47 protein-coding genes and 1 other RNA gene (1 of these 48 only partly in view) are annotated in these 57,671 nt (G+C 48.9%); 36 read left to right on the plus strand and 12 right to left on the minus strand.

Features of this window, described 5'->3' with window-relative positions:
• From GPK90_RS14045 to nspC, 7 genes are all read left to right on the plus strand, one after another.
• The coding region (locus GPK90_RS14045) for a hypothetical protein (RefSeq protein WP_215703268.1) at nucleotides 1-264 on the plus strand (264 nt) is incomplete at its 5' end.
• A 354-nt stretch (nucleotides 265-618) separates the two neighbouring features.
• Nucleotides 619-1,008 carry a hypothetical protein gene (locus GPK90_RS14050; RefSeq protein WP_215703269.1) on the plus strand — a complete coding sequence of 130 codons (390 nt, stop codon included), beginning with the start codon at nucleotides 619-621 and terminating at the stop codon, nucleotides 1,006-1,008.
• A 150-nt stretch (nucleotides 1,009-1,158) separates the two neighbouring features.
• Complete coding sequence (locus GPK90_RS14055; RefSeq protein ID WP_215703270.1) at nucleotides 1,159-8,337, plus strand: YDG domain-containing protein; 7,179 nt, start codon at nucleotides 1,159-1,161, stop codon at nucleotides 8,335-8,337.
• 526 nt (nucleotides 8,338-8,863) lie between these two features.
• The gene (locus GPK90_RS14060) at nucleotides 8,864-10,318 is read left to right on the plus strand and encodes an aminotransferase class I/II-fold pyridoxal phosphate-dependent enzyme (protein ID WP_215703271.1); all 1,455 of its coding nucleotides are present in this window, start codon (nucleotides 8,864-8,866) and stop codon (nucleotides 10,316-10,318) included.
• Nucleotides 10,319-10,352: 34 nt separating this feature from the next.
• Nucleotides 10,353-11,207: a polyamine aminopropyltransferase gene (gene speE / locus GPK90_RS14065; protein ID WP_015553676.1), complete on the plus strand. Its 855-nt coding sequence runs from the start codon at nucleotides 10,353-10,355 to the stop codon at nucleotides 11,205-11,207.
• Nucleotides 11,208-11,209: 2 nt separating this feature from the next.
• Nucleotides 11,210-12,469: a saccharopine dehydrogenase family protein gene (locus tag GPK90_RS14070; protein ID WP_118728412.1), complete on the plus strand. Its 1,260-nt coding sequence runs from the start codon at nucleotides 11,210-11,212 to the stop codon at nucleotides 12,467-12,469.
• The gene (nspC, locus tag GPK90_RS14075) at nucleotides 12,470-13,603 is read left to right on the plus strand and encodes a carboxynorspermidine decarboxylase (protein WP_215703272.1); all 1,134 of its coding nucleotides are present in this window, start codon (nucleotides 12,470-12,472) and stop codon (nucleotides 13,601-13,603) included.
• 66 nt (nucleotides 13,604-13,669) lie between these two features.
• Here nspC and GPK90_RS14080 read toward each other — a convergent pair whose 3' ends face one another.
• Together GPK90_RS14080 and GPK90_RS14085 are read right to left on the minus strand one after the other, a co-directional pair.
• On the minus strand, nucleotides 13,670-15,481 hold the full coding sequence (locus GPK90_RS14080; protein WP_215703273.1) for an AAA family ATPase: 1,812 nt from the start codon (nucleotides 15,479-15,481) through the stop codon (nucleotides 13,670-13,672).
• A 172-nt stretch (nucleotides 15,482-15,653) separates the two neighbouring features.
• Nucleotides 15,654-16,433, minus strand: coding sequence for a type III pantothenate kinase (locus tag GPK90_RS14085; protein WP_015553673.1), 780 nt, complete (start codon nucleotides 16,431-16,433; stop codon nucleotides 15,654-15,656).
• 195 nt (nucleotides 16,434-16,628) lie between these two features.
• Between GPK90_RS14085 and coaBC the strand changes: the two genes are divergently transcribed.
• The 13 genes from coaBC to GPK90_RS14150 all read left to right on the plus strand — a co-directional run bounded on the left by coaBC (nucleotide 16,629) and on the right by GPK90_RS14150 (nucleotide 31,832).
• Nucleotides 16,629-17,822 (plus strand): bifunctional phosphopantothenoylcysteine decarboxylase/phosphopantothenate--cysteine ligase CoaBC, encoded by a 1,194-nt coding sequence (gene coaBC / locus GPK90_RS14090; RefSeq protein WP_215703274.1) that lies wholly within the window; start codon nucleotides 16,629-16,631, stop codon nucleotides 17,820-17,822.
• Between the two features lie 274 nt (nucleotides 17,823-18,096).
• The gene (locus GPK90_RS14095; RefSeq protein ID WP_117484361.1) at nucleotides 18,097-19,689 is read left to right on the plus strand and encodes a peptide chain release factor 3; all 1,593 of its coding nucleotides are present in this window, start codon (nucleotides 18,097-18,099) and stop codon (nucleotides 19,687-19,689) included.
• 85 nt (nucleotides 19,690-19,774) lie between these two features.
• A complete protein-coding gene (locus GPK90_RS14100) occupies nucleotides 19,775-20,224 on the plus strand; it encodes a GatB/YqeY domain-containing protein (RefSeq protein WP_118530602.1) in 450 nt (149 codons plus the stop codon).
• A 158-nt stretch (nucleotides 20,225-20,382) separates the two neighbouring features.
• On the plus strand, nucleotides 20,383-21,786 hold the full coding sequence (locus tag GPK90_RS14105) for a Sapep family Mn(2+)-dependent dipeptidase (protein ID WP_215703275.1): 1,404 nt from the start codon (nucleotides 20,383-20,385) through the stop codon (nucleotides 21,784-21,786).
• 42 nt (nucleotides 21,787-21,828) lie between these two features.
• On the plus strand, nucleotides 21,829-22,650 hold the full coding sequence (locus tag GPK90_RS14110) for an amidohydrolase family protein (protein WP_215703276.1): 822 nt from the start codon (nucleotides 21,829-21,831) through the stop codon (nucleotides 22,648-22,650).
• A gap of 125 nt (nucleotides 22,651-22,775) precedes the next feature.
• The gene (locus tag GPK90_RS19640) at nucleotides 22,776-23,162 is read left to right on the plus strand and encodes a YlmC/YmxH family sporulation protein (RefSeq protein WP_215703277.1); all 387 of its coding nucleotides are present in this window, start codon (nucleotides 22,776-22,778) and stop codon (nucleotides 23,160-23,162) included.
• 153 nt (nucleotides 23,163-23,315) lie between these two features.
• Nucleotides 23,316-24,446 (plus strand): agmatine deiminase, encoded by a 1,131-nt coding sequence (gene aguA / locus GPK90_RS14120; RefSeq protein ID WP_215703278.1) that lies wholly within the window; start codon nucleotides 23,316-23,318, stop codon nucleotides 24,444-24,446.
• Between the two features lie 187 nt (nucleotides 24,447-24,633).
• Nucleotides 24,634-25,500, plus strand: coding sequence for an N-carbamoylputrescine amidase (aguB, locus tag GPK90_RS14125; protein ID WP_215703279.1), 867 nt, complete (start codon nucleotides 24,634-24,636; stop codon nucleotides 25,498-25,500).
• Nucleotides 25,501-25,799: 299 nt separating this feature from the next.
• On the plus strand, nucleotides 25,800-26,882 hold the full coding sequence (gene leuB / locus GPK90_RS14130; protein WP_215703337.1) for a 3-isopropylmalate dehydrogenase: 1,083 nt from the start codon (nucleotides 25,800-25,802) through the stop codon (nucleotides 26,880-26,882).
• A gap of 528 nt (nucleotides 26,883-27,410) precedes the next feature.
• On the plus strand, nucleotides 27,411-28,499 hold the full coding sequence (gene serC / locus GPK90_RS14135; protein ID WP_118298645.1) for a 3-phosphoserine/phosphohydroxythreonine transaminase: 1,089 nt from the start codon (nucleotides 27,411-27,413) through the stop codon (nucleotides 28,497-28,499).
• Between the two features lie 35 nt (nucleotides 28,500-28,534).
• Nucleotides 28,535-29,701, plus strand: a complete 1,167-nt coding sequence (locus GPK90_RS14140) for a phosphoglycerate dehydrogenase (protein ID WP_215703280.1) — start codon at nucleotides 28,535-28,537, stop codon at nucleotides 29,699-29,701.
• Nucleotides 29,702-30,051: 350 nt separating this feature from the next.
• Complete coding sequence (gene trpS / locus GPK90_RS14145; protein WP_118298647.1) at nucleotides 30,052-31,140, plus strand: tryptophan--tRNA ligase; 1,089 nt, start codon at nucleotides 30,052-30,054, stop codon at nucleotides 31,138-31,140.
• 74 nt (nucleotides 31,141-31,214) lie between these two features.
• Nucleotides 31,215-31,832 (plus strand): DedA family protein, encoded by a 618-nt coding sequence (locus GPK90_RS14150; protein WP_215703281.1) that lies wholly within the window; start codon nucleotides 31,215-31,217, stop codon nucleotides 31,830-31,832.
• Between the two features lie 721 nt (nucleotides 31,833-32,553).
• On the opposite strand, the gene GPK90_RS14155 is transcribed toward GPK90_RS14150, so the two are convergent.
• The 3 genes from GPK90_RS14155 to GPK90_RS14165 all read right to left on the minus strand — a co-directional run bounded on the left by GPK90_RS14155 (nucleotide 32,554) and on the right by GPK90_RS14165 (nucleotide 34,506).
• Nucleotides 32,554-33,462: a radical SAM protein gene (locus tag GPK90_RS14155; protein ID WP_215703282.1), complete on the minus strand. Its 909-nt coding sequence runs from the start codon at nucleotides 33,460-33,462 to the stop codon at nucleotides 32,554-32,556.
• 193 nt (nucleotides 33,463-33,655) lie between these two features.
• The gene (locus tag GPK90_RS14160) at nucleotides 33,656-33,823 is read right to left on the minus strand and encodes a hypothetical protein (RefSeq protein WP_182426555.1); all 168 of its coding nucleotides are present in this window, start codon (nucleotides 33,821-33,823) and stop codon (nucleotides 33,656-33,658) included.
• Between the two features lie 191 nt (nucleotides 33,824-34,014).
• Nucleotides 34,015-34,506, minus strand: coding sequence for a DNA-deoxyinosine glycosylase (locus GPK90_RS14165; RefSeq protein ID WP_118321267.1), 492 nt, complete (start codon nucleotides 34,504-34,506; stop codon nucleotides 34,015-34,017).
• 243 nt (nucleotides 34,507-34,749) lie between these two features.
• On the opposite strand from GPK90_RS14165, the gene ftsH reads away from it, so the two are divergent.
• The 5 genes from ftsH to GPK90_RS14190 all read left to right on the plus strand — a co-directional run bounded on the left by ftsH (nucleotide 34,750) and on the right by GPK90_RS14190 (nucleotide 41,716).
• Nucleotides 34,750-36,840, plus strand: coding sequence for an ATP-dependent zinc metalloprotease FtsH (gene ftsH / locus GPK90_RS14170; RefSeq protein WP_215703283.1), 2,091 nt, complete (start codon nucleotides 34,750-34,752; stop codon nucleotides 36,838-36,840).
• A gap of 321 nt (nucleotides 36,841-37,161) precedes the next feature.
• The gene (locus GPK90_RS14175) at nucleotides 37,162-38,736 is read left to right on the plus strand and encodes a S8 family peptidase (protein ID WP_215703284.1); all 1,575 of its coding nucleotides are present in this window, start codon (nucleotides 37,162-37,164) and stop codon (nucleotides 38,734-38,736) included.
• 151 nt (nucleotides 38,737-38,887) lie between these two features.
• A complete protein-coding gene (locus tag GPK90_RS14180; RefSeq protein ID WP_118298653.1) occupies nucleotides 38,888-40,033 on the plus strand; it encodes an aldo/keto reductase in 1,146 nt (381 codons plus the stop codon).
• Between the two features lie 105 nt (nucleotides 40,034-40,138).
• Nucleotides 40,139-41,116 (plus strand): EamA family transporter, encoded by a 978-nt coding sequence (locus GPK90_RS14185; RefSeq protein WP_118530621.1) that lies wholly within the window; start codon nucleotides 40,139-40,141, stop codon nucleotides 41,114-41,116.
• A gap of 126 nt (nucleotides 41,117-41,242) precedes the next feature.
• Complete coding sequence (locus GPK90_RS14190; protein ID WP_215703285.1) at nucleotides 41,243-41,716, plus strand: YbaK/EbsC family protein; 474 nt, start codon at nucleotides 41,243-41,245, stop codon at nucleotides 41,714-41,716.
• A 176-nt stretch (nucleotides 41,717-41,892) separates the two neighbouring features.
• Here GPK90_RS14190 and GPK90_RS14195 read toward each other — a convergent pair whose 3' ends face one another.
• Nucleotides 41,893-43,257, minus strand: coding sequence for a sodium-dependent transporter (locus GPK90_RS14195; RefSeq protein ID WP_118530625.1), 1,365 nt, complete (start codon nucleotides 43,255-43,257; stop codon nucleotides 41,893-41,895).
• Between the two features lie 412 nt (nucleotides 43,258-43,669).
• Here GPK90_RS14195 and GPK90_RS14200 point away from each other — a divergent pair, with 412 nt between their 5' ends.
• Together GPK90_RS14200 and GPK90_RS14205 are read left to right on the plus strand one after the other, a co-directional pair.
• Nucleotides 43,670-44,404: an ABC transporter ATP-binding protein gene (locus GPK90_RS14200; protein ID WP_118321263.1), complete on the plus strand. Its 735-nt coding sequence runs from the start codon at nucleotides 43,670-43,672 to the stop codon at nucleotides 44,402-44,404.
• An 8-nt stretch (nucleotides 44,405-44,412) separates the two neighbouring features.
• Nucleotides 44,413-45,330 carry a SufB/SufD family protein gene (locus GPK90_RS14205; protein WP_486463674.1) on the plus strand — a complete coding sequence of 306 codons (918 nt, stop codon included), beginning with the start codon at nucleotides 44,413-44,415 and terminating at the stop codon, nucleotides 45,328-45,330.
• Nucleotides 45,331-45,515: 185 nt separating this feature from the next.
• On the opposite strand, the gene GPK90_RS14210 is transcribed toward GPK90_RS14205, so the two are convergent.
• The 4 genes from GPK90_RS14210 to GPK90_RS14225 form a co-directional block, all read right to left on the minus strand.
• Entirely contained in the window at nucleotides 45,516-46,373 is an 858-nt protein-coding gene (locus GPK90_RS14210) for a YitT family protein (protein WP_142412160.1), read from the minus strand.
• Between the two features lie 148 nt (nucleotides 46,374-46,521).
• Nucleotides 46,522-47,289, minus strand: coding sequence for a carboxymuconolactone decarboxylase family protein (locus tag GPK90_RS14215; RefSeq protein WP_215703287.1), 768 nt, complete (start codon nucleotides 47,287-47,289; stop codon nucleotides 46,522-46,524).
• A 77-nt stretch (nucleotides 47,290-47,366) separates the two neighbouring features.
• Nucleotides 47,367-47,837, minus strand: coding sequence for a flavodoxin (locus GPK90_RS14220; RefSeq protein WP_118530631.1), 471 nt, complete (start codon nucleotides 47,835-47,837; stop codon nucleotides 47,367-47,369).
• 128 nt (nucleotides 47,838-47,965) lie between these two features.
• The gene (locus GPK90_RS14225) at nucleotides 47,966-48,889 is read right to left on the minus strand and encodes a LysR family transcriptional regulator (RefSeq protein ID WP_215703288.1); all 924 of its coding nucleotides are present in this window, start codon (nucleotides 48,887-48,889) and stop codon (nucleotides 47,966-47,968) included.
• Nucleotides 48,890-49,186: 297 nt separating this feature from the next.
• On the opposite strand from GPK90_RS14225, the gene GPK90_RS14230 reads away from it, so the two are divergent.
• The 4 genes from GPK90_RS14230 to GPK90_RS14245 all read left to right on the plus strand — a co-directional run bounded on the left by GPK90_RS14230 (nucleotide 49,187) and on the right by GPK90_RS14245 (nucleotide 52,460).
• Nucleotides 49,187-49,663: a pyridoxamine 5'-phosphate oxidase family protein gene (locus tag GPK90_RS14230; RefSeq protein WP_118530832.1), complete on the plus strand. Its 477-nt coding sequence runs from the start codon at nucleotides 49,187-49,189 to the stop codon at nucleotides 49,661-49,663.
• Between the two features lie 18 nt (nucleotides 49,664-49,681).
• Nucleotides 49,682-49,990, plus strand: a complete 309-nt coding sequence (locus GPK90_RS14235) for a hypothetical protein (RefSeq protein ID WP_215703289.1) — start codon at nucleotides 49,682-49,684, stop codon at nucleotides 49,988-49,990.
• A 36-nt stretch (nucleotides 49,991-50,026) separates the two neighbouring features.
• On the plus strand, nucleotides 50,027-50,473 hold the full coding sequence (locus GPK90_RS14240) for a MerR family transcriptional regulator (protein ID WP_215703290.1): 447 nt from the start codon (nucleotides 50,027-50,029) through the stop codon (nucleotides 50,471-50,473).
• 136 nt (nucleotides 50,474-50,609) lie between these two features.
• Nucleotides 50,610-52,460, plus strand: coding sequence for an AAA family ATPase (locus GPK90_RS14245; RefSeq protein ID WP_215703338.1), 1,851 nt, complete (start codon nucleotides 50,610-50,612; stop codon nucleotides 52,458-52,460).
• 158 nt (nucleotides 52,461-52,618) lie between these two features.
• On the opposite strand, the gene GPK90_RS14250 is transcribed toward GPK90_RS14245, so the two are convergent.
• Nucleotides 52,619-53,230 (minus strand): 50S ribosomal protein L25, encoded by a 612-nt coding sequence (locus GPK90_RS14250; RefSeq protein WP_118322459.1) that lies wholly within the window; start codon nucleotides 53,228-53,230, stop codon nucleotides 52,619-52,621.
• A 475-nt stretch (nucleotides 53,231-53,705) separates the two neighbouring features.
• Here GPK90_RS14250 and murI point away from each other — a divergent pair, with 475 nt between their 5' ends.
• Nucleotides 53,706-54,479, plus strand: a complete 774-nt coding sequence (gene murI, locus GPK90_RS14255) for a glutamate racemase (RefSeq protein ID WP_215703291.1) — start codon at nucleotides 53,706-53,708, stop codon at nucleotides 54,477-54,479.
• Between the two features lie 144 nt (nucleotides 54,480-54,623).
• Complete coding sequence (locus tag GPK90_RS14260) at nucleotides 54,624-55,232, plus strand: NAD(P)H-dependent oxidoreductase (protein WP_215703292.1); 609 nt, start codon at nucleotides 54,624-54,626, stop codon at nucleotides 55,230-55,232.
• A gap of 873 nt (nucleotides 55,233-56,105) precedes the next feature.
• Here the strand turns inward: GPK90_RS14260 and GPK90_RS14265 are convergent.
• Nucleotides 56,106-56,447 carry a helix-turn-helix domain-containing protein gene (locus GPK90_RS14265; RefSeq protein WP_009297071.1) on the minus strand — a complete coding sequence of 114 codons (342 nt, stop codon included), beginning with the start codon at nucleotides 56,445-56,447 and terminating at the stop codon, nucleotides 56,106-56,108.
• 192 nt (nucleotides 56,448-56,639) lie between these two features.
• Here GPK90_RS14265 and GPK90_RS14270 point away from each other — a divergent pair, with 192 nt between their 5' ends.
• From GPK90_RS14270 to GPK90_RS14280, 3 genes are all read left to right on the plus strand, one after another.
• Entirely contained in the window at nucleotides 56,640-56,870 is a 231-nt protein-coding gene (locus GPK90_RS14270) for a helix-turn-helix domain-containing protein (RefSeq protein WP_009297069.1), read from the plus strand.
• 3 nt (nucleotides 56,871-56,873) lie between these two features.
• Nucleotides 56,874-56,938: hammerhead ribozyme type II (locus GPK90_RS14275), an RNA gene on the plus strand.
• Nucleotides 56,939-56,954: 16 nt separating this feature from the next.
• A protein-coding gene (locus tag GPK90_RS14280; RefSeq protein WP_009297067.1) for a Mu transposase C-terminal domain-containing protein crosses the window boundary here: on the plus strand, nucleotides 56,955-57,671 show its 5' end (the start). The gene runs 1,233 nt beyond the window's last position; 717 of the gene's 1,950 nt are visible here — the first part of the coding sequence; the start codon lies at nucleotides 56,955-56,957; its stop codon lies off the right edge, out of view.

The following is a 57,671-nucleotide window of genomic DNA, read 5'->3' on the forward strand; positions in this document are numbered from 1 at the left end:
ACAAGCAGTAAAGCGAGTTTCAAGCCGAACCTCCGTGAGACTTGGCGCGTGATTCTGGTAAGAGAAGCTGACATATTCCTGCCAGAATCACTGCGCAGGAAAAAATCTGCTAAAATTAAGCTTGTTAAGCGTTTCGGTGAACGCTATAATAAAAAAGCATTAATCGGCATCGGAAACAGAAAAGCAATTGAATTGAAAGATTCGATTGCTTTTTTAAATTTGGCATCCCCATTCCATCCATGTTCTCCATATAGATGTCCATAAAGACAAGCTGAAAATTGACCTGGGCGGCAGCTTTCAGACAGTTCTGCTCTGTCATCCACAATCGCAATCTGCATCGTGCCATCTCCTTTGCACAATAATCCAATATTAGTATAATATAAAACCGCAGGAAAAAACTTGCGTCTTAAACAGGAAACCTGCGTCTTAAACAAAGTCGGTTGCATTTCTCTTGACAAGATGCTACGCTAATTATATTACCAGCCTTTTAGGTGAGAAGGTCCGCGAGGATCGCACTGCGGCGGAAAGGAAGAGTGCCGCTGTCGCGCCCCGCCGCAGGCGGAGAATCCTGCAAGCAGGATTCTTTTTCATTTTTCTTTTCGGGAAAGGAGGCCCGGCATGAAAATCGCACTTTGTACGGAATTAAGGAATGCAGAATGGTTTGAGAGCAGGCTGCGCTCCCTTTTTGATGGGGATGGTCAGCTTGTCATCGATGAGCTATGGAATGAGAAGCAGCTATCTCAGGCACTGCGGCGGAGCCGATATCATGCGGTTGTCATCGCAATGACCGGGGCAAGGGGATTGGAGGCTGCCATTCAGGCAAAGCAGCTGGCACCGGAAGTACCGCTTGTCTGGTGGAGTGATGATGAAAACTTCGCCCTGATTGCGTATCAGCTTCGTATCCCGGCATTCCTCTCCATAGATTGTAGTGATCAGGAGCTATATGAGGCGATGGAGCCCATCAGGAAACGGAGGTATGGAAATGCGAATTGCGCTATGCAGCTATAGTCAGAAGGAGAAAGCAGTCTCCCGGCTTCTTCAGAGAAAAAGGGGAAGTAATGAATCAGGTGAGAAAGAAAAGTATGAATAAAAAATATTACCGGAGAGAACAAAACCGTCACGCTATATAGAAAATAATGACAACAGGAGGAAATGGATATGAGGTATAAAAAGAAGAAACGGCAGATCATATCTGCAGCATTGGCGGCAATGATGGCGATGCAGTTATGCATACCGTCTGCAACGTTTGCTGCAGTTCCTACAAAAAAGTTGAAAGTGATCACGGGATTTACGGAATTACCGGAGGAGGTCGCGCATATTCAGATCCCTGCGGATGCCGGAGAAAACTTTGAGGATTATCTGAATTTCCCGGAGACGATCGAGGCTTCGGTGGTGGAATATAAGAACGTGGATCATCAGAAAAATAATGCGGATCGCGATAAGGGCGCGGAAGATGAGAAAGCGGCAGCAGACGACCGTGATAAGAAAGAAGACTTTGGAATTGCTACCGGCAGTAATGCAAAGAAAGAAAATCTGAATGAGGAGGAAACTCCGGAAACAGAAAATTCAGAAAACGTGCCGGATAGCAATGATGAGGAGGAAGCAGATAAACAGGAAGTTCAGGAGAAAGACCAGCAGGGTACGTTTCTGATCGCGACCGACAGCAATGCCGGGGATTTTCTTAAGGATTATGAGTTTGAAGATGAGGAAATCTCAGAAGATATCCCGGTGCTGACGGATATCAGCGTTACTTGGGAGCCGGATGAGAACCGGGAAGATGAAAGTGGTTTCTATTATTATCTTCCGGTTCTTCCGAGAGAGTATATTTTGGCAGCGGGCGTGGAGCTTCCGGAGATCGAGGTCAGCATGGACGGCGGAATCGCTTTGCTGGCATCAACAGATACTTATAATATTGCGGATGGCGGTATCGTCATCAACAGCGACACATTGGAACAGTATAATGATGCGACTATCACGGGAAGCAGTACGACCCATGTTATTCTGGTTAATGGTGTGGAGGCTACAATCACGATTTCGGATCTGGATATCCAGATTCCGATCGACAATAACGCTACGACAACAAGTAACTGGATACCGGCGATCCGACTGGCAAATGGTGCAAAACTGAATCTGATTCTGAAGGGAAAAAATACACTCAAGGGCGGTGATATGTGTGCGGCTATTGATGTGCCGGAAGGCTGTACCCTGACGATCAGCGGAGAGGGAAGCTTAAAAGCAACCGGTGGAGGAGGCGCCGGAATTGGTGCGTCGAGCATGAGAAAGGGTTCCTTGGGGACGATTGAGATCAACGGAGGCAATATCGAAGCTTATGGCAGCGGGATGGCAGCAGGTATTGGCGGCGGTTTAGAGGGCGGCATCGGTACCATTGTCATCAACGGCGGAACTGTGTATGCCAAGGGCGGATATGGAAGCTACCCCAAGGATATTAAAAATGTATACGGTGGAGCAGGAATTGGCGGTGGAGCGTGCGGCTGCGTGGATCGGATTGAAATCAGTGGTGGCAATGTGACAGCCTATGGAGGATATGCTACGAACGCAGGAAGACATCCCGGAGCCGCAATCGGCACTGGCGGCGGTGGAGCAAAACCGATAGGCGAAGGTAAATACAAGTATGGTGAGATTGAGATCAATGGTGGAACGGTTTCAGCCATTGCATATCATAATGAAGTATATGCGATCGGTGTCGCAGTGAAGCCCGGTCAAGCGCTGCCGGAGGGTAGTACCTTGGAGGGCTCCATTTCCATCAGTAATGAAGCAACAGTAAACTTAAATGGCGGCGATTATTTCCCGAAAAGTGAAAATCCCGGACTGAAAAACTATACCATTCAGGGCACGATTGCGGATGTACGATTCACCGAAAGCACTTATCCGGTGACAATCAGCGTGGGAGGGATTACCTGGAATGCAGGGACGATGAAGGTGAGCGATTATCAAGGTACACTTAAGGCATCCAATTATCTGAAGCCATTAACGCCAGGGACACCGGTAACGGTAACGGTGACGGTTGGAGACTATGTTTATCAGATGGAAGCTGACGTTGCTGATGTTGATGATAAGAATGCAACGATCACTTTGAAGGCCGCAACTCCTCTTTATGAGACAAGATTAAAATTTGTTTCCACGGCGATCACGAGCGATCAGATATTACAGGCAACCGATATCACGGTCAGGCAGAATGGTGAACTGTTGAGCAATCAAGAAGGTCAAAGTGCAGCCATGGTCATTCCTTCCATGCAGATTTCGTATGATGAAGCGAACACGGGACATCTGACGGTATATCTGCCGGAAAATAAGAATAAAACAGAGATTTCGGTGACGGTACCGGGCTTAAATGACGGCAATCCGATCACAAAATCAGGTGAGACGATTTCGACAACAACACCAAATGAAATTGCGATGTTTTATGGTGATACCTTTTGTAGTCATGAGCACTATAATGCAGATGGATTTTGTGAAGCATGTGGTGCATATCAGGAGGCAGGAACGTGGCAGGGCTATTATGAGATTTATAATGCCGGTCAGCTTTTCTGGTTTGCAAAGCAGTTTAATGATGGTAAAATCTCTAATACGAGCAATCTGAAGCTGATGAAGGATATTAAGATCCCGGGCGGATATGCCTGGACAAGCATTGGAGCCATAGCTGATGGTAAGTCTTTCGAGGGGAATATTGAGGGAAATTACCATGTAATTTCCGGACTGCGACCTGCTAATGACGGTACAAGTTTTAAGTACGGACTGGTGGCATGGATTAGACATGGGAGTGTACAAAATATAGGGCTGGTGTTGGAAGGTAATTGGACTTGCGGGTTGTGTCGTGACGCTTATGCTATCAACATTCAGAATTGTTTTGTAGTAGGAACAGATTTTTCAAATAGTTGTTCAAACGGAACGGTGACTAATTGCTTGGCTGTATCAGGAAAACTGGAAGGAAATAAGTACCCGAATGATTATAGGGCTACTTTTACGAACTGTTATGAGACAACAAAGAGTAAGTATAATTCTCCGGGTATTACTACTCTAGATAACGAAGAAAAACTGAAATCCGGAGAAATTGCCTATAAATTAAACGGTGATCAATCAGATGGTACGTGGGGACAGGTGATCGGAACGGAGGATTACCCGCATTTCCGCAAGTACAGTAAGACGGTATATTATGATCCAGCTACTCAGACATATTCTAATAATAAGGCGGCAAGTATCACTTCCGCAGCTGTCACGGATATTAAGACGATTTCTGACACAAAAGCGACTGCTACACTTAAGGCAACAGGAACTCCCGGAGCAGAGGTTAAGTTTTTATTAACCTCCGGCGAGGATGAGCGGACATTAACATTAGATGATATGTTCTCGAATGGAACGCCACTTAGGGAGAGTTCTTCCGGAAACTATGAGTGTACTATTACGGATTTAGCTCCGGACACAGAATATCATGTCAGACTGATGATTAAAAAGGAGGGTAAGTTATCTCTTGATGTAACCTATGTAAATTTCCGGACAGAAAAAGTGCAGCAGGAGGCACCTAAGGCTGCGGATGTTTCTATCAATTACGAACAGGAGACTTTAGAGAATAAAGCTTCCTGCGATCTGGAGTATGCTGCTTCTAAGGATGCACAGTCATGGACAACGATAAGACAGGGTGCTAAGGTTCGTCTGACAGGGCTGCTGGATAACATTCGTGAAAATGGTGGGTCTGTACCATTCTATATTCGCAAGAAAGCATCCTCGTCCATGTCAGCCAGTGAAGCGGTTTTGGTGGCGGATTTGCAAACACAGGCGATTCCGGAAGAATCGAACAAGCCGAATATTGATTATCGGAAGGAAGAAATCACAATTTCCTCATCTTTACAGTATGTGATTGTAAACGGAGCCAATACCTCTCCAAGCTGGACATCTGCAAAAATGGGCAGTGGATCAGGAATTTCGATTACAGACATCATTTCTTCCGATCATGAGAGTACGGTTTATTATCGGTATGCTGCAAGCAGTAAGGATAAGAAATTTGCCGGAAAACCTGAAAGTATCACGATTCCTAAAAGAACGGCAGCACCGGCTGCAATAACTGAGAATGAGGTGGATATAACCGGTACGACGATTACCATAAACAGAACGAATCCGGAAAATGACATTGAGTATGGATACCGTGATGTAGATTCAGACGGAGCATTTACATGGATTGACGGTACGAAAATTCAGGGATTATATCCGGCACATGGATATCAGGTAACCAGCAGAATAAAGGCGAAAGAGAATGCATTTGCTTCTGAGAGAACGGAACCGCTTAATGTGTCTACCAAGGATACACTGAGAATTGTAGGAAACGGAACACAAAAGTGGAATGCGAAGGGGACTTATGGGGTTTCACTTGCTAAGATTCCGGTTTCCCTGGCTTCTGGTTATGGTGTGTATAATGGTGCAAATCAACTGGTAGCCGGAACCTGGAGCTGGGAACCGGAAAATAGTAGTTCAGCATCTGGTATTTATCCGAAGGTAAAAGGTAACAAGGCTTATACCGTGAAATTTACACCGACAGATTCAAGTGCTTCATACGATGGGACATTAACAGCTTCCGTGGTACCGGAAATCTCTAAGTACACACTGCAATTATCAGTTGCGGTAGAAGATAAGACCTATGATGGCACGAAAACAGCAACTGTGCATGAACCGCTGATTGTAAAGACTGGCGTGTATACAGGTTCAGGAGAGGAGCAGCTGCAGATCACAGGCTTAACAGCAGCTTTTTTGGATGTAAATGCCGGAACCAATAAAAAGGTTGTGATCGATGCTTCGAATGCAGTGATAACAGGAGCAGTGATCAGTGGCGGAGCAACAGCCGATCCGGATAACTACCAGGTCAACATTCCTTCCAGTGCAACCGCAACGATCGAAAAAGCAGCATCTTCGATCACGATCAATGATGCAGAGTGGCCGGGAACGAAAACATATGGCGATCCTGATTTTCCATTGACTGGAGTTACCACCGTTGGAGATGGAGCGGTGACCAAGACAAGCGACTCTGCGAATGTACTGACGGTCGATGCAGATGGCCGGGCAACGATCCATGGCGCAGGTACGGCAACGGTAACGATAAGTGTGGCAAGTGGCACCAATTACACGACAGGTAATAATTCCAGACCGATCACCGTTCAGAAGGGAACCATTTCCCTGAATCTGAAAGCCGGAAAGAAAACCGGTCTGATGCAGAGACTCCTGGAAGTTCTTGGAAATGTGGAAGATACTTATGTTCTGACTCTGGAAGCGAAGGGAGCTTATCAGGATGTGCTGGCCGGAACGGTAATATTTTATGAAAATGGACAGCAACTCAATCAGACGCCGCTCCCATTGACCAATGGAACCGCGTCCATGGAATATTCGGTTCCTTCTGCCGGTACGCATGAAATTTCGGCAGAATATGTGCTTCCGGCCGATGGCTCAGAGAAGGAAAATTACAATGATCCTGCACAGGTAAGCTGCAGCTTCGAGGTCGAAAAAGCAGATGAGGATCAGATTCAGATCAAAGAAGTGGACGGGAAGCTCTACGGTGATGATCCATTCGAACTGGAAGTTACCGGACAGAAGGGAAAAGGAGCTGTGAAATTCTCCGTTCCTGCTGACAATGGAGTTCTGGAGTTATCCGAAGTGAACGGAAAAACAGAGGCGAAGATTATCGGAGCCGGAACGGTCCTCGTGACAGCTGAGGTTGCCGGGGATACTGGCTACAATGGAACAACGGTAACAAGAGAGATTACCATTGGAAAGGCACAGACCCCGGAGGTTTCGGTGGCAGCGCCGAAGATTGAACCGGTTCCGGCAGATGCACCGGAGAAAGTAAAAGCGATCGCTAACCTCTTAAATAAGAACGCCCCGAAGATTACCGGACTGGATACTGTCACAGCAGATCTGATCCGGGAAACGGAAAACGGGGATGTGATCGTAAAAACAGGAGAAGATCAGACGATTTCCGGAGCGGAAGCGAAGGAAAAACTTAAGAAGGAAGGAGTCGATACCGCAGGAAAGAAGGTAAGACTGGTGGTTGAGCCGTATATGTCGGTGGAAGTAAAGGGTGTGACCGAAAAACAGGGAGTGAATGTGATCACTTTTGAAATCACTGCATTATACAATGTAAAAGCCACAACAGCCGGAAAGAATGAGACCATGCAGGAGGAAGGAACCGGTAGAAATACCATTCTGATCGGCACAGCAATCCCGCAGAAGGTTGGAATCCCGGTTACGATCACCCTGCCGCTCCCGGCAGATTATCCGACCGAAGATCTCTTTATCCGGCATCTGTTACATAGCGGAAAAATTGCTTATTATCCGGTAACAGTAAAGAAAACGCAGGGAATTGCGATGGCAGAGTTTGTAAACAAGGATGGCTTTAGTACCTTTGAGCTGCTCTCAGACAGCCGAAAGGGAACGGTTGCATTTGATAATGGAGTCGGAGAACGGAGCTATAGCCTGGAGCAGATGGATGAAGCGCTTCCGACAGTCAGCAAGGATGGAGTTGTGTTCAAGGGCTGGAAGATCAACGGCATGTTGTATACAACTGTGAACGAAGCACTCCTGGATGTGCTGGATCAGGCAGAAGGACATCGTGTGACGGCGCAGGCAGTTCTGGAAAGCAGCAGTCCTGAAACTCCTGATAATCCGAAGGAAGACAATAAACCTGGTTCTGCAACTCCTGATAATCCGAGGGAAGACGATAAACCTGGTTCTGCAACTCCTGATAATCCGAAGGAAGACAATAAACCTGGTTCTGCAACTCCCGATAATCCGAAAGGTGACAGGAACACCGGTTCCGGCAGTGACAGAGAGGATACTGACTGGAATGTGACCAGAAATGCGTGGGAAACAAAGAAAGTCAATGGCGTAGTCAGATGGAGATACTATGGCAGCGATGGACGATGTGTATCCAATGCATGGAAACAGCTTCCGTACAAGGAAACCATGTTCTGGTATCACTTTGGTGCTGACGGGTACATGGATACCGGCTGGTTTAAAGATGCGGATGGAAACTGGTATTACCTGAATCCGGTATCTGACGGCACGCAGGGAACCATGAAGACCGGCTGGCTGAAAGACGCAGACGGAAACTGGTATTATCTGAATCCTGTATCTGATGGTACGCGGGGAGCGATGAAGACCGGCTGGCTGAAAGATGCGGATGGAAGCTGGTATTATCTGAACCCGGTTTCTGACGGTACCCAGGGAGCGATGAAGACCGGATGGTTTACAGATCCGCAGGATGGACATCTTTATTATCTGGATCCAAAGACCGGTGCAATGGTGACCGGAAACATACAGAATGATAGCGTGTGATTCTGTTTCATGGGGATCCATCAACTTTTATGGTTGATGGATCCCTGCTTTTATCTTCTCATAGGACAAATGGAAATTTTTACTTGACAGTTCTATGTTTTTTCATGTATGATAGAAATAGTGTGAAGAGACATTTATCGTTTTCATGCAAATGTATGTAATGACCACTCCCGTAGAACAGACTACGGAAGTTAAGCCCATCGGACAGGCGGGTCAAGCGCCGCGTGGGGTTAAGCCCACATTATTGATTGAGTTAAAAGCTCAAATTTATAAGTTGATTACTTTATAATCAGTGTTTGAAAAACACATCATCTTGTGAATCGGTCAATAAGTGCAGGGACAATATATTTGCGATTGCAGACTTGGAGGAAAAAACGATAAAGGTCAGAGGCAGATGGGAGCGGAGTGACGCGCCCCAGACCCCAATGGAATAGAATCGTTTTGAGCAGATGATGGTTTTGGCGTCATCTGCTTTTTTTATTATTCAGATGATGCGCAATCAATAAAATGCGTGAGGAACAAAACCATGGACAGAGAGAGACAAAAGAAAGCCCCGATCTATGAAGCGCTCGAGGCATTTAAAAAGAAGAGAGTTGTCCCGTTTGATGTACCGGGACATAAGAGAGGACGCGGAAATCCGGAACTGGTACAGCTTTTAGGCGAAAAATGTGTATCTTTGGACGTAAACTCCATGAAGCCGCTTGACAACCTCTGTCATCCGGTCTCCGTGATCCGTGAGGCAGAAGAGCTTGCGGCGGAGGCATTCGGAGCGGCCAGCGCCTATCTGATGGTAGGCGGAACGACATCGGCGGTCCAGAGCATGATCCTCTCGGTGGTGAAAGCCGGAGATAAAATCATCCTGCCGCGAAACGTACATAAGAGCGTCATCAACGCTCTGGTGCTCTGCGGCGGAATCCCGATCTACGTAAATCCGGAGATGAACCAGAAACTCGGTATTTCGCTGGGAATGCAGGTCGAAAAAGTAAAACAGGCCATCGAGGACAATCCGGACGCGGTTGCGGTGTTCGTCAACAACCCGACCTATTACGGCATCTGCTCTGATATAAAAACGATCGTACAGCTTGCCCATGCGAGGGGCATGAAGGTTCTCGCGGACGAGGCTCATGGAACCCACCTGTATTTCGGAAAGAATCTTCCGATCTCCGCAATGGCGGCGGGAGCTGATATGGCGGCGGTATCCATGCACAAGTCCGGCGGAAGCCTGACCCAGAGTTCGCTTCTTCTTTTAAATAAGGGAGTGAACACCGATTATGTGCGCCAGATCATCAATCTGACCCAGACTACAAGCGCATCCTACCTGCTTCTTTCCAGCCTTGATATCTCAAGACGAAATCTGGCTCTCCGCGGTGAGGAATCCTTCGCGAAGGTCGTTGAGATGGCAGAATACGCGAGACGGGAGATCAACTCCATCGGCGGCTATTATGCTTATGGAAAAGAACTGGTGAACGGGGACAGCATTTTCGATTACGATGTGACGAAGCTCTCCGTATATACAAGAGACATCGGACTTGCGGGAATCGAGGTCTATGATCTTCTGCGCGACGAGTATGATATCCAGATCGAATTCGGTGACATCAGCAACATTCTGGCTTACATCTCCATCGGAGACCGGATTCAGGACATCGAGCGTCTTGTGGGGGCTCTCGATGATGTGGAACGTCTCTACAAAAAGGACAGCGCGGGACTTCTCTCTGGTGAGTATATCTCCCCGAAGGTCGTGATGTCCCCGCAGAAAGCGTTCTACTCCGAGAAGGTCTCCGTTCCGGTGGAAGCGTCTTCAGGAAGAGTCTGTGCGGAGTTTGTGATGTGTTATCCGCCGGGAATCCCGATTCTGGCGCCGGGTGAGATGATCACGGACGACGTGGTCCAGTATATCCTGTATGCGAAGAAAAAGGGATGCTCCATGCAGGGAACAGAGGATCCGGCTGTGGACCATCTGATGGTGCTGGCAAACATATAGGCTTTGGCCAATACGATACAAGGAGTCACGAGATATGGAATTCTGGTTTTCAGAACTGCACACCGGAAACGTCAAGCTGTCCATCAAGATCGAAAAGCAGCTGTTTTCCGGGGAGAGTGAATATCAGCGGATCGACGTGTTCGATTCCGAGGAATTTGGAAAATTTATTTCTCTGGACGGGGAGATCGTATTCTCCGAGAAGGACGAGTTTATTTATGACGAGATGGTGACCCACGTGCCGATGGCGGTCCATCCGTGTGTGAAGGACGTACTGATCATCGGCGGCGGCGACGGCGGTGTCGCGAAAGAGCTTTTGCAGTATGACTGCGTGGAACATATCGATGTCGTGGAGACGGATGAGATGTTTGTGGAGGTTTCAAGAAAATTTTTCCCGGAGGTAGCCTGTGCCTTAGATGATCCGCGTGTCGAGGTCCACTATGATGATGGTCTGAGATTTTTAAGAAACAAGAAGGCAAAGTATGACCTCATCATCAACGATTCCACAGACCCCTTCGGCCATACTGAGGGACTGTTCACGAAGGAATTCTACGGTAGCTGTTACAGTGCCTTAAAGGAAGATGGAATCATGGTCTACCAGCACGGAAGCCCATTCTACGATGAGGACGAGCTGGCCTGCCGCAGCATGCACCGCAAGGCATTCCGCTCCTTCCCGATCAGCCGTGTGTATCAGGCGCATATTCCAACCTGTCCGTCCGGATACTGGCTCTTCGGCTTCGCTTCAAAGAAATATCATCCCATCAAGGATTTCAAACCCCGGGAATGGGATGCATTAAATATCGAAACATGGTATTACACGACACATCTTCACATGGGAGCGTTCATGCTGCCGAAGTATGTTGAGGATCTTTTAAAAGAGGAGGAAAAATAAACATGAGCAGATTAATGATCATCGGCTGCGGAGGTGTTGCGTCCGTAGCGATCCACAAGTGCTGTCAGAACAGTGATGTATTCACAGAAATCATGATCGCAAGCCGTACCGTATCCAAGTGCGATGCCTTAAAGGAGAAACTTCAGGGAACTACAAAGACGAAGATCACGACCGCGAAAGTGGATGCTGACAACGTGGACGAGCTGGTGGCTTTAATGGAAAGCTACAAGCCGGATGCAGTGTTAAACGTTGCACTCCCGTATCAGGACCTGACGATCATGGATGCATGCTTAAAGGCCGGCGTGAACTATATCGATACCGCAAACTACGAGCCGGAGGACACCGACGATCCGACCTGGCGCGCGATCTATGAGAAACGCTGCAAGGAAGAGGGCTTCACCGCATACTTCGATTATTCCTGGCAGTGGGCATATCAGGAGAAATTCAAAGAGGCTGGACTTATGGCACTCTTAGGAACAGGTTTTGACCCGGGCGTCACAAGCGTCTTCTCCGCATATGCGTTAAAGCACTATTTCGATGAGATCCACACCATCGACATCTTAGACTGCAACGGCGGCGACCATGGCTACCCGTTCGCTACAAACTTCAACCCGGAGATCAACCTCCGCGAGGTATCTGCAAACGGCTCCTACTGGGAGAACGGCCACTGGGTAGAGACAAAGCCGATGGAGATCAAGCGCGAGTACAACTTCCCGCAGGTCGGAGAGAAGGATATGTACCTCCTGCACCACGAAGAGATCGAGTCTCTCGCGAAGAATATTCCGGGCGTAAAGCGCATCCGCTTCTTCATGACCTTCGGCCAGAGCTACCTGACCCACATGAAATGCTTAGAGAACGTTGGAATGCTTTCCACTTCCCCGATAAACTTTAACGGACAGGAGATCGTTCCGATCCAGTTCTTAAAGGCGCTTCTTCCGGATCCGGCATCCTTAGGTCCGAGAACCGTCGGAAAGACAAACATCGGCTGTATCTTTACCGGTGTGAAGGACGGAAAAGAGAAGACGATCTATATTTATAACGTATGTGACCATCAGGAGTGTTACAAGGAAGTCGGCTCCCAGGCCATCTCCTACACGACTGGCGTACCGGCAATGATCGGTTCCATGATGGTAGTAGACGGAACCTGGAAGGGCGCAGGTGTATTCAACGTCGAGGAGTTCGATCCGGATCCGTATATGGAAGCGCTGAATAAGTGGGGACTTCCGTGGGTTGTGGATGAAAATCCGGAGATCGTAGAATAAATGAAAATTAATGAATTACCTACTCCATGTTATGTAATTGATGAAAAAAAGCTTCGGAAAAATCTGGAAATCTTAAAGAAAGTAAAGGACGACACCGGCTGCAAGATCCTCCTTGCCCAGAAGGCATTCTCGAACTTCTTTGAGTACCCGCTGATCGGGCAGTATCTGGACGGAACCACAGCCAGCGGTCTTTTCGAGGCAAAGCTTGGATATGAAAAAATGGGAAAAGAAAATCACGTATTCGCTCCGGCCTTCAAGGAATCGGAGATCGGGGAACTCACCGATATCTGCGAACATCTGGTATTCAACTCCTTTTCCCAGCTTGAAAAATACGCGGACTTCTGTAAGGAAAAAGGCGTCAGCATCGGCATCCGCGTAAACCCGGAGTGCTCCACTCAGGGCGACCACGCGATCTACGATCCCTGTGCGCCGGGCTCCAGACTCGGCGTGACCCTGGCCAATTTCCGGGAAGATCTTGTGGAAAAGCTTGACGGGATCCACTTCCATACCCTCTGTGAGCAGAACTCGGATGATCTGGAGACAACTCTGAAGGCGGTGGAGGAAAAATTCGGAAAGTACCTGAAGCTTCCGAATATCAAATGGCTCAACATGGGCGGCGGACACCATATCACGAGAAACGATTACGACATCGACCGTTTAGAACGCTGCATCCGCCATATGCAGGAGACATATGACGTCACTGTCTATGTGGAACCGGGGGAAGCAGTGGCGTTAAATGCGGGATATCTTGTGACGGAAGTCATGGACATTGTGGATAACGGCATCAGGACACTGATCTTGGACGCTTCCGCCGCCTGCCATATGCCGGACGTGTTGGAAATGCCCTACCGTCCGCCGTTAAAAGACTCCGGAGAAGCGGACGAAAAGCAGTACACATACCGTCTCTCATCAATGACCTGTCTTGCGGGTGACGTGATCGGCGACTATTCCTTCGACCACGAGATTCAGATCGGCGATAAACTCTATTTCGAGGACATGGCGATCTACTCCATGGTAAAAAACAACACCTTCAACGGCATGTGCCTGCCGTCCATCGCGCGAATGGATGAGAATGGGGAGTGCAGTGTGGTGAAAACCTTTGGGTATGAGGAATTTGTGAGAAGACTGGGATAAAAAAGAAACATGATTATAGAAAACGGGGCTGCCGCTTGCCAAAATTGGTGCGGCAGCCCCTTCTCATTATTTTCGTTTCACAACGGCTGTTTTTCCACGAAAAGCAATCCCGATTTTTATGATCGGCCGGACACCTGCATCCCGCAATTCCGTGTCATATTTTTTCACATCTATTTGTTGGAGGGCGCGATCTGCCAGCGCATCCAGATCCACATGATCATCATTTGTGTGTTTGAATTCAAACAGGAATCCCGGAATTCCTTTTACTAATGGATTCAGTTGAATATCAAATCGGCCAAGCCCCGATTCTCGATTGGAACGAATCTGGTACCTGTTTCCAAGGATCGCACATAATCCAAGCATCATGCCATGATAAAAACTTTCATTTGCCCCATCCATAGAAGAAATACTCTGCAGCATAAAACTCTCCAGCAAAGACTGAAGCTTTTTTGCATTTCCGGAGAATATCGCCTGATTGATAGAAATCGCGACGCTGTTCTGATTCGTCCGATTCAAAATTTCTTTTTCATAGACACAGGCAATCTCTTTATTTGGAATTGCAACATCACACATGAAATTTCCATCATTCTGTGGATAAATTTCTGCAACTTTTAAGTAACCCGCAACAAGAAGAAAACTATAAATCGTGTATGGATTATTCTGGATCTCCGGATAGATCACGCTGGTATCTATATACGTAGTGATTTTTTCACCGCAGAGCAGTTTATGAAGTCCTTCCGTTATCTCGGGTGTAGCTGCCGCGATAATCTCACCAATGATTTCGTTGCTGCCGGTAGACTGCCAGAACGCCTTTGGGAAGCACTGATCGGTAATGTAATTGATCACAGACCATGGATTAAAGATTTCTGTATGACCAAATCGGTATCCGTCATACCAGCTGCAGATCTCCTGATATTTGTCCTCTTTCCCATAGTAGTGCAGAATCTCTTTTACTTCCTCAGTCGTAAAGCCGAAATATTCACTGTAACTGTCGTCCAAAATTGAATTGGTTTTCAAATTATTCATGCCGCTGAAAATGCTTTCTTTCGCCACGCGGAGAATTCCCGTGAGAAAGCCAAAAGCCAGATGTGGATTATCCTTCAGGCCGCCGGAAAAGAAATTACGCATGAAATTCACAATTTCCGGATAAAAATTGCAATGATGTCCCTGCTGGATCGGTGTATCGTATTCATCAATAATGATAATACATTCTTGTCCATAATGCTTGTGCAGCAACAGAGATAAGATTTGTAATCCCATCTGGCAGTCTACTTCATTCGCATTGTCACTGGCAAGGCGATGGTACTGTTCTTTTTCATAGATTCCAAGTGCAGTACTTTCCTCAAGTTCACTGTGCCGTATAAATTCCAGTGAAATCAGCTTACGGAGCTTCTGAAATGTCTCCTGCCATGTCAGACATTTTACATCCTTAAATGTCAGGAATATGACCGGATACTTTCCCTGATGCCGGGTATAATCAGAACCACACTGCCATATCTGCTTATCCTTGAAATAAATGGAGGTGTCCTCCTGTGTTTTTTCAAAAAAGACCCGAACCATATCCATATTCAATGTTTTACCGAAACGTCTCGGACGGGTAAACAACGATACCATAGGTTTCGCATCCAGAAAATCACGGATCAGCAAGGTTTTATCTACATAATAATAGCTTGTGGTCGCCGTCTTAAAATCAGAAATCCCAATGGGCATCGGCTTTTTCTTTTCGCCTGAATCTGGCCAAACTGCATTTTCTGGAATCAGCCAGGAATGTCCCTTTTTCACAGCTCCGGAAATTTCGCCCTGCTTGCACATCTGCTGGACTCTGCGCACTGTGATTCCCATTGCTTTTGCCGCTTCCATGCTGGATAAATAGTTCATAGAACACCTCCAAACGTAATTCTATCATAAGTATATCCTATGAAACGAAATATTACAACTCTGAATTTCGTTTGCATTTCGTTTCAAACGAAACATATAAACAGCAACGGTCAGCCGGACAATTCTGAATAAAAAAGCCGAATGAACGTTAATTTCATTCGGCAGTGAAGCTTTACGCGTCTTTTGTTTCCGTATTCTGTCTGTACAGGATCATCAGTCCGCGGAGCAGAAGATCCGGGTCATAGGTGATCTTGTGGGTGCAGAGCGGTGTGATGAATCTTGCCATACCGCCGGTAGCAATAAGGGTTGCCGGTTCGCCGAGCTCTGCGGTCATGCGGTCGATAAGACCGTCAAGCATTGCGGCATTGCCAAGCATGATACCATTTCTCATACATTCGATGGTGTTCTTTCCGATCGCACGTTTCGGAACATCGAAGCTGATCCTCGGAAGCTGGGCCGTATTGGAAACGAGGGAGTTTAAGGCAACCTTTACACCCGGGAGAATCACACCGCCGATGTAATTTCCATCGTGGTCTACAACATCGAGCGTTGTCGCGGTTCCCATATCCGCGATGATAATCGGTCCTTTGTATTTGGCATTTGCAGCGACAGCGGCCACGATCCGGTCACCGCCGACGGTCTTAGGGTTATCCATCTTGATGTTTAAGCCTGTCTTCATTCCGGAACCGACAAGAAGCGGTTTCTTTCCGGTGATCTTCTTCACAGCGGAAGAGATCGGCGCGTTTAACGGCGGAACAACGGATGCCATAATGGAACCTTCGATATCATTTTTCTTTACTTTATGGATCTCCAGAATATTCTTTAAAAGGATCGCGTATTCGAGACTCGTTTTCCGGTCATCGGTGGTGATGCGCTCCTCAAAATATGTTTTATTGTCGTCAAGACCTCCGACAACGATATTACTGTTTCCCATGTCGATCGCTAAAATCATTGAGAAAACTCCTTCCACAAATCTAAGTAACGTGTTATACTGTTTTTACGTGTGCAGTTGATCAAAGGTTCCGTATTTGCGGGACTTGTCAATCTTCACCGTGAATATGAGAAACGTGTGAGACAGGTTCCTCATAATTTTAAAGTTCGAATTATCTTACCATAAATTGACTAAAATTACAACGGAGGATTCCAAATGTTAGCAGGAAAAACCGTACTTTTATGCGTGAGCGGCAGTATCGCTGCCTATAAAATCGCATATCTCGCCAGCGCACTGAAAAAACTGAAGGCAGATGTCCATGTGCTTATGACCCGGAATGCGACAAATTTCATTAACCCGATTACATTCGAGACACTGACCGGAAATAAATGCCTGGTGGATACGTTTGACCGGAACTTTGAGTTTTCCGTTGAACATGTTTCCCTTGCGAAGGCGGCGGACGTTGTCCTCGTTGCCCCGGCTTCCGCAAATGTGATCGCGAAGCTGGCCCATGGTCTTGCGGACGATATGTTGACGACCACGGTTCTCGCATGTACCTGCAAGAAGATCATCAGCCCGGCGATGAATACGAGAATGTTCGAGAATCCGATCACACAGGACAACTTAAAGATCTGCGAACACTACGGAATGGAAGTGATCAGTCCGGCAAGCGGGTATCTCGCCTGCGGCGATACCGGAGCCGGAAAGATGCCGGAGCCGGAGGTGCTGCTCCAGTATATCTTAAAGGAAGTCCAGTACGAGAAAGACTTAAAAGGAAAGAAGATCCTCGTGACCGCAGGCCCGACGAGAGAGGCCATCGACCCGGTCCGCTATATTACAAACCACAGTACCGGAAAGATGGGATATGCCATCGCGAAGACGGCAGCTCTCCGCGGCGCTGAGGTGACTCTTGTTTCCGGACCGGCAGAGGTGGAGCCGCCGATGTTCGTAAATTTTGTTCCGGTGGTTACCGCCAAAGATATGTTTGAGGCTGTGACAAGCCGCAGTGATGAGATGGACGCGGTGATCAAGGCCGCGGCTGTCGCTGACTACCGCCCGAAGTTCGTGAATACCGAGAAGACAAAGAAGAAAGACGGAGATATGGCGATCGAACTGGAGCGCACCGACGATATCTTAAAATGGCTCGGAGAACATAAAAAAGACAGCCAGTTCCTTTGCGGATTTTCCATGGAGACGGAACATATGCTGGAGAATTCCAGGGCAAAATTAAAGAAGAAGAACCTCGATATGATCGTTGCCAACAATCTGAAGGTTGCCGGTGCCGGTTTCGGAACGGACACGAATGTAGTGACGATGATCCGCGAGAATAAGGAGACCGAGCTTCCGATCATGTCGAAGGAAGAGGTTGCAGGGGCAATCTTAGACGAGATCTTTGAAATTAAAAGATAGAAAATTCCAATTTTTACCAGAAAATAGAAGATTCGACCACTCAGGTGCCTTTACAGGCGAAAAACGCAAAGCAGGCACAGAGTGGTGAAGATTGCTATAAATATAACGAATTTTAGGGCTTTCTTCTTGACGAAACTCTTAAATACTGGTAAAAATTAATTGGAATAAGAGCAGCAGAAAAAAACGGCAGTCAATGAAGGACCGCGGTTCTTTTGTGCTGTCAGCAGGAAAATATTGTTAGACGAAACACAAGATAGATTTGGAGGAAAATTTTTTGGCTTCATTAAATGATGAAATAAAGAGACGACGGACATTCGCGATTATTTCCCACCCGGATGCCGGTAAAACGACACTGACTGAGAAATTCCTGTTATACGGAGGCGCGATCAACCTTGCCGGAACCGTAAAGGGACGCAAAGCGACAAAGCACGCAGTCTCCGACTGGATGGAGATCGAGAAGGAGAGAGGTATCTCCGTAACATCTTCCGTACTCCAGTTCAATTACGAGGGATACTGCATCAATATTCTTGATACCCCAGGACATCAGGACTTCTCCGAGGATACCTACCGTACCCTGATGGCAGCGGACTCCGCGGTCATGGTCATCGACGGATCAAAGGGTGTCGAGGCGCAGACCATCAAACTGTTCAAGGTCTGTGTGATGCGCCATATCCCGATTTTTACCTTTGTAAACAAGATGGACCGTGAGGCGAGAGACCCGTTCGAGCTCATGAGCGAGATCGAGGAGGTTCTCGGAATCCATACCTGCCCGATCAACTGGCCGATCGGCTGCGGAAAGAGCTTCAAGGGCGTTTATGACCGCCAGACAAAGAAGATCACGACCTTCACGGCTGCCATGGGCGGACAGAAGGAAGTTGCCACAGAGACTTTCGACGTGGAGGGAACAGACGTGGATTCCGTCATCGGTTCCGATTTCCACGCTCAGTTAAGGGACGATATCGAGCTTCTCGACGGAGCGAGCGATGAGTTTGACCAGGAGCTTGTCAGCGCCGGAAAACTCTCCCCGGTATTCTTCGGATCCGCACTCACAAACTTCGGTGTCGAGACATTCCTGGAGCATTTCTTAAATATGACGACTTCTCCGCTTCCGAGAAAGACAACGACAGGCGTGATCGACCCGTTCCGGGAAGATTTCTCCGCGTTCGTATTTAAGATCCAGGCAAACATGAACAAGGCACACCGTGACCGTATCGCTTTCATGCGCATCTGTTCCGGTAAGTTTGAGGCAGGAATGGAAGTAAACCATGTTCAGGGCGGTAAGAAGATCCGTCTGACCCAGCCGCAGCAGCTGATGGCTGAGAGCCGTAAGATCATTGACGAGGCTTATGCCGGAGATATCATCGGCGTTTTCGATCCGGGTATTTTCTCCATCGGTGACACGCTCTGTACGTCCAACGAGAAGTTCCAGTTCGAGGGTATCCCGACCTTTGCACCGGAGCATTTCGCGAGAGTCCGCCAGATCGATACCATGAAGAGAAAACAGTTCTTAAAGGGGGTCAACCAGATCGCTCAGGAAGGTGCGATCCAGATCTTCCAGGAGTTCAATACTGGTATGGAGGAGATCATCGTCGGCGTTGTCGGTGTCCTGCAGTTTGAGGTCCTGACCTACCGCTTAAAGAACGAGTACAATGTCGATGTCCGTCTGGAACAGCTTCCGTTCGAGTATATCCGCTGGGTTGAGAACCCGGAGGAAGTGGATGTGGCGAAGATCCAGGGCACATCCGATATGAAACGCATCTGCGACCTCAAGGGCAATCCGTTATTGTTATTCATCAACAGCTGGAGTGTCGGCATGGTCGAGGAGAGAAATCCGAACTTGAAACTCAGTGAGTTCGGAAAGAACTAATCAAGTTTACAAAATATATCATCACAGGAACATGTGGAACCAGTCGTTTTGACTGGGAATACTGCATAGACAGGAGGAATATAAGATGAGTAAGATCGATGTTGTAAGAGCAGCTATGGTCGAGGCGATGAAAGCAAAAGATAAAGAGAGAAAGGATTCCCTTTCCATGCTTCTCTCCGCATTAAAGAACGCGCAGATCGACAAGCGCGAAGCTCCGCTCACCGAGGATGAGGAGAACGCGATCGTAAAGAAAGAGATCAAGCAGGTCAAAGAGACGATCGATACCGCTCCGGCAGACCGCGCTGATATCATCGAAGAGGCAAAGAAGAGACTGGCTGTATATCAGGAGTTCGCTCCGGCAGATATGACCGAGGACCAGATCAGAGAGACGATCCAGAAAGTTCTCGCAGAGCTCGGAATCGAAGCTCCGACCGCAAAGGACAAAGGAAAGATCATGAAATCCCTAATGCCGCTTGTAAAGGGAAAGGCAGACGGTAAGATCGTAAACGAGATCCTGGCAGGATTCATGAAGTAATGAGCGCGGATCCGTGAGTCTAAACAAAATTATCAGCGGGGCTGGCTTTATATCCTGGAAACGCCCGGGACGAGGCGGCCCCGTCTGTCTTTCTTTACGCGAAGCGTGTTTTCACTTGTTGGGAAAATGGTATATAGAGAATAATGGAGGCAGAAATTATGTACAAAGAGAAGATCAGCCGGTATATTGATGCACATAAGAAAGAGATGCTGGAAGATATCGAGGAGCTTTGCCGGATCAACAGCGTGAAAGGCTCTTACCGGATCGGAAAACCGTATGGGGAGGGATGTTCCGAGGCACTGCGCACAGCGCTGCATATCGCGGAATGTTACGATTTTTCCATCAACAATTATGACAATTATGTCGGCACCGTGGACATGAACAACAAGGACGCCCAGCTGGATATTTTAGCGCACCTCGATGTCGTTCCGGCCGGAGATGGATGGACGGTCACAAAGCCGTTTGAGCCGGTCGTGAAGGACGGAAAGATCTACGGGCGCGGAACTGCGGACGATAAGGGACCGGCAGTCGCGGCTCTCTATGCGATGCGTGCGGTCAACGAGCTCGGGATCCCACTGAAAAAGAATGTCCGGCTGATCCTCGGAACGGATGAGGAGTGCGGAAGCTCCGATATCACCCACTACTACAGTGTGGAGAAGGAAGCACCGATGACCTTCTCACCGGATGCATCCTTCCCGGTCATCAACATCGAAAAAGGCCGGATCGAAGGCAATTTTACGGCAGAATTTGAGCCGTCCGACAAGCTCCCGAAGATGGTCTCCTTCAAGTGCGGGACAAAGGTCAACGTCGTTCCGGCGGCAGCGGAAGCTCTCTTTGAGGGACTTGACGGGGATGAGACGGAAGCTCTTGCAAAGAGCATGGAGGAAGAACTCGGGATTACATTTACCGTTTCTTCCGAAGACGGATGCTTAAAGATCGCAGCGTCCGGAGAAAATGGACATGCATCAACTCCGTGGAAGGGAAAAAATGCCCTGACAGGTCTTCTGGCGCTGATCGAGCGTCTGCCGCTCGCAGAGTGCGGACAACTCAAAGCTGTCCGTGCGTTAAATCATCTGATGCCGCACGGTGACTGGTTTGGCGCCGGACTGGGGATCCAGATAAGCGATGAGGAGTCCGGAGAACTGACACTCGCATTCAGCATGCTGGACATCTCCGAAAAGAGCCTGGAAGGCGAATTTGACAGCCGCTGCCCGATCTGTGCGACAAAGGAGAACACGATCGACGTGATCCGGAAAAATATGGAGGCAGAGGGGATTTCCTTCAATACCGAGGAACTGGAACCGCCGCACCATGTGCCGGCAGATTCCGACTTCGTAAAGACTCTTCTTTCTGCTTACGAGTCCTATTCCGGAAGAAAGGGCGAGTGCATCGCGATCGGAGGCGGAACATATGTCCACCACTTAAAGAATGGTGTCGCATTCGGTGCCTGCCTTCCGGAGACCGAAAATCACATGCATGGTCCGGATGAGTTCGCGGTGGTCGACGAGCTCTTGATGAGCGCGAAGATCTTTGCACAGGTGATCGTGGATCTCTGCAGCTGATCGGAAGACACATGATCATGTGAAAGAAAGGACAGGATACGGATGAACTGTAAGATCATCGATATCCACACCCATATTTATCCGGTCGCGCTGGCGAGGCGGGCAATGGAAGTCACCGGACAGGAGCATGATGATTTCAAAAATCTCCCGATCCGGGAGAATCTCCTGACACGGATGCAGGATGCCGGGGTGACACTCTCCGTCAATCTGCCGGTCGTCTCAAAACCGCAGAATCAGGCGGAGGTAAACAGGTTTGCGAAGGAGTCTGCCCGGAAAAACATCATTCCGTTCGGCGGACTTCATCCGGAGTGTGAAAATGTGGCGGAGGAGCTGGAAAAACTGAAGGACATGGGAATGGCGGGGATCAAGTTTCATCCGCCGTTCCAGAAAGTCCATCTCGAAGATCCGAAATATGAGGAAATGTGGCGGCGGATCAATGCGCTGGGATTTCCGGTGCTGATCCACTGCGGAACTGCGAAGATCGCGCGCCCGTATGACCTTTATCCGTCCGGAGTGCGGAAAATCTTAAAATATGCCCCGGATATCCCGATCATCATGGCACATATGGGGAGTTTCTGCATGATGAAAAATCCGGAGGAGACGCTGGATGATCTTCCAGAAAATGTCTTTATCGACACGGCGATGAGCGCGGAGCTCGAGGATTCCGGGGAGTTCGAGGAGATCATCCGGAAATTCGGGCCGGAGCGGACCATGTACGGCTGCGATTTCCCGTACGGGAGCCAGAAAGCCGCGATCGCAAGGATCAGGGACAGCAGCTTTTCCGACAGCGAGAAAGAGGAGATGCTGTGGAAAAACGCTGCGAAAATATTAAAGTCGGTGAGGAAACTGCCGGAGAATTTTTAGAGAGCATTTCTGGGGGAATATGTCAGAACTTGTGAAAATACCGGTTTTGGATGAAAACGAATCAAATATGGCGCGTTCTGCATATCATAGACTGATTACATAAAAAATGTCCGGGAGATGATCGGATGCGGATGAGCGAGCTGAAAAAGCGCGAAGTGATTAACGTCTGTGACTGCAGGAGACTGGGATTTGTGGGCGATCTCGATATTGACCCGTGTTCGGGAAAGATCCTTGCGATCATTGTGCCGGGACCGGGCTGCGTCTGCGGATTTTTAGGGCGCGAGAAAGATTTTGTGATCCCGTTTGACGATATCTGTCAGATCGGGGACGATATCATCCTGGTCCGTCTGGAAGAAAAGAAAGAAAAACCTCCGAAGCCGCCAAAACCGGGACCACCGCCGGGACCGCCCTGCCGACCGTGCCCGTGTCCGCCGCCATGCGAACCGGAATGCGGCTGCGGCGACCCAAAGAAATGGGAAAACGGGCGGTGCGGGAGAGAAAAATTCTGGTGAGAGAATAAAACAAAAATCCCATCGGCGAAGCTGAATTGGAATGAATTTTTGCCCGTAATTTGCCATGCATCCGAAGGGAAGCTCCGGGGGAGGTTCCTGCAGGTGTGAGGGTACTGAACAGTTACTAATAAAGACAGAAAGAGGAAACAGAACATGAAGAAACTTCACACACTCCCGGCCGCGGATGGATTCCGCATGCCCGGGGAATTTGAACCTCACCGGGGCTGCATCATGATCTGGCCGAAGCGTCCGGGAAGCTGGAACTACGGCGCAAAGAAGGCCAGAGAGGCATTTAAGCGTGTGGCATGGGCGATCGCCGAGAGCGAGGAAGTCTTTATGCTGGCGGAAGCGGATGTGGAAGAGAACGCGAGAGAAATGCTGACCGGAAATCCGGGACATGAGATCCATGTGATCCGGATGGAGTCTGATGACGCCTGGGCGAGAGATGTAGCTCCGACGTTTGTGGTGAACGATGAAAAAAATGTCCGCGGGATCGATTGGGAGTTCAATGCCTGGGGAGGCGATGTGGACGGACTCTACGCACACTGGGAAAAGGATGATCAGGTTGCGGAGAAGGTCTGCGAGGAACTCCATTATGACTGCTATGAGGCGCATCCGTTTGTTCTGGAAGGCGGCTCGATCCATTCGGACGGTGAGGGAACGGTCCTCGTGACAGCAGCCTGCCTTTTGAGTGCGGGAAGAAATCCAAAGCTTTCAAAGCAGGAGATCGAACAGAAGCTCTGCGATTATCTCGGAGCGCAGAAAGTGATCTGGCTGGAGCGCGGGATCTACAACGATGAGACGAACGAGCATGTGGACAATATCTGCGCTTTCGTGAGACCGGGGGAGGTCGTCCTCGCCTGGACGGATGACGAGACGGACCCGCAGTATGCGATGTCAAAGAGCTGTCTGGAGATCCTGGAGCGCGAGACGGACGCGATGGGACGAAAGATCAAGGTTCATAAGCTTCCGATTCCGAAAACACCGATCTGCGTCACAGAGGAGGATCTCGGCGGCTATGAGTTCGAGGACGGAGAGGACACGAGAGAAGTCGGAGAGCGGCTGGCGGCAAGTTATGTAAACTTCTATATTTCAAACGGCGGAGTGATCGTCCCGCAGTTTGGGGATGAGCATGATGAGGCGGCAGTGGAGATCTTAAAAGCGGCATTCCCGGAGCGGACTGTCTATCCGGTGCCGGCGCGGGATATCCTGCTCGGAGGCGGAAACATCCACTGCATCACGCAGCAGATCCCGGAAGGAAAGAGCAGAGAGTCACAAGCCTGAATAGCATCAGAGTACCGGAAATGGGAAAATGAGATTTCTATGTCCGGAAAATTTTTAAATATCTGAAACTGAAATCTGGAGTCATGAGGGTACAGCTGAGTTTCAGAAACCCAAAACAAAGTCTGCGCAGGCAAAAAAAGAGCAGATGCGCAGAGGAAAAATAAGATCACTGGCAGGAGGAAGAAGAATGCGAAAGGTGAAAGTTGCGGCGGTACAGATGCGCTGCACGAGAGATGTAAATGAAAATATCGCGAACGCGGAACGGCTTGTAAGAAAAGCGGCGGCGGACGGTGCGCAGATCATCCTGCTGCCGGAGCTCTTTGAACGCCAGTATTTCTGCCAGGAGCGCCAGTACGAATACTATGAGTTTGCGAAGCCGGTGGAGGAGAATGATGCGGTAAAGCACTTTGCGAAAGTCGCAGAGGAGCTTTCTGTCGTCCTTCCGATCAGCTTCTATGAAAAGGACGGGAAACGCCTGTTCAACACGGTGGCGATCCTTGATGCGGACGGAACGAACCTAGGGATCTACAGAAAGACCCACATCCCGGACGACCACTATTATCAGGAAAAATTCTATTTCACACCGGGAGATACCGGATTTAAAGCATTTAAGACCCGCTACGGGACGATCGGCGTCGGCATCTGCTGGGACCAGTGGTTTCCGGAGACCGCACGATTTATGGCGGTAAAGGGCGCAGAGCTCTTATTTTATCCGACAGCCATCGGCAGCGAGCCGATCCTCTCCGTGGACAGCATGCCCCACTGGAGACTCTGCATGCAGGGACATTCCGCGTCGAACCTGATGCCGGTGATCGCGGCAAACCGCGTGGGACTAGAAGAGGTAACGCCATGTGAGGTAAACGGAAACCAGAAATCAGCCCTGAAATTCTATGGCTCCTCCTTCATCACGGACGGTGCCGGTGAAGTGATCCGGTCTATGGACCGCGACAGCGAGGGCGTGATCACAGCGGAGTTTGACCTGGACGAGCTGGAGCGCGAGCGCTTCTCCTGGGGACTTTTCCGTGACCGCAGACCGGAGATGTACCACGAATAAAGAAAAAGAGAACAAAGGCAGATACCGATGGATTTTTCCGGGGTATCTGCCTTTCTTTATCTTGGCCGGATAGGACTAACTTTTTTACCGATGTCGAATCATTTTTGAGGAACAATCAGAATATAACCCTGATTCATACAACAGATAGAAAACATGTATGCCGGTAATTTCTCCCGATTTCTTGAAAAATAAGAAAATTTAGAGTATGATTACATGGAAAAGAATGGGTCGGGATGGATCCGGAATATAAAAAGAAGATCCTTGGATTCAAGTCCATGGGATCATGGAGGGTAAAAGAGATGGAATACACGATCGCAGCGATCTCCGGCGACGGGATCGGTCCGGAAATTGTAAGAGAGGCAAAAAAAGTTTTAGATAAAATTGGACAGAAATACGGCCATAAATTCAACTACGAGGACGTCCTCATGGGCGGAATCTCCATCGACACCTACGGGGTGCCGCTGACAGATGAGGCGCTTGAGACTGCAAAGAAGAGCGATGCCGTTCTTTTAGGCGCAGTCGGCGGAAATGTCGGAAACTCCCGCTGGTATGATGTGGCTCCGAACCTGAGACCGGAGGCAGGTCTTCTTACGATCCGCAAAGGCTTAAATCTGTTTGCAAACATCCGCCCGGCGTACCTCTACAATGACCTTGCCGGTGCATGCCCGTTAAAGAAAGAGATCATCGGGGACGGCTTTGACATGGTCATCGTCCGCGAGCTTACAGGTGGTCTGTATTTCGGCGAGCGCCACACAGAGACGGTAGACGGTGTGGAGCAGGCAACAGATACTCTTGTATACAGTGAGAAGGAGATCCGCCGCGTAGCGATCAAGGCCTTCGAGATCGCAATGAAGAGAAAAAAGAAAGTGACGAGTGTCGATAAGGCAAACGTTCTTGATTCCTCCAGACTCTGGAGAAAAGTTGTAGCGGAAGTCGCAAAGGACTATCCGGAAGTTACACTTGAGAACATGTTAGTCGATAACTGCGCAATGCAGCTTGTCATGAATCCGCGCCAGTTCGACGTCATTTTAACTGAGAACATGTTCGGCGATATCTTATCCGACGAGGCGAGCATGATCACAGGTTCCATCGGAATGCTGTCCTCCGCAAGCTTAAACGAGAGCAAATTCGGTCTCTACGAGCCGAGCCACGGTTCCGCACCGGATATCGCAGGCAAGGACATCGCAAACCCGATCGCGACGATTCTCTCCGCAGCGATGATGCTCCGCTTCTCCTTCGATCTTGATAAGGAAGCAGATGCGATCGAAGACGCAGTGAGAAAAGTCCTTGCGGACGGTTACCGCACTGTGGATATCATGGATGAGGGCATGAAGCAGGTTGGAACGACCGAGATGGGCAACCTGATCTGCGAGAGGATCTGAGAATGACCGGGCCCGGATTTCTCAGTGAGAGAAAAAAGGGAGAGATCACGCAGATACAGAAAGTAAAATAGAAAGAATACAGAAAGACAGAGTACATATAAAACATATGCAGTCTGTCTTTCTTTTTTTTTACGCCAAAGTCCGCTGCTTCTATTGAGTAAAGATATAACTGACGTACCATAATCTTACACGATAGGGAAATGAAAATCTAACATGGTTTATCTGCTTGAGATAAAATCCGATTTTCTCAGAGAAATCTAATAAAATTCGGAACTGTCTCATCGAAATTGTAAAAAAAGAGACTAAAAAAAGAAGAAAGTTTACATAATTCCCGAAAATAAAAAATTTTATCATTGATTTGCCGGGTGACTTGTGCTAGGATATATGACAAATCAGCCCGATTCGAGACTTCACATTGGTAGAGAAGAGACAAGGTGAAGTAATACAACGGATCATGCGACTGGGCTGGATTCGTGGCCGCCCCTTAGAGGAGAGACCATAGAGCAATCAGAGAGGGGAACAGAATTTATGAGCAGAGTTTACAACTTTTCCGCAGGTCCGGCTGTGTTGCCGGAAGAAGTATTAAAAGAAGCAGCAGCAGAAATGCTGGATTATAACGGAACCGGAATGTCCGTTATGGAGATGAGCCACCGCTCAAAAGCGTTCGAGGAGATCATCCAGACGGCAGAGCAGGATATCCGTGATCTTTTAAAGATCCCGGACAATTACAAAGTCCTGTTCTTACAGGGCGGCGCACACCAGCAGTTCGCTGCAGTTCCGTTAAACCTGTTTAAGAACCGTGTCGGCGATTACATCATCACTGGACAGTGGGCAAAGAAAGCATGGAAGGAAGCAAAGCTTTACGGAACCGCAAATGCTATCGCATCCAGCGAAGACAAGACATTCAGCTATATTCCGGACTGCTCCGATCTTCCGATCGACGAGAATGCTGACTATGTCTACATCTGCGAGAACAATACGATTTACGGAACAAAATTCCACACACTCCCGAATACAAAAGGAAAAACACTTGTCTCTGATGTCTCCTCATGTTTCCTCTCAGAACCGATGGATGTCACAAAATACGGCGTGATCTACGGAGGCGTCCAGAAAAATATCGGACCGGCCGGCGTTGTCATCGTGATCATCCGGGAAGACCTGATCCGCGAGGACGTTCTTCCGGAGACACCGACGATCATGCGCTACGATGTACAGGCGAAGGCAGGCTCTCTCTTCAATACTCCGCCGTGCTACGGAATCTATATCTGCGGCAAGGTATTCAAATGGCTGAAGAAACAGGGCGGTCTGGAAGCCATGAAAGTGAGAAATGAAAGAAAGGCAAAGATCCTCTACGATTACCTGGATCAGAGCAAAATGTTCCATGGAACAGTAAGAAAAGAGGATCGCTCGATCATGAACGTACCGTTCGTGACAGGTGACAAAGACCTCGATGCCCTGTTCGTAAAAGAGGCAGAAAAGGCCGGATTCGTGAACTTAAAAGGTCACCGCACCGTCGGCGGTATGAGAGCCAGCATCTACAATGCAATGCCGGAAGAGGGCGTTGTAAAGCTTGTAGAATTCATGAAAAAATTTGAGGCGGAGCACGCGAACGCGTAAGGCTGCCGGATCGAAAAGATTACAGGAGAGACATTATGAGAAAGATTTGCTGTTTAAATCAGATCTCCCACTACGGTACAGACCGCCTCACAGGAGATTATACATTTGTAGATGACATCAAAGATGCGGAAGGAGTCATGGTCCGCAGCGCATCCCTTCATGAGACAGAATTCCCGGAGAGACTTCAGGCGATCGCGAGAGCCGGAGCCGGAGTCAACAACATCCCGCTCGATGAGTGCGCGAAAAAGGGAATCGTCGTATTCAACACACCGGGTGCAAATAAGAACGGTGTAAAAGAGCTTGTACTTGCAGGCCTGTTCCTGACATCCAGAGACGTCATCGGCGGCGTGGAATGGTGCAGAGAGCATGCAGGTGAGGAAGATATCGCAAAGAAGATGGAAAAGAGCAAGAAAGCCTTTGCAGGAAATGAGATCAAGGGCAAAAAGCTCGGTGTCATCGGACTCGGCGCGATCGGCTGCGAGGTAGCGAATGCGGCTGCAGCTCTCGGAATGGAAGTATACGGATACGACCCGTTCATCTCCGTCAACGCGGCATGGATGCTGTCCCGCTCCGTAAAGCACATCATGGACGTCAACACGATCTACCAGGAGTGCGATTACATCACTGTTCATGTTCCGCTTCTGGATTCCACGAAATATATGATCAACAAGGACGCTTTCGATCAGATGAAGGACGGCGTTGTGATCTTAAACTACGCGAGAGATCTTCTTGTCAATGACGATGACATGGAAGCAGCATTAAAGGCAGGAAAAGTAAAGAAATATATCACAGACTTCCCGAACGCAAAGACATCCGCGATGGAAGGCGTGATCGCAACTCCGCATCTCGGCGCTTCCACAGAGGAATCTGAGGACAACTGTGCGGTGATGGCTGCGGATGAGTTAAAGGATTACCTGGAAAACGGAAATATCAAGAATTCCGTAAACTACCCGGCATGCGACATGGGGGTATGCCAGGTTGCAGGAAGAATCGCCCTGCTCCACGCAAATGTTCCGAACATGATCGGCCAGATCACCTCGATCCTTGCGGCTGAGGGGATCAACATCGCGAACATGACAAACAAGAGCCGCGACAAATACGCCTACACACTTCTGGATCTTGAGGACCCGGCAAAGGCAGAGGCGGTGAGCCATCTGGAGAAGATCAGCGGAATGTATAAAGTCCGCGTGATCAAAGGATGAAAACAGATTTACAGGCCCGATGTGTACGGATAAAAACGGAAAACGGTCTGTGATCTCATAATACTGAAAATGATAGAAAGATCCGGTCATGGTGAGAAAACTCATCGTGACCGGATCTTTACTTGTTACGCGAACAAAGAGCCAAAGTCCGTAGAATCCTGCAAAAAGAGCGGTTATGCTTGCAAAAGAGGCGAATCCGCTTTATAATTCTATCATAACGCCTCCGGGTGCCGTGACCACGATCAGATGGATCAGGGCGCTTTGGAATAAAAGAGAAAGATCCAGGCCGCAGGAAGGTCTAAATGACCGGAATGGCTGCCTGCTAACACAGAACAGAAAGGAACATTGTTGTGGGAAAAGTAATTTTAACAGGAGACCGCCCGACCGGACGTCTTCATGTAGGACATTATGTAGGATCTTTGAGAAGAAGAGTGGAGCTTCAGAACTCCGGAGAGTACAGCGATATCTATATCATGATCGCTGATTCCCAGGCACTTACAGACAACGCGGATAACCCGGAGAAGGTCCGCCAGAATATTCTGGAGGTTGCCCTGGATTACCTGTCCGCAGGTCTTGATCCGGAGAAATCCACGATCTTTATCCAGTCCATGGTGCCGGAGCTCTATGAGATGACCGCTTACTATATGGATATCGTTACCGTTTCCAGATTACAGAGAAACCCAACTGTAAAGAGCGAGATCCAGATGAGAAACTTCGAGGCGAGCATCCCGGTCGGTTTCTTCACCTACCCGATCAGCCAGGCTGCCGATATCACCGCATTTAAGGCAAACGTGGTCCCGGCCGGTGAGGACCAGATGCCGATGGTTGAGCAGACAAGAGAGATCGTTCACAAATTCAATACGGTATACAACACAGACGCACTCGTGATGCCGGAGATTCTTCTTCCGAGCAACGACGCATGCCGCCGTCTTCCGGGAATCGATGGAAAGGCGAAGATGAGCAAATCCTTAGGAAACTGCATCTATCTTTCCGATCCGGAGGAGGAAGTAAAGAAGAAAGTCATGTCCATGTACACAGATCCGAATCACTTAAAAGTCAGCGATCCGGGACAGGTGGAAGGAAATACCGTCTTCACATATCTCGATGCATTCTGCAAGGACGAGTACTTTGCAGAGTTCTGGCCGGATTACAAGAATCTCGACGAGGTGAAGGAACACTACTCCCGCGGCGGACTCGGCGATGTAAAGGTGAAAAAGTTCTTAAACCGTGTGCTTGAGGAAGAGCTTCGCCCGATCCGTGAGAGAAGAAAGAAATGGGAGCAGGACATCCCGGCTGTATACGAGATCTTAAAGAGCGGAAGCGAGAAGGCAGAGCGCGTGGCTGCCCAGACCTTAAAAGAGATGCGCGAGGCGATGAAGATCAACTACTTCGATGATGCGGCGCTGATCGCGGAGCAGAGCCAGAAATATAATGGCTGATCGGAGAAAAAGGAAATGAATAATGCAGATCAGCTCCACATATATTGTACCCATGGCAAAGCGGGGGTGCGTGTATGCGGGAGCTGGTACTGGAACTGATGGGGGAATACGGAAATCTTGCCGTATTCCTCCTTATTTTAGTGGAAAATCTGTTTCCTCCGATCCCTTCGGAGGTGATTCTGACATTTGGAGGTGTCATGACGACCTGCACGGACATGACGCCCGGCGGGGTGATCCTCTTCTCAACGGCCGGGTCCATGGCGGGAGCAGTCATTCTTTACGGAGCCGGGAGATTCCTTCCGGATGAGATATTTCGGAAACTGCTCTGTGGAAAGGCCGGACAGCTGCTCCATTTCAGACCGGAGGATATCGACCTCGCGAAAGACTGGTTCCGGGATCGCGGGAAGTCTGCAGTCTTTTTGTGCAGACTGGTCCCGATCGTCCGGAGCCTGATCTCCATTCCCGCAGGGATCGCCAGGATGCCGGTCGTCCCGTTTCTTGCTTTCACGGCGGCGGGGAGTTTTCTGTGGAATACGGTTCTCGTCTATGCAGGCAGGATCGCCGGAGATTCCTGGGAGAAGGTGTCAGCTGCGTTCGGGGTGTACTCAGATCTCTTTCTGATGGTGGCGGGGATTTCTGTCACATTTGCAGTATTGTTCCGGGGATGCGGGGAGAGAAAAAGAAGTGGATAACCCCGGGGATTTAAGACGAATGCAGGTGAACGTTGGTGCATCCTCTTAGTCAGCGCAAGCTGTTAGATGCGGTATTCTTGCAGAGTAAAAATCCGGGGCGGAGAAATCCAGTAATATACAGAGAATACTGACAGATAAAATTATTTGAATAATTATACACAATACAACAATTAACTAACAATAATAAAATAAATAAAAATATTTCTAAAAACATGTTGACAAAATGGGACTTATCGCATATAATAAAGACATCAAAAAGAAAGAGAGAACAAAGCAAAGAAGACGAAAAGGTTCGTACTTAAAAGATTCTAAGTAAAGGAGGTACAGTCCACCGAACACATAAGTCTCGTTCCATTTTTCAAATCTGAAAAATCCGGAACAAAGGAAACACACAAAACCGGGTAATTGATCGAAAAAAAGATTATTTGAAATCCTTCGAGATATGACGAGAAAGTATCGAAAAGAGAAATACAATGATCGATATGAGAACAAAAAATATAAACTTTCGGAAAAAGCCGGCGGAGTGAAAAAGAAAAACTTCATATAGAAACAAAATCTAATGAAAACGAGGTAAGATCCATTGGATAACGCAGAACATTAAGGTGGGTATCGAAACAGAAAAATTGATTCGGTACCCACCTTTTATGATGTTTGTATCCAGGAAGCTGCCGGTGCTGACTCTGTCATCATCAATCCTGTCGGTCTGAACTTCTACCGGCTCTCAGATCCCCTCACAGTCAAACGGCGGCGTATATTCTTCTTTGGCGCTGCTTCTTTCCTGCATGAAGCCCTCGGTGAGACCGAGATCGATGGCGGTATCAACGACCTTGTTATACTCGTAGGAGGTGATCCGGCGGTTGATCTCCGGGTAGTCCGCGCTCCTGTAAAACGGCGTGTACTGGCTCATGATACTGATGAGATACTGGTGTTCCGGGAGGTTCTCTTTGATCCAGTGCAGGAGCCGGATCGAATCATCCTTTGCCCCCGGAAGGACCATATGGCGGATGACGACGCCGCGGTCCAGCATGGACGGGCTCTTTTGATTCCAGGTAAGTCCGCCGGTGAGGCGGATCATTTCTTTTATCGCGGCGGAAGCTTTCTCAAAATAGTCCGGAGCGGCAGAGTATTTTTTTGAGAGACCGCTGTCCATGTATTTGAGGTCCGGAAGCCAGATATCGACGTAGTCGGCGAGATCCCGGATCGTCTCGATCTTTTCATATCCCCCGCAGTTGAAAACAACCGGGATCTGAAGCTTTGGCTTTGCGAGATCCAGGGCACGGATGATCGACGGAGCGAACTGCGTCCCGGTCACGAGATTGATGTTTGCGGCGCCTTTTTCCTGAAGCTCCAGGAAGATATCAGAGAGCCGGGAAGCGGAGATCGTCTTTCCGTAGTTTTCATGGCTTAACTGGAAATTCTGGCAGAACACACAGCGCAGTGTACAGCCGGAGAAAAAGACGGTCCCGCTTCCGGTCGTACCGCTGATGCATGGTTCTTCCCACATATGTAAGGCGGCTCTGGCGGCGCGCAGTTCATGTCCGGCGCCGCAGAAGCCTGTGGATACTGTCCGGTCAACATGACATTCCCTCGGACAGAGGGTGCATGACCGGTAGATGGATTCATTTAACATAATCGTTGTACTTCTTTCTTTATTTGATCATATTTGGCTTGCAAGTTTCCGGTGCATCGAGAGAAGTTTCCGGATGCACGGATGAGTAGAAAAAATGGTTCCTGCACCACAGAGCGAAAATATCTAAACGAAAAATCCCGTATGATGCAGTTGTGAATGCATATTTTGCAGATATGGTCCGTGAAAGTCGGACTCATTTTTTTTCGTCAGGCAGATAATGGTAGAGATCCTGATAATGCTCAAGCTCTGCGTCACTTTCCGGGAGCGCCGGGATCAGACCGGTACAGTCGGTGGCGGAGCAGGACTGGATGTCGATCTCCCAGTCGGTATCAGCTGACTTATTTTTTGATGGTTCTTTCATACGATCACCTCCTGGCTGATAGTTTTCGATGGTGAGAGGGAAAACATGCAGGAAAGTAATTCATAAAAAATTTTATCATGAAAAATGCCGGCAGAACAGACGATGCTGGAGCAAATGAGTGCAGGAACCTTCTGTTACAGTGCGCGGGCATGGCGCGTGTCCTGTAAACATTCATACCGGGGCAGCGTGCATTATCTGATATACGGAAGGATCACATTCCATGCACCCTTTAATTTTTCGAGCGACCACGCCGCATTCGCCGGACTCGTGGACGGCAGGGAGACGGCGGGGATCCCGGTCACGGCTTCCTGATATTTCCTGTAATAATTCCAGGAAGTCTTTCCGTTGCAGAAGATCGCCCGGATATCGGCGGTGGACAGGATCACGGAGAGGTCGTTCGGCACGACATCGCGGATCGAACTGTCGCTGGAACCTTCGATCGAGCAGGAGGCAATCACATCCCAGAGCGCGATGCGGTGGGAGAGGAGAAAAGCCTTTTTCTCATCGATCGTGTCCGGAACCGGAACATCCAGGACTCCGGCCAGGGTTTTCCAGAAGCGGTTCTGCGGATGATGGTAGAAAAAATGTCCTTCCCTGGATTTGACGGACGGGAAAGATCCGAGGATCAGGATCTTTGAATTCCGGTCAAATACGGGCGGGATCGGATGAATCACAGTGTTCATGATCATTTGCCTTTCAGATATGATAAAACTTTCGGACGGAACGTACATCTTGTATTGTAGCCTTTCTGAAAATTCTTGTAAACACGTAAATTTCATACTTTTTTTATTGCCTTATGGGGAAACTCAAATTATAATGATTAGGTATAACTATTTGAACAGTTACAATAGTTATAATTTTATATCACAGAATGCGGGCAATGTCCCCAAAAGGTGATATATGCGCTAAAGAAGTGGAGAAGATAAATGGACAACAACAATCAGAACAGAAAGCGGCCCAGCGGACAGAATATCGGGGTTCTCGCCCTGATCCTCGTGATCACGCTGATCGCTGTGACCGTCATGAACAACATGGTCCGCAAAAACCAGACCCAGGAACTCGGGTATGAGGAGTTTGTGGAATACTTGAAAGAGGGAGAGATCGATACGGCGAAGATCTCCGGCAACAGGATCTATTTAACGCCAAAGACTTCTTCCACAAAGCTTTCACGTTTTATCCAGTATTATACAGTGAGAATTCCGGACTCTGAACTTGCGGAGCGTCTTTTAGACTCCAACGGAGTCCATGTGGTGGCAGAAGATACGAGTACGAGTGCCAGCATCCTGAATTTCCTGATGGGATGGGTACTTCCGTCGGCACTGATGATCGGACTTCTCTATATGATGTACAGCCGGATGGGCGGCGGAGGAATGATGGGCGTCGGAAAGAGCAACGCCAAGGTCTACGTCCAGAAGGAGACCGGAGTCACGTTCGCGGATGTTGCAGGTGAGGATGAGGCGAAGGAATCCCTTGTGGAGATCGTCGATTTCCTGCACAACCCGCAGAAATATACAAAGATCGGTGCAAAACTGCCGAAGGGAGCGCTCCTCGTGGGTCCTCCTGGAACCGGTAAAACACTGCTCGCAAAGGCGGTAGCCGGTGAGGCGCACGTTCCGTTCTACTCCCTCTCCGGTTCCGATTTCGTTGAGATGTTCGTCGGCGTGGGTGCGTCCCGTGTCCGCGACCTCTTCAAACAGGCACAGCAGTCCGCCCCGTGTATCATCTTTATCGATGAGATCGATGCGATCGGACGCAGCCGTGACAGCCGTTTCGGCGGAAATGATGAGAGAGAACAGACCTTAAACCAGCTCCTCTCCGAGATGGATGGATTTGATTCCTCCAAGGGACTTCTCGTCCTCGGAGCGACAAACCGTCCGGAGATCCTGGATCCGGCGCTTTTAAGACCGGGTCGTTTTGACCGGCGTGTCATCGTCGATAAGCCGGACCTGAAAGGTCGTGTGAGCATCCTGAAAGTACATTCGAAGGATGTGCGTCTGGATGAGACGGTAGACTTCGAGGAGATCGCCCTTGCGACTTCCGGCGCCGTCGGTGCGGACCTTGCGAATATGATGAACGAGGCAGCGATCAATGCGGTCAAGAACGGTCGTCAGGCTGTCTCCCAGAAAGATCTCTTCGAGGCAGTGGAACTTGTCCTTGTCGGTAAAGAGAAGAAAGACCGGATCCTGAGCAAAGAGGAGCGCCGGATCGTCTCCTACCATGAGGTCGGACACGCGCTTGTAACCGCTCTCCAGAAGGATGCAGAGCCGGTCCAGAAGATCACGATCGTTCCGCGAACAATGGGCGCGCTGGGATATGTGATGCAGGTTCCGGAAGAAGAGAAATTCTTAAATACGAAGAAAGAGCTCGAGGCAATGCTCGTTGTCTCTCTTGCCGGACGTGCGGCGGAGGAGATCGTCTTTGATACCGTGACGACCGGAGCGGCAAATGATATTGAACAGGCGACAAGAGTCGCAAGAGCGATGGTTACCCAGTACGGAATGTCGGATAAATTCGGTCTGATGGGTCTTGAGACGCAGGAAAACCAGTATCTGACCGGACGCACCGTGATGAACTGCGGTGATGCGACAGCTGCCGAGATCGATACGGAAGTCATGAAGATGTTAAAAGAGGCCTATGCGGAGGCGAAACGTCTTCTCTCTGAAAACAGGGATGTGATGGATAAGATCGCAGCATTCCTGATCGAGAAAGAGACGATCACCGGCAAGGAATTCATGAAGATCTTCCGTGAGGTCAAGGGAATCCCGGAGCCGGAGGAAGGCCAGAAGGACGATCACAGCCGGATGGGCGGCGAGAGCGCTGAGACTGTTGAGTCTGCAGAGAACGGGAACAGGCAGCCGGAGATGGCAGCGGGATCTGAACAGCCGGCAGCTGAGCAGGTTCAGAATCCGGTGCAGGATGGAAACAGCGTGATGCCGCAGGATCCGGAGCAGAAGACAGCAGAAACTCAGAACGGTCAGCATGGATCGGACAATGGTCAGGGACCGGCGGAGCTGTAACAGCCTGATCCGGATCGACAGGATTCCGCGAAATTGCAGTCGGTGGATCGAGACAACCGGAAAATGAAATACAGAGGTAGAATGATATCGGAAGATGTTGTTCTGCCTTTTCTTTTTAGACCGTATTTGGCGCTGCATTTACCTAAAAACAAAAAAGTTCATAGAAAATACAAGAATATCTGGTAGAATAAACATTGGTTTGAGTATGATAACGTTGTGACCGCGGATTTTGCCGATTCGGAATGCGAAGCATCGGCAAAATCCTGTTACAGTGCGCGGGCATGGAGTGTCTGTGTACTGTGACCAGAAAAGAGAGTGGATATGCAGCAGAAATATTTGAAAAAGAAAAGAGAAATTTCTAAAATCGCGGCGGGAATCCTGGCGACAGCCCTGCTCGCCTCATCGGGGCAGCCGCTTATGGCTTTCGCCTCGGAAAAGATTCAGACGAATGACCCGTCCGCCTTGGAACAGTGGGCTTTTTTCAATGACGGTTCCTTTGCAGCGGAGGAGATGAGGAAGTATCCGGTGTATTCGGATCCGTTCGGACAGCCGACGGAGAATGCGGAGCTTCTGGGAACTCTTGTGGAGGTGAAAAAGCGCCAGGCGGTATCCGGCGTGGATATCAACCTGGAGCAGGCATGGAAGACGTACGGAAACGGAAATCATGATACGATCGTCGCGATGATCGATACGGGCATCGACTACACGCATGAAGATCTGAAGGATACCCTGTGGGTGAACACGGATGAGATCCCGGGAAATGGGATCGATGACGATGGGAACGGATATGTGGACGATGTCTACGGATGGAATTTTTATAATAACAACAACCAGATCTTCACCGGGGAAGAGGACAGCCACGGGACCCACGGAGCCGGGACGATCAGTGCCGGGACGGGAAACGGGATCGGAATTGCCGGGATCGTTCCCGGAAACCGGGTGCGCGTGATGGCGCTGAAGGTACTAGGAGGCACGGACGGCGGAGGGAGCACGGCAGCAGTCATCAAGGCGATCAGGTATGCGGAGGACAATGGAGCCGTGATCTGCAACCTGAGCCTGACATCGACGGTGGATGACAAGGCGCTGTATGAGGCGATGAAGAATTCCAGTATGCTCTTTGTTGTGGCGACAGGAAACGGAAATCCGAAGACCGGAAAGGGAGTTGACACGGATGCGATCCCGTTTTATCCGGCGGCTTATGATCTCGACAATATCATTTCTGTCGCGAATCTAAGTATCGACGGAACGCTCTCCGCAAGTTCGAACTATGGAAAGAAAACGGTGGATCTCGCGGCTCCGGGAAGCTATATCCTGAGCACAACGCCGGGAAATACATATGGTTACATGAGCGGTACTTCCATGGCTGCGCCGATGGTATCCGGTGCAGCGGCGATGGTCTATTCCCATTTTGACGGGATCGGAGTCGCAGACGTGAAGGAGATCCTGATGTCCACGGTGACGCCGATGGAGAGCCTGAAAGACGTGACGGTTTCCGGCGGAATGCTGAATGTCGGAGCGGCATTATCCTACGATATCAGCACGCTCTCAAGAAAGGGATTCCAGAACGGCGGAACGAGACCGGAAAATGGGACGGCACCTCATATCGAGATGCAGACCTCGAGCAGGAATGGAGGAAATTATCTGACCGTGCGCGTTATCGACATCGATGGGGATCTCGACAAACTTCTCTATGCAAAGGGAGAGCACACGGCGGAGGAATTTGCGAACGGGACGGTGGAAGGAACGCCGTTTACGGTGAATGACAAAGATACCGCGGCATTTCAGATCACGGAAAAAGGAACCTATACCTTTTATGCGGTCGACAAAAAAGGAAACGGAGCCGTAAAACTCGCCAGATTCGTGTCGGAGAGCGATGGGCCGGGGGCGTTTCAATAAAACTCGCCATACAAGGATGCAGGTAAGATCCTGTGGGGGAATATCTGCAAATCCCACTGCGTTATTGCAGGAAATTTTGCCGGACAGGAATGTGAAAACGAAGGAAATGAGTCAGAAAAAAATTATGGGATATGAAAAAGGAGAGAGACAGATGAGAACAAGGAGATTGGGGAAAACAGGTCTGATGGTGAGTGAGATCGGCTTTGGCGGCGAGTGGCTTGAGCGCCATCCGGAGGAAGAGAGCATCGAGCTGATCAAATATGCATCGAAAAAGGGGATCAACATCCTGGACTGCTGGATGGCGGACCCGAAATCAAGAAATATCATCGGTGAAGGGATTAAAGAGAACCGCAGCCAGTGGTTCATTCAGGGACATATCGGATCAACCTGGAAGGACAACCAGTATTTCCGCACGAGAGACATGAAATACGTTCGCCCGGCTTTTGAGGACCTTTTAAAGAGACTGCAGACCGATTACATCGATCTCGGCATGATCCACTACGTGGACTCTGAGGAAGAATGGGAGAAGATCCAGCATTCTGACTACCTGGACTATGTGATGGAATTAAAGGAAAAAGGCATCATCCGCCATATCGGAATGAGCTCCCACAACCCGAAGGTTGCGATGAAAGCGGCGGAATCCGGCTATGTGGAGATGATCCTCTTCAGCATCAATCCGGCGTTTGACATGCTGCCGGCGAGTGAAAATATCGACACAATGTTCGCGGATGAGTTTGATGCAGGGCTGAAAGGGACAGATCCGGACCGTGCAAAACTCTACAAGACATGTGAGGAGCACGATGTAGGGATCACGGTCATGAAAGGATTTGCGGGCGGAAGACTCTTCGATGCGAAACGTTCCCCGTTCGGCGTCTGTCTGACTCCGGTGCAGTGTATTCACTATGCGCTCACAAGACCGGGTGTCTGTTCCATCATGTGCGGGTATGACACGAAGGAACAGGTGGATGCGGCAGCAGGATACGAGACGGCTTCTGAGGAAGAGAAAGACTATGCGTCCGTGCTTGCGAACGCGCCGTTTCACTCCTACCGCGGGGAGTGCACCTACTGCGGACACTGCAAGCCGTGTGTCGCAAATCTGGACATTGCCATGATCAACAAATTTTATGATCTGGCGACCATGCAGCCGGAGGTCCCGGCGACGATCCAGTCCCACTATGAACTCCTGGACCATAAGGCATCTGAGTGCATCGGCTGTCATGCCTGCGAATCCCGCTGTCCGTTCGGAGTTCCGATCGCGGAGCGGATGGAGAAGACTGCGAAGTTATTTGGGTGTTAAGTGTTGACAAAACCTCTCAGGTAATTCCCTTGCGCGAACCGGGAATCGGATATATAATAAGCAGGTCCATTTCGGGCAAATACGAAAAGAGGGAAGAAAAAGCATATGTGGTTTTGGCTTGCACTGACAGCACTGTTGTGCTGGAGTGGCTCGGATCTGTTTTCAAAGATCGGTTGCCGCGGAAATGATAAGTACGCCCACTTAAAGATGGTTATTGCCGTCGGAATTGTGATGGGAGTACATGCACTTTATACGATCTTTGTAGGAGGTACGGTGGTAACATGGCATATCGCCATGGTGTATCTGCCGGTATCCCTGCTCTATATCTCGTCTATGACGCTTGGTTACATCGGTCTGAGGTACATTGAGCTTTCGATCTCCTCACCGATCTGCAACTCCTCAGGCGCTCTCGTTGCGGTGCTCTGCTTCTTAACGGGTACCCTGGACGATGCGATCGAGGGGAACATGCGTCTTGCGGTGATCGGAGCGGTGGCTCTCGTGTGCATCGGCGTGATCGGGCTTGGTATTGTTGAGTCGAGGGAAGATGATGAACTGCGCCGGGAGCGCCAGGCTGCGTCCAATTATAAGTATGCGAAGTCCTGGCTGGCGCTGTTTCTGCCGGTGGCGTACTGTCTGCTCGATGCGGCCGGTACCTTCGCGGACACCATGGTGCTCGACAAGCTCGCAGGAGAGGCGGAGGCGGCCGGAATGTTCGCAACGGCAGAGGAATGCTCTTCCTACGCTGCGTCCGCGGCAAACAGCGCCTACGAGCTGACATTCCTGTTTGCGGCTTTCTGCTGCATCATCTACGTCGGTTTCATTAAGAAACAGAAGTTCACAGCTGCCCAGGAAGGTCCGAAATATCTCGGAGCTCTCTGCGAGACAGCCGGTCAGTTCGCGTATATCTTCGCACTCTCCGACACGGTCCACGCAGCGATCTCCGCGCCGATCATCTCCGCATACTGCGTCGCGTCAGTCGTATGGAGCCGGATCTTCCTGAAAGAGAAGCTTTCCTGGAAACACTATGCGATGATCGCACTGGTTGTGGTCGGGATCGTGATGCTCGGGGTGTTTGATATCTGATCGATGTGTATGTAAGAAAGACTGCTGTTGGTGACAGATCATATGCTGCCATCGACGGCAGTTTTTTTCACCATTTTCGGTGAAACGTGGTAGAATAGGGACAGCTTGCAAAGGAGGAAACACATCATGTCATTAGAAAAAGCAAAAGCAGATCTTGATAAAAAAGGTTTTCTGGATCATGTGATCGAACTTGCAGATTCGACAGCAACGGTCGCAGAGGCGGCGGAGGCGCTTGGCGTAGAACCGGGAATGATCGCGAAGACGATGTCATTTTTACAGGGAGACGCGCCGGTCCTGATCCTGACGGAAGGAACCGCAAAGATTGATAACCATAAATACAAAGAAACCTTTCATGTGAAGGCGAAGATGATCCCGTTTGATGAAGTGGAAGAAAAGATCGGCCATGCGCCGGGCGGCGTGTGCCCGTTCGGGATCAATGACGGGATCACGGTGTATCTGGACGAGAGTTTAAAGCAGTTTACGGCCGTTTACCCGGCAGCCGGAAACGACCACAGCGCGGTAAAACTCACGATCCCGGAGCTGGAGAAAGTCGCCGGTGCGAAAGGCTGGGTGGATGTATGTAAGGAGCCGGAGGAGTAGGGAAAACGGATAGTCCGGAAATCTGTACATCATGTTCAGAAAATTCATTGGAAGGCGATGAAAAGCAGTTTCGCAAAAAATTCACGGAAAAAGAATTTCGCGGAATGTCAGAAAAATATAGAAAAAGAAAGAGTCATGTCATCCGACGAGAATGGCACGGCTCTTTCTTTTTACGGTTACATCGAGATCCACCCAAACGCATTCGCCACGGAGCTCACAAGAATGATCGCGGCAAAGATCGGGCAGAGGTATTTGATCATGAACTGGAAGATGGCTTTCCGCTTGAACGGGTGGCCGCCCTCGGTAACTTCGTTCTCGATCTTTTCCACACCGATGACTCTCGATACGAGCAGGCAGGTCGCGATCGCTGCGATCGGCATCATGACGGAGTTGGTCAGAAAATCGAAGAAATCAAGGAACTGCATTCCGATCACGGTAATGTCCGCCAGCGGACCATATCCGAGGCAGGAGAGTGTTCCGAGAAAGATCATGACAACGGTCATAAAGACGGTCGCTTTTTTCCGGCTCCAGTGCAGCTCATCCTCGAAGGTGGATACGGCGCTCTCGGTCAGGGCGATGGAGCTTGTGACCGCCGCAAACAGGACGAGGAGAAAGAACAGGATCCCTGTGCCTGTTCCGAATCCCATGCCCGCAAATACCTTCGGAAGTGTGATGAACATGAGGGAAGGTCCAGCCTGGAGAGTATCCGGGTCGCCGCCGGAGAAGGCAAAGACGGCCGGAATGATCATGAGTCCGGCCATGATCGCGATCGCAGTGTCAAAGATCTCAACATTTTTCGTCGAATCCTCGATCGAGGTGTCCTTTTTCATATAGGAGCCGAACGTGACGAGGATTCCCATCGCGATCGACAGGGAGTAGAACATCTGCCCCATCGCGGAGACGACGGTCATCCAGGAGAAGTTTTCGAGGTTTGGAACCAGGAAATATTTCACGCCTGCCATCGCGCCCGGTCTTGTCACGGAGTAGACCGCGATGATCACGGAGAGGATCACGAGGATCGGCATCATAAATTTTGAGACTCGCTCGATCCCGTTCCGGACACCCATGTAGATGATCACAACTGTGAACATGGTGAAGATCAGGAAGCAGATCTCCGCGGAAAATCCGTTGGAGATAAAGCCGGAGAAATAGTCGTCAGCCGCGAGTGCCTGTCCGTGTCCCAGAAGATACTCAAACAGGTATTTGATGACCCAGCCGCCGATCACGGAATAGTACGGCACGATCAGGATCGGGATCACGGCGTTGATCCAGCCGCCGGCGGACAGGAGTTTTGACTTTCCAAAGGATTCGTAGGCTCCGACCGGGCTTTTTTTCGTCATGCGCCCTAAGGAGGTCTCCGCCATGATCATCGTGTAGCCGAAGGTCAGCGCCAGGATGATATAGATCAGTAAGAAGATCCCGCCTCCGTATTTCGCGGCGAGATACGGGAAACGCCAGATGTTTCCCAGTCCCACGGATGCGCCCGCCGCCGATAAGACGAAACCGAGTTTTCCGGAGAACGAACTGCGTTTATGATTCATAATATAGTCTCCTCGTGTTTTTTTCACAAATACATTTGTGCGTGTAAGAGACAGTCTATCATAGAACATGCGAAAAAGCAATTTGATCTGCGGGAGACGGTGAAAATGGAATAGAGAGGCCGCCTGTCATAGTTTCAGCACATGGAATGACAGCGGATGTGGCAAATATCAGAGGAAGGTCGGGATAACAAATTTTGGAATCTGGAATGAAAAAATTCCGTGAAACAGAACATGTATAAAAAGAGGAACATCCGGAGAATCCTATAATTTGATGGCGAAATTGATAATTTTGCGCTATAATACACTCATACCTACCGGAAAATAGAATTTAACAAAACTCAGCGGTATTCGTGACTGGAGAAAAATGAGAGATTGTCAGAGTACGGGGGCATAGATACAGAGAGGTGAAATTGTGTTAAAAGCAGAAAATTTAGTCCTCCATGTGGAGGATAACGGGACGAAAAAATGTCTCCTGGATCATATTTCTTTCCAGGTGGACGATGGAGAAATGCTGGTGATCACGGGACCGAACGGCGGCGGTAAGTCTACGCTGGCGAAGGTCCTGATCGGGATCGAGAAGGCGGAGAGCGGAAAGATCTTTTTAAACGGGGAGGATATCACGGATTACGATATCAACCACCGTGCGAATGCCGGGATCGGCTACGCGTTCCAGCAGCCGCCGAGATTTAAGGGAATGACGGTGCAGAGACTTCTCGCACTGGCAGCAGGAAGAGAAATGTCAGATGTCGAGTGCTGTAAGTTATTATCGGATGTCGGACTCTGCGCGGAGGAATATTTAAACCGCCAGATCGATGGAACGCTCTCCGGCGGCGAGATGAAACGGATCGAGATCGCGACAGTTCTTGCGAAGGAACATACCTTATGTATTTTTGATGAGCCGGAAGCCGGGATCGACCTCTGGAGCTTTTCCATGCTGATCCATAAATTCGAGGAGATCCACAAAGAGAAAAAACAGAGTCTGATCGTGATCTCCCACCAGGAGAAGATCATCAGCATGGCGGACCGGATCATGGTGATCGATGATGGAAAGATCAAGGCGGAAGGTCTCAGAGAAGATGTCCTTCCGTGCCTGAACGGTCTCGATAAATGTCATACATGTGCAGGAAAAGCGGGGGTGAGAGCGTAATGGTAGAGCTGGATCATGTAGTAGAAGAAGTATTGAAAGTCATCAATGACAATGGATTTTCCCAGAAAGGCGCTTTCAACCTGCGTCAGAACGGAACTTCCATCTGCCACGGGGACAGTGAGCACATCAAGATCAAAAAGAAGACGGACAAGCCGGGGATCGATATCTATATCGACGGCGAGACAAAGGGCGAGAAGGTCTATATTCCGGTCGTTGTCAGCGTTTCCGGCATGACGGATCTTGTATATAATGATTTTTACATCGCAGATGGCGCGGACGTGACGATCGTTGCGGGATGCGGGATCCACAACAGCGGCTGCAATGAGAGCCGTCATGACGGGATCCATACCTTCCATGTCGGAAAGAACGCGAATGTCTGTTATCAGGAAAAGCATTACGGAGAGGGAAACGGGACCGGCGGTCGTGTGCTGAATCCGGTGACGAATATCTATGTGGGAGAAAACTCCGTATTTACGCTGGATACGGCGCAGATCAAGGGCGTTGACTCCACAGTCCGCGAGACGCTTGTCGAGATGGAGAAAAACTCCAGACTGTATGTGATTGAACGCCTGATGACCGAGGGAGAGCAGACGGCGGAGTCCAACATCGAGGTCCGCTTAAACGGAGAGGAGAGCTCCGCACAGATCATCTCCAGATCCGTCGGAAAGGGAAATTCCGTCCAGACGTTCCACCCGAAGGCGGTCGGCAACAACAAGTGCCAGGCGCATATCCAGTGTGACTCGATCATCATGGACCATGCGGAGATCGGCTCGATCCCGGAGATCCGCGCGCGTGATCTCAACGCGGCAATCATCCATGAGGCGGCGATCGGAAGGATCAACGATGAGCAGTTATTAAAGCTCCGGACTCTGGGACTTACCGAGGAAGAAGCGGAGAACGTGATCATCGAGAATTTCCTGAATTAAACGGGAAACTGAAGACGGGGATTTTATATAGAAAGATTTCGTACAAATCCAGATTGATAAAAAACAGGTCCGCAGGTGAAGATCACCGGTGCGGACCTGTTTGATTTACGCGAACAACGAGCCAAAGTCTGCGCTTGCGCGAGAACTTGGCGACTGTCGTGATAATAAGGGAAATATTGGTTTTTTTAGAAGTACGTCCGTCTCTTCGGCGTATTCCAGCTTCCGACAACGCGCTTTACATTGGAGATCGTGACAAACGCGTTTGGATCTTTCGACTGGACATAGTCCATAAACTGACCATATTCCTTCTTTGTGAGGATCGCCAGGATCTCGCTCTTCTGGGCATCGCTGTAGCCGCCGGTGGCCGTGTAGACAGTGATGCCGCGCTGGAGATTCTCGATCACATAGCGGCGGAATTCATCGTTGTGTTCGGAGATCACGCACACCCGGATCTTTCCGGTGAACTCATCGATAAAGTAGTCCAGCACGAGACCGCTGAAGTAGGTCGCCAGAGCACCGATGATCACGGTCTGAAGATCGTAGGCGAAATAGGAGCTCGCGACCGTCACCATGCCGGCGATGATGATCGCCTGTCCGAGATCCAGATGGAGATATTTGTTCATGATCTTCGCGATAATATCGAGACCGCCGGATGCCGCGTTGGCGTTGAAGAGGATCGCCTGTCCGAAACAGATCACAACGATCATACCAACTACATCCAGGGCGATGTTCCCCGTCGGAGATCCCGGATCCGGGAAGGCGGTTTCAAATACGAAGAGAAGTACCGGGAGCAGGATGGAGATAAAGATGATCTTTGTCCCGAAAGTCTTATCGATAAAGAGAAACGCCAGGATGATGCAGATGATGTTTAAGATCAGAGTCATGACGGAGAGCGACAGCGGAATGAAATTTACGAGGACTACTGCGAGTCCGGTGATGCTCCCGCTGATAATGTGGTTCGGATTCATGAAAAAATAGACTCCCACGGCGATGATGAAAGTACCGAAGAAGATCGTGGAGAAATATTTTAGTTTTTCGAACATACTGTACGTCCTTTTTCTGTCAGATTTTTGCAGAGTTTCCAAAAACAGGAGACACTGTCTGCGTGTAAATCATAGAGAAAAAAGAGCGGATTGTCAAACAGGCGCTTTGCAGTGTGAGCGCTTGTATGCGGCAAAGTGCGGGATCATCCTATTTCAGTTTCCCGTACTCCTCATCAGAAACGGTCTCACACCATTCGTTGGAGTTCTCTTCGCCCGGAACTTCGATGGCGAGATGGGAGAACCAGGAATCCGGAGCGGCACCGTGCCAGTGTTTGACTTCCGCCGGAATATTGATGCAGTCGCCCGGCTTCATCTCGATGGCTTCTTTGCCTTCCTCCTGATAGTAGCCGCGTCCGGCCACGCATACAAGGATCTGTCCGCCGCCGCTCTTTGCGTGGTGGATATGCCAGTTGTTGCGGCAGCCGGGTTCGAAGGTCACATTGAACACACCGACCTGTTTGGTGGATACCGGTGCGAGATAGCTCTGACCGACGAAGTATTTTGCGAAGGCGTCATTCGGGGCGCCGATCGGGAAGATCATGGACTTTGCATGGGCTCTCATGGCCTCGTCCTTGTAAGGAAGATCGCCTTCATTCATCTGCCATACTTCTTTTGCAAGGTTGAAGACGGCCCAGCCCTTCGGCCAGCCGACGTAGAATGCCACATGGGTGATGATCGCAGCGATCTCTTTCTGGGTGACGCCGTGTGCTTTTGCATTCTTTAAGTGGAACACGAGGGAAGAATCCGTGATCCCGGAGGACATGAGTGCCACAACGGTGATGATACTTCTAGTCTTTACATCGATGTCCTGGTTGTTCCAGTTTTCTCCGAAGAGGACATCGTCATTAAAATGCGCGAACTGGGGAGCAAATTCGCCCAGCGCGTTTCTTCCTGCTGTCTGTACAATTTTTGCCATGTTTTTTCTCCATTTCCAGATCGACTGCAGGCTGCATGACCCTGGATCATGTCAGTCTGCAGCCGGTTTCTGCTTTATTATAAGGATTTTACCCAATCAGCGATCTCCTGTCTGGAAGCTCTGTTTAAAAGCTTTCCTTCCACGATCTCTGCACCAGGTGCGGACGGTTTTAATTCTTTTACTGTGTTGCCGAATCCGCTGCCGCCGGATGTCGCGAAGAGGACGATCTTCTTGCCTGTAAAGTCGTAGGACTCAAGGAAGGTGTTCACGATTGTCGGAGCGACATACCACCAGATCGGGAAGCCGAGGATCACGGTATCATAAGCGCTCATATCGATATCTGCCTTTACGATCTCCGGTCTGAATTTCTTGTCATTCATCTCCACGCTGCTTCTGGATTTTTTGTCCATCCAGTTTAAATCTGCTGTTGTATATGCCACCTTCGGTGTGATCTCGCAGAGATCAGCGTTTCCTGCTTCTGCGATCTGCTCTGCAATTTTCTTTGTTGTTCCGCCTGCACTGAAATATGCGACTAATTTTTTTGCCATTTGAATTACCTCCTGTGAAAACAAGTTCGCGTAAATAAAAAGGATGCAGAAAGAAGATATGGATCTTCTTATGCATCCATTGTAGTTCTAAGATTTTTGAATGTCCAATACCTATATCAAATCATGATTTATGCCTTGCAGGCATTTAACGAAATCAGAGAAGTTCCTGCATCATGAGTGGCCACGGAACTGATGATCTCGATAAATTTGTTGACCGCATGGGAGTTCGGCAGATTTCTCTGCCATGCGATCACGGTACTAGAGGTGATCTCTGGGAAGAGTTTCCGCTGAACGAGCAGGTCAGGCCGCCAGTATCTTGCCGCACCGGCGACAGATACCGGGTATCCCAGCCCGTAAAAGGCCATGACTCCGGCATTTGTTCCGAGATTGCTGGTGAATGCGATCTGGAGCTTATCGAAGTCTTTTCCGAACCAGTTTGCGATCTCACTCTGGACTCCGGTGCGCTCCGGGAGGATCAGCGGTTTCCCGAGGAGATCCTGCTTTGTGATGAATTCTTTCCCGGCGAGCGGATCGTCCGGGCGCATCCCGACGACCCAGTGGTCACTTTCCGGGATCCGGATGTAGTCGAGACCTTCCGTATCCACAGGTTCCAGGAACATCCCGATGTCCACGAGACCTTTTTTCATCATCTCGTAGACCGTATCCGCCGTGGCGGTGTGGATCGCGATCTGTACGAGCGGATATTTTTCACGGCAGACTTTGCAGATTTCTGCCAGGATCTCGACGGCTGCGAATTCCCCGCAGCCGATCGTGACGCTGCCGTCGATGACTTCCTCGGTCCCTTTCAGCTCCTCCAGAGTCCGCTTTTCGAGATCCAGCATTTCGAGAGCGCGGCGCTTTAGGAGAATCCCCTCGTCGGTCAGGGTGATCGTCCGCCCGTTCCGGTTAAAGAGAGAAATGCCGAGCTCTTCCTCGAACGCGGCTAACTGCCTGGAGAGAGTCGGCTGGGTGATATGAAGCTGTTCGGCGGCTTTTGTGAAGCTTTGTTCTTTGGCTACTGTGAGAAAGTAGCGGAGTATTCTGAGATCCATATAGAAATTCCTTTTTTGAGTCGGATGATTTTCAGTAATCGTGAAGATGCGGAACAATTTCGATTTTTAGAGGGCCGTAACTGGGAGAGTACGGAGTAGTTCCGATAATTCTATATTAACTGGAATTTCAGAATTTGTCATCCGGGTTTTTTGATAATTGTTGTCAGGGCGGTAATGTGATAAAATGAGGAAAATATGTTTTATGGAAACAATCATGACTTTTTGCAGATATGTACAGGAAAGTCTGATGAGACTGAAAATGGAAAAAAGAGATTATTCGGGAGATGGAGGAGAGAGATGTTCAGGGAAATTCGGAAAAAGAAAAATGCAATTACGGCTGATGCGGCAGAATCACTTCTGGAGAAGAGCAGACGCGGTGTTCTCGCGGTAAACGGGGATGACGGTTATCCGTATGCGATCCCGGTCAACTATTTTTACGACAGAAACGAGCAGAAGATCTATTTCCATGGCGCGCGCGCAGGACACAAGGTCGATGCGCTGCGGGCTTCGGACAAGGTGTGCTTCACGGTTTATGGAAATGAAACGATCCGGGAGGAAGCATGGGCGCCGTATATGCAGAGCACGGTCGTCTTCGGCAGATGCCGCCTGCTTGAGACGGGGGAGGAGACGCTTGCCCTGTTGAAACGGTTTGCGATGAAATATTACCCGGATGAGAAACTGGCGGATGAGGAGATCGCGCAGGCGGGAAGAGCGGCACAGGTCTTTGAGATCGAGATCGAACATCTCAGCGGGAAAGAAGTTCAGGAACGATAAAACTTACGGAGGCAGAGTTTGAAAGTAGAACAGGATGTGATGGCTTACGGAGTGGAGAAGGACAATGCGGGCTGCTATTTTATTGAAGATGAAATCATCCTGAGAAAGCCTGAAAAGATCGAAAACAACAAAGAATTCTGCGACTGCAGCTTCCGTTGGAAGTTTACGGAGAACGATGCGCACGGCGTCAGCATCGGAAAGACACTCCCTGCCTATCCGACAGATGTAAAAAACGTGTATCCGAAGGAAGCGTTTACCGCAGAAAATGCGGCAAAGATCCCGTGTGAGCAGGTGCTGGGGACGTATTGGGTTGTGTTTGAGAGATAGAAAAGTATTATAAAGAACCGGGAGAGGAAGATTAACATGGCATATACGGTAGGAGAAACGGCGAGGATGCTTCATGTTCCGGCATCCACGCTCCGATATTATGATAAAGAGGGACTTCTTCCATCTGTAGAGCGGACGTCCGGTGGAATCCGGATGTTCAAGGATGATGATATTGAGTGGCTCAGGATCATCGACTGTCTGAAAAAGTCCGGGATGTCGATCCGGGATATCCGCGAGTACATTGCGCTCGTAGCGCAGGGAGATTCGACGATCAATGAGAGACTGCAGCTTTTTTACCGTCAGCGCGAGATCTTAAAGGCGCAGATGCGGGAACTGCAGAAAACGCTGGACACACTCGACTATAAATGCTGGTTTTATGAGACCGCAAAAGAGGCAGGAACCGTTGAAGTCCCGCAGCAGATGGCGGCAGAGGAATTGCCGGAAAGGTTCCGGAGTGTGTGTGCACAGCTGCAGGAACTTTAAGGGAGAAAGAACATGAATAATACAGGAACAATGTGATATATATATGACATAATTCCGAAACAAAATTGACAAAATTCTTTTTGCAAGGTATGCTGTAGCTATAAAAGATGTCAGGAGGTGTTGCGAAGTGACGGAAATGATCCCGGTCAGAGAAGCGGCAAAACGCTGGAATATAACAGAACGAAGAGTTTCAACTCTGTGCAAAAACGGAAAAATTGATGGAGCAGAAAAGCAGGGAAAACGCTGGATGATCCCGAAAGACGCGCAGAAACCGGCAGATCAGCGGATAAGGACGGGCGTTTACCGGAAAGCGGAACGGCCAGCAAAGCTGCCTCTGCCGATCGGAGTTTCCGATTATTGTCTTGCATCATCGGAATACTACTACATCGACAAGACGATGATGATCAAAGATTTTATCGATGAGCGTCCAATGGTAACCTTGTTTACCCGTCCTCACCGCTTTGGCAAGACTCTCAATATGGATATGCTGCGCACCTATTTTGAAAAGAGCGACAGGGATACATCCATCTACTTCAACAACAAAAAAATATGGACCTGCGGACAGAAATATAGAGATTATCAAGGAAAATACCCGGTGATCTTTCTCACGTTTAAGGATGTAAAATTCAATACCTGGGAAGAAACATTTGCGGCTATCCGCGATATTTTTGCTAAAGAAACCAGACGCCATAAAGAACTGCAGACCAGTGAAAAATGCGATGAATATAGCAGACAGATCTATGCGAACTTAGCGGCCGGAAAGACGGGGGAGGTGGAACTGGCTTCTGCACTTCTGGATCTGTCAGCAATGCTTCACAGCCATTACGGCATAGCCCCCATTATCATTATCGATGAATATGATACTCCGATCCAGCAGGGATATATGAAAGGCTTTTATGATAAGGTCATTCAGTTTATGCGAAACCTGTTTTCAGGTGGCTTCAAGGATAATAAACATCTTTCGTTCGGCTTCCTTACTGGAATTTTAAGGGTTGCAAGAGAAAGCATTTTCAGTGGGATGAATAACCTGGCGATCAACTCGGTGCTGAACAATAAATACAGTTCCTATTTTGGATTTACAGCAGATGAAGTGAGAGAGATGGCGGAATATTATGGAGCTGCAGACCAATATGATGAGATCTGTCAATGGTATGATGGCTACCGGTTTGGCAGGACTGAGATCTTTAATCCATGGTCAGTAGTCAGCTATTTCAGCAGCGAATGTGAGCCGAGACCGTACTGGGTATCCACTGGCAGCAATGACATTATCGGGGAGATCCTGGCGGAGGCGGATAAGGAGATCTATAGTCGTCTGACTTCGCTGATCAATGGGGAAACTTTCACCACCTATATTGATACAGGAGTGATTTATCCGCAGATCAGGAGCAATCCATCGACCATTTACAGTTTCCTTTTGATGACCGGATACCTGAAAGTCCTGAAAACTATGACGTCGTTCAGTGGAGATATTATGTGCGAAGTTGCCTTGCCAAACCGTGAGATCGCACTTGTGTATAATAAAGAGATTCTTCAGCGGCTTGGGAACATGATTCCTCAATCTACGGCGATTGCGATTCAGGAAGCTATTTTCTCTGGAGACAATCACAGACTGAAAACGCAGATACAGATGCTGTTGACCCAGTCCGTGAGCTCTTTTGATACGGCAGGAGAAAATTTTTATCATGGATTTATGCTGGGATTGTGTGCTTTGATGAACGGCGCTTTTGCAACATCCAACAGAGAATCCGGAGATGGACGTTACGATATTCAGTTAAAACCGATCCGAAAAGGTCTTCCTGGAATTCTGATCGAACTGAAGGCGGAGAAAAACTGCAGCGCTGAAAAACTGAAAAAACTGTCAGAGACCGCTTTGAAACAGATTGAAGACAAGAAATATGATACAGAACTGCTTTCCGCCGGCGTTACAGGGATCTACAAGTATGGTGTAGCTTTCAGTGGAAAAAAGGTTGAAGTGACAGTAGGATAAAGAAGGAGAAAGGGGATCACACCTCAGTGGGTGGATCCCCTTTTTGAAAAATGTTTAAGTTTTCTGTGAAACTGCTAAAAAAACTGGCGGCGCCGCCCACAGGGGAGCAGTACCGCCAGTTTTGATTTTATTTGATAAATTATTCGATCCCAGAGCAATTACTTGGTCTCTTTGTCATCTGCAGCTGCTGTGCCAGGAGCTGTTGTCACTTCAGTAGCCGGAACAACGTTGTGAACCGGGATGACGGAGAGTACAACTGCCTCCGGATCAGTCTTTAAGTCGATGTCTTTGTTCTTTGCGATCTCGAGATCTTTCACGCGGACAGTATCGCCGACCTTCAGGCCAGCGGCATCCAGAGTCGTTGTCTCAACAAGAGCGGACGGGAATGCCTTATAAGCAACCTCGCTTAAGTCTTCCTGAAGAACACCGCCGATAACGGCTTCACGGTTCAGGATCACGATCTCAGCAGTAGAAGAAACTTTCTCATCGCTTACCAGTGCCTGGAAATCGATCTCATCGATCTTTCTGGTCATGGAATTGTAATCAACTTCCTTGATCAGGACATCGTAAACCTGACCTTCGACATCAAGATTGATCTGACCGCCTTTATGCTCTGTCTTTAAAAGACGATCAACGTCCATTGCATTCATCTTTACCGGGATAGAACCTTCGATGGCATGTCCGAAAACATTGCCTGTAACAAATCCTTCTCTTCTTAATCTCTTTGCCTTAACATCCATGCTTCTTTTTTCAGCTTTTAAAGTAGTCATTTATCTTTTCCTCCAAAAATCTGATTGCCGGCAAACAACTTCTTTTGTTCTGCCGGATTCGCTTAGCAGCCCTCAGCTTTGAAAAGGGGGGTTTGTTAAGTTTGGTTGAACATTTGCTGTTCTCTTTGTTACAGCGATAGTATAGCAGTATTTTGCAAAACAGATTAACCAAAAATGAAAAATATTTTGACAAAAATCTTAAAAATTGCACAAAAAGCGAAAGCGGGGAGGCTGTGGATGGTCAAGCGGAGGAAAATGTGGTAAGATGGATGAAAGATGGAAAATCCAGCAACAGTGGAGAATGTTGAAAAAGCAGACTCCGCAGATATGAGGGAAGACCATGTTGATATTGCGCCAACAGAGCGGACTCCCTGAAAGAAGCGATGGGAGAATTGCGGCAGGAGATTCAGCGATACGGAAGCTCTGGCAGGCAGAGTGATATAGAAGAACAGAAAAACGGTGAGGTGACAGAAAAATGAGTACAGACAATCGCCCGATTGGCGTTTTGGATTCCGGACTTGGCGGGATCAGCGTGTTAAGAGAGCTGGTCAAACTGATGCCGGGAGAAGATTTTATTTATTATGGAGATTCGGCGAATGCCCCATACGGAACAAGAACGCCGGAGGAGGTCATCGACCTGACAAAAAAAGATGTGGAATTTCTGCTGGAGCGGGGCGCGAAAGCAATCGTCGTGGCCTGCAATACAGCGACAAGTGTGGCGATCAAAGAACTTCGAGCCGCATATGAGGAGATTCTCCCGGTGATCGGGATCGAACCGGCGTTAAAACCTGCGGTCAAGGCAAAGGAACACTCTAAAGTCGTCGTCATGGCAACCCCGATGACGCTGTCACAGACGAAATTTAATTCGATGATGCATATTTATGAGGACGATGCGAACATCATCAAGATGCCGTGTCCGGGACTTGTGGAATATATTGAAAGCGGCGTGCTCGATGGACCGGTTCTCGATGCTTATCTGGAAAAACAGTTTGCACCGTACGACAAAGCAGAGATCGATGCGGTCGTTCTCGGATGTACGCATTATCCGCTGATCCGTGAGGTGATCCAGAAACATCTGCCGGGAGTTTTCGTTTACGACGGCGGATTCGGGACCGCAAAGCAGACGAAAAGGCGTCTTGAGGAGCGCGGACTTCTCTCGGACCGGGAATCCGGCGGAAAAGTTGAGATCTTCAACAGCAGGAACACGGAGGAGATTCTGGAGCTGTCGAGACAGCTGCTGAATATGTGACAGCCAAAGGAAAATCTGTGATAAAGACGGTCTGAAATGTGTGCAGAAACAGTGAAATTGCTTTTGGCTTCATGATAAGCGTAAAAGCTGGATCAATATAGCAGAATCAGGTGCATGGGTAAAACATAAACAGGGAGATCAGCAATGAAAAAGTTATTATTCATCGATGCCTGCGTCAACCGCGGCATCTCAAGGACGGAACAGCTCGCACAGGCGTTATTAAAGGAAATGAATCAGAACGGGGAGTATGAGATCGAGACTTTAAATCTTGAGGATGAAGATCTGAAACTCTTCACGGGTAAGGAGAGCGCACTCCGGGAATCGCTTACAAGAGCAGGAAATTTTGAGGGACCACTTTTCACTTACGCGAAGCAGTTCGCGGCTGCGGACCGGATCGTTGTTGCAGCTCCGTACTGGGATTTCTCATTCCCGGCACGGATGAAATGTTATCTGGAGCAGATCTGCGTGACAGGTCTGACGTTTACATTCTCCTCCAAGGGCATTCCGGGCGGTCTGTGCCATGCAGACAGTCTCCACTATGTGACGACCAGCGGCGGATCCATCGGGGAGCTGAACCTCGGATATGAGTATCTGGAGAAGCTCTGCAAGGTCTATTACGGGATCCATGAGACCGTATGCTATACCGCTGAGGGACTCGACATCGAAGGGAACTCGGTGGAGGAGATCATGAAAGAGGCGGAAGAAAAGGCAGTTCAGAAGTACAGGGAGTTTACAAGCAGGAGCAAACTGTGACGAATCATATTCAGGAAAACGAAAAGCAGAAAGTCAGGAAATTTACGCTTGATGGCAAGCTGTGACTGAGAGAATATGAGTCTGGCATGTGTGGAGTCCCTGAAAAAGAACGATCGGTCTGTACGGGGCAGGATCGCGGACTGGATGTGCATGCGTGTAAACTAAATAAACGGATCATGATACAGGACAGTGCGTCGACAGAAATGTGGAGCACTGTCCTGTTTTGTCTGACAGGAAATTCCGATGAAACTTCCTGATAAATAAGAAGGTACGATGTGTCAATGATGCGTACTTGTGCGAAGGTGCGGATTGCTGCAGACAACTTAGCGTTAAGACTGAATGTGACGAATGTAAGTTATCGAATAACCTGCAATAATGGGAACCAACGAACCCTTATAAACCCTTAAAGTCCCTTACACGGTGAGAAATCCCGTGAATAGGGGCTTTTTTAGGCTTATAGATCCTTTTTACCCCTTAAAATTTTAATGGGAACCAGAATTCACATTGAAAAACGAAAAATCATAGAAATGCCTGAAAATGGAGGGAAAAAAGCTCAATAAAAAGCGGGGGTTTAAAGCCTTTTAAAATTTTTAAAATTAAAATGCGGAAACGGGAGAAAGTATTGATAATTCAAGGGTTTTCGGCATTTGAAAGGTTTTAAAAGACCGTTTAAAACAATAAAATTTAAAAGCAATTATAAAAGTGAAAAATGAGAACTTAATGGGAACCAGTTAATGGGAACCAAAAAAGAGCCGGTCAGTTAATTGACGCGGCCCTTTTTTTATTGCTGGTAGGCAGTCCAGCAAGGTGGTAAATGCACTAAGAATATATCATAATATGAAAAAATGGTCAATGATACTCAAATGAAGACTATCAATCCTCGGACAAAGATTTCAGATAAAATTCAGCAGCTTTTCCCAGAACAATATTTTTTTCCACTTCAGAAAGTGAAGAAAAGTATTTCAGGAGTTGCTGAGTAGATGTGTCATTAAGTTCAAGATCTGCCTGATTGCATTCATCTTTCCCGGTAAGCAAAAAGTCAGATGTGATCCCAAAGTATGCTGCGATAGTAGGAATCAGCGATGCTGGCGGATCAGTTTTTCTATTTTTCCAACCGCTGACGGTTTGCTTCGGAATGCCCGTTGCTTCGCAAAAATCTTTCTGGGAAACCTTTTTCTCATCTAATAATTTAAAAAAGCGCTCATTTATAGTCATAGCCCCTCCAATAATCCTCATATGAATATATAAAATCCTCAATTTTAATTGACAAATCCTCAAATGAGGATTATTATAATAATGTATCAATCATACAAGACCGATTATAGCACAGAATCCGATAACGGAATAGGTTATTTTGTATCGCTGATACAGAATTTTATAACGGAATACGTTAGGAGGGCAGGCAGAATGAAGAACAGAAAAGTGCGAAATTTCGCTGAGTTTGCCTTATGGACAAAAACCAGGATGCTGGAAAGAGGCATCAGCCAGAGAGAACTGGCCGCAGGAATGGGAACACACCAGGCCAGGATCAGCGAGGCTATCACAGGGAAGCCATCAGGAAAGAAGTTTATCATTCCGCTGATCCAGGAACTGGGCGGAAACATGGATGATTTTAAAGACTTTTTAAACACCGTTTAAAAGAGTCGAAACCGGCAGAGGCCGGTCATGCAGGGATAGCCTCCTGCATCTGATGAGGACAGGCTGAAAAGGTGGTGGAAATGTATGGCGCAGATGCTGACAGCGAAACAGGTTGCAGAGGTAAAAGGCTGTAGTCCACGTTATATTAAGAAAATTATACAAGATGGGAAATTAAAGGCGGTAGAGACTGTTAATAGCAAAAACCGGAAAACTTACCTGGTACCGCTGGATGCGTTGGATGAGGAACTGCAGCACAAGTATTATCAACTGATTGCAGAAAACCCTCCGGAAGAGGTAGAACGGCCAGAGCCGGAAGTAGAGAAAGTTGCGATTGATGAGTTTACCGAGGATGAACGAAAGGAAATTGATTTCTGGATCGACCTCACCAAGCGCTGGCAGTCATATAGAAAGATGCCAGGAGTTACTTCCCTGGCTGAAGTAGATAAAAAGTTCGTAACGCTCTGCAGCCTGGAATATCCAGAGCGGAGCATATCAGTAGATACGCTTTACAGAAAATGGAATGCCGTGAAGGCTGATGATATGAAGGCGCTGGTTGATAAGCGGAACAAATGGAAGAAAGGGACAAGCTCCATAGATGAAACGATATGGCAGGCTTTCCTGTATTACTATCTGGACGAAGCCCAGCATCCGGTAACCAAGTGCCTGGAGTACACAAAGATGTGGGCGCAGGAAAAGCGTCCGGATCTGTATACGCAGATCCCGGCCTATCCTTCTTTTTACCGGAGACTGAAAAGTGTTCCGGAGGGAGTAAAGGTTCTGGGCCGTGAAGGTCACAAGGCA

Source organism: Clostridium sp. MCC344, from assembly GCF_018785365.1.
In the GTDB taxonomy this organism is placed as follows: domain Bacteria; phylum Bacillota; class Clostridia; order Lachnospirales; family Lachnospiraceae; genus Pilosibacter.

Bases quoted from the DNA above. Each gene is read 5' to 3' on its own strand.
- GPK90_RS14050 (WP_215703269.1), top strand. From the start codon at position 619: ATGAAAATCGCACTTTGTACGGAATTAAGGAATGCAGAATGGTTTGAG.
- GPK90_RS14100 (WP_118530602.1), top strand. From the start codon at position 19,775: ATGAGTAAGATCGATGTTGTAAGAGCAGCTATGGTCGAGGCGATGAAA.
- GPK90_RS14070 (WP_118728412.1), top strand. From the start codon at position 11,210: ATGAGCAGATTAATGATCATCGGCTGCGGAGGTGTTGCGTCCGTAGCG.
- GPK90_RS14080 (WP_215703273.1), bottom strand. From the start codon at position 15,481: ATGAACTATTTATCCAGCATGGAAGCGGCAAAAGCAATGGGAATCACA.
- murI (WP_215703291.1), top strand. From the start codon at position 53,706: ATGAGTACAGACAATCGCCCGATTGGCGTTTTGGATTCCGGACTTGGC.
- GPK90_RS14105 (WP_215703275.1), top strand. From the start codon at position 20,383: ATGTACAAAGAGAAGATCAGCCGGTATATTGATGCACATAAGAAAGAG.
- GPK90_RS14265 (WP_009297071.1), bottom strand. From the start codon at position 56,447: ATGACTATAAATGAGCGCTTTTTTAAATTATTAGATGAGAAAAAGGTT.
- GPK90_RS14260 (WP_215703292.1), top strand. From the start codon at position 54,624: ATGAAAAAGTTATTATTCATCGATGCCTGCGTCAACCGCGGCATCTCA.
- GPK90_RS14195 (WP_118530625.1), bottom strand. From the start codon at position 43,257: ATGAATCATAAACGCAGTTCGTTCTCCGGAAAACTCGGTTTCGTCTTA.
- GPK90_RS14085 (WP_015553673.1), bottom strand. From the start codon at position 16,433: ATGATTTTAGCGATCGACATGGGAAACAGTAATATCGTTGTCGGAGGT.
- serC (WP_118298645.1), top strand. From the start codon at position 27,411: ATGAGCAGAGTTTACAACTTTTCCGCAGGTCCGGCTGTGTTGCCGGAA.
- GPK90_RS14185 (WP_118530621.1), top strand. From the start codon at position 40,139: ATGTGGTTTTGGCTTGCACTGACAGCACTGTTGTGCTGGAGTGGCTCG.
- GPK90_RS14165 (WP_118321267.1), bottom strand. From the start codon at position 34,506: ATGAACACTGTGATTCATCCGATCCCGCCCGTATTTGACCGGAATTCA.
- GPK90_RS14190 (WP_215703285.1), top strand. From the start codon at position 41,243: ATGTCATTAGAAAAAGCAAAAGCAGATCTTGATAAAAAAGGTTTTCTG.
- aguB (WP_215703279.1), top strand. From the start codon at position 24,634: ATGCGAAAGGTGAAAGTTGCGGCGGTACAGATGCGCTGCACGAGAGAT.
- GPK90_RS14140 (WP_215703280.1), top strand. From the start codon at position 28,535: ATGAGAAAGATTTGCTGTTTAAATCAGATCTCCCACTACGGTACAGAC.
- aguA (WP_215703278.1), top strand. From the start codon at position 23,316: ATGAAGAAACTTCACACACTCCCGGCCGCGGATGGATTCCGCATGCCC.
- GPK90_RS14210 (WP_142412160.1), bottom strand. From the start codon at position 46,373: ATGTTCGAAAAACTAAAATATTTCTCCACGATCTTCTTCGGTACTTTC.
- GPK90_RS14220 (WP_118530631.1), bottom strand. From the start codon at position 47,837: ATGGCAAAAAAATTAGTCGCATATTTCAGTGCAGGCGGAACAACAAAG.
- ftsH (WP_215703283.1), top strand. From the start codon at position 34,750: ATGGACAACAACAATCAGAACAGAAAGCGGCCCAGCGGACAGAATATC.
- GPK90_RS19640 (WP_215703277.1), top strand. From the start codon at position 22,776: ATGCGGATGAGCGAGCTGAAAAAGCGCGAAGTGATTAACGTCTGTGAC.
- GPK90_RS14110 (WP_215703276.1), top strand. From the start codon at position 21,829: ATGAACTGTAAGATCATCGATATCCACACCCATATTTATCCGGTCGCG.
- GPK90_RS14245 (WP_215703338.1), top strand. From the start codon at position 50,610: ATGATCCCGGTCAGAGAAGCGGCAAAACGCTGGAATATAACAGAACGA.
- GPK90_RS14160 (WP_182426555.1), bottom strand. From the start codon at position 33,823: ATGAAAGAACCATCAAAAAATAAGTCAGCTGATACCGACTGGGAGATC.
- leuB (WP_215703337.1), top strand. From the start codon at position 25,800: ATGGAATACACGATCGCAGCGATCTCCGGCGACGGGATCGGTCCGGAA.
- GPK90_RS14150 (WP_215703281.1), top strand. From the start codon at position 31,215: ATGCGGGAGCTGGTACTGGAACTGATGGGGGAATACGGAAATCTTGCC.
- GPK90_RS14230 (WP_118530832.1), top strand. From the start codon at position 49,187: ATGTTCAGGGAAATTCGGAAAAAGAAAAATGCAATTACGGCTGATGCG.
- GPK90_RS14060 (WP_215703271.1), top strand. From the start codon at position 8,864: ATGGACAGAGAGAGACAAAAGAAAGCCCCGATCTATGAAGCGCTCGAG.
- speE (WP_015553676.1), top strand. From the start codon at position 10,353: ATGGAATTCTGGTTTTCAGAACTGCACACCGGAAACGTCAAGCTGTCC.
- GPK90_RS14270 (WP_009297069.1), top strand. From the start codon at position 56,640: ATGAAGAACAGAAAAGTGCGAAATTTCGCTGAGTTTGCCTTATGGACA.
- GPK90_RS14180 (WP_118298653.1), top strand. From the start codon at position 38,888: ATGAGAACAAGGAGATTGGGGAAAACAGGTCTGATGGTGAGTGAGATC.
- GPK90_RS14155 (WP_215703282.1), bottom strand. From the start codon at position 33,462: ATGTTAAATGAATCCATCTACCGGTCATGCACCCTCTGTCCGAGGGAA.
- GPK90_RS14225 (WP_215703288.1), bottom strand. From the start codon at position 48,889: ATGGATCTCAGAATACTCCGCTACTTTCTCACAGTAGCCAAAGAACAA.
- coaBC (WP_215703274.1), top strand. From the start codon at position 16,629: ATGTTAGCAGGAAAAACCGTACTTTTATGCGTGAGCGGCAGTATCGCT.
- GPK90_RS14240 (WP_215703290.1), top strand. From the start codon at position 50,027: ATGGCATATACGGTAGGAGAAACGGCGAGGATGCTTCATGTTCCGGCA.
- nspC (WP_215703272.1), top strand. From the start codon at position 12,470: ATGAAAATTAATGAATTACCTACTCCATGTTATGTAATTGATGAAAAA.
- GPK90_RS14055 (WP_215703270.1), top strand. From the start codon at position 1,159: ATGAGGTATAAAAAGAAGAAACGGCAGATCATATCTGCAGCATTGGCG.
- GPK90_RS14215 (WP_215703287.1), bottom strand. From the start codon at position 47,289: ATGGCAAAAATTGTACAGACAGCAGGAAGAAACGCGCTGGGCGAATTT.
- GPK90_RS14175 (WP_215703284.1), top strand. From the start codon at position 37,162: ATGCAGCAGAAATATTTGAAAAAGAAAAGAGAAATTTCTAAAATCGCG.
- GPK90_RS14250 (WP_118322459.1), bottom strand. From the start codon at position 53,230: ATGACTACTTTAAAAGCTGAAAAAAGAAGCATGGATGTTAAGGCAAAG.